57 protein-coding genes (2 of these 57 running past the window's edge) are annotated in these 55,571 nt (G+C 63.3%); 30 read left to right on the top strand and 27 right to left on the bottom strand.

The features are described 5' to 3' along the window. The 6 genes in view from sufB to RBH77_RS15890 are tightly spaced (at most 54 nt apart) and all read left to right on the top strand, a layout consistent with a single transcriptional unit that may run on beyond the window. Positions 1-768: the 3' portion of a Fe-S cluster assembly protein SufB gene (sufB, locus tag RBH77_RS15915; RefSeq protein WP_311028566.1), read on the top strand. The gene continues 756 nt to the left of window position 1, outside the view; 768 of the gene's 1,524 nt are visible here — the last part of the coding sequence; the start codon falls outside the window, past its left edge; it ends in the stop codon at positions 766-768. Further along, positions 768-1,040, top strand: a complete 273-nt coding sequence (locus RBH77_RS15910) for a hypothetical protein (RefSeq protein ID WP_311028565.1) — start codon at positions 768-770, stop codon at positions 1,038-1,040. Before sufB ends, RBH77_RS15910 begins: the two co-directional genes overlap by 1 nt. A 54-nt stretch (positions 1,041-1,094) precedes the next feature. Further along, the gene (sufC, locus tag RBH77_RS15905) at positions 1,095-1,850 is read left to right on the top strand and encodes a Fe-S cluster assembly ATPase SufC (RefSeq protein WP_311028564.1); all 756 of its coding nucleotides are present in this window, start codon (positions 1,095-1,097) and stop codon (positions 1,848-1,850) included. Positions 1,851-1,866: 16 nt separating this feature from the next. Further along, on the top strand, positions 1,867-3,135 hold the full coding sequence (gene sufD / locus RBH77_RS15900) for a Fe-S cluster assembly protein SufD (RefSeq protein WP_311028563.1): 1,269 nt from the start codon (positions 1,867-1,869) through the stop codon (positions 3,133-3,135). Between the two features lie 46 nt (positions 3,136-3,181). Then, the gene (locus tag RBH77_RS15895; RefSeq protein ID WP_311028562.1) at positions 3,182-4,423 is read left to right on the top strand and encodes a cysteine desulfurase; all 1,242 of its coding nucleotides are present in this window, start codon (positions 3,182-3,184) and stop codon (positions 4,421-4,423) included. Positions 4,424-4,436: 13 nt separating this feature from the next. Further along, the gene (locus tag RBH77_RS15890; RefSeq protein WP_371832879.1) at positions 4,437-4,820 is read left to right on the top strand and encodes an SUF system Fe-S cluster assembly protein; all 384 of its coding nucleotides are present in this window, start codon (positions 4,437-4,439) and stop codon (positions 4,818-4,820) included. 39 nt (positions 4,821-4,859) lie between these two features. On the opposite strand, the gene RBH77_RS15885 is transcribed toward RBH77_RS15890, so the two are convergent. Next, a complete protein-coding gene (locus RBH77_RS15885; protein WP_311028560.1) occupies positions 4,860-5,174 on the bottom strand; it encodes a DUF1236 domain-containing protein in 315 nt (104 codons plus the stop codon). A gap of 172 nt (positions 5,175-5,346) precedes the next feature. Between RBH77_RS15885 and sufA the strand changes: the two genes are divergently transcribed. After that, positions 5,347-5,730, top strand: coding sequence for a Fe-S cluster assembly scaffold SufA (gene sufA, locus RBH77_RS15880; protein WP_311028559.1), 384 nt, complete (start codon positions 5,347-5,349; stop codon positions 5,728-5,730). 6 nt (positions 5,731-5,736) lie between these two features. Here the strand turns inward: sufA and RBH77_RS15875 are convergent, their stop codons facing one another. Further along, positions 5,737-6,234, bottom strand: coding sequence for a GFA family protein (locus tag RBH77_RS15875; RefSeq protein WP_311028558.1), 498 nt, complete (start codon positions 6,232-6,234; stop codon positions 5,737-5,739). 90 nt (positions 6,235-6,324) lie between these two features. Between RBH77_RS15875 and RBH77_RS15870 the strand changes: the two genes are divergently transcribed. After that, positions 6,325-6,663, top strand: coding sequence for a TfoX/Sxy family protein (locus RBH77_RS15870; protein ID WP_311028557.1), 339 nt, complete (start codon positions 6,325-6,327; stop codon positions 6,661-6,663). 14 nt (positions 6,664-6,677) lie between these two features. Here RBH77_RS15870 and RBH77_RS15865 read toward each other — a convergent pair whose 3' ends face one another. The 3 genes from RBH77_RS15865 to RBH77_RS15855 form a co-directional block, all read right to left on the bottom strand. Beyond that, positions 6,678-7,157 carry a CAP domain-containing protein gene (locus RBH77_RS15865; RefSeq protein WP_311028556.1) on the bottom strand — a complete coding sequence of 160 codons (480 nt, stop codon included), beginning with the start codon at positions 7,155-7,157 and terminating at the stop codon, positions 6,678-6,680. Between the two features lie 124 nt (positions 7,158-7,281). Continuing rightward, entirely contained in the window at positions 7,282-7,527 is a 246-nt protein-coding gene (locus RBH77_RS15860; RefSeq protein ID WP_311028555.1) for a DUF6894 family protein, read from the bottom strand. 85 nt (positions 7,528-7,612) lie between these two features. After that, positions 7,613-7,882, bottom strand: a complete 270-nt coding sequence (locus RBH77_RS15855) for a hypothetical protein (protein WP_311028554.1) — start codon at positions 7,880-7,882, stop codon at positions 7,613-7,615. A 226-nt stretch (positions 7,883-8,108) separates the two neighbouring features. On the opposite strand from RBH77_RS15855, the gene deoD reads away from it, so the two are divergent. Further along, complete coding sequence (gene deoD / locus RBH77_RS15850; protein ID WP_311028553.1) at positions 8,109-8,813, top strand: purine-nucleoside phosphorylase; 705 nt, start codon at positions 8,109-8,111, stop codon at positions 8,811-8,813. A gap of 32 nt (positions 8,814-8,845) precedes the next feature. Here deoD and RBH77_RS15845 read toward each other — a convergent pair whose 3' ends face one another. Next, entirely contained in the window at positions 8,846-9,742 is an 897-nt protein-coding gene (locus RBH77_RS15845) for an NAD-dependent epimerase/dehydratase family protein (RefSeq protein ID WP_311028552.1), read from the bottom strand. 134 nt (positions 9,743-9,876) lie between these two features. Between RBH77_RS15845 and RBH77_RS15840 the strand changes: the two genes are divergently transcribed. Continuing rightward, positions 9,877-10,575: a phosphatidylserine decarboxylase gene (locus RBH77_RS15840; RefSeq protein ID WP_311028551.1), complete on the top strand. Its 699-nt coding sequence runs from the start codon at positions 9,877-9,879 to the stop codon at positions 10,573-10,575. 9 nt (positions 10,576-10,584) lie between these two features. Continuing rightward, positions 10,585-11,454 (top strand): CDP-alcohol phosphatidyltransferase family protein, encoded by an 870-nt coding sequence (locus tag RBH77_RS15835; RefSeq protein WP_311028550.1) that lies wholly within the window; start codon positions 10,585-10,587, stop codon positions 11,452-11,454. Between the two features lie 16 nt (positions 11,455-11,470). Here the strand turns inward: RBH77_RS15835 and RBH77_RS15830 are convergent, their stop codons facing one another. Together RBH77_RS15830 and RBH77_RS15825 are read right to left on the bottom strand one after the other, a co-directional pair. Continuing rightward, complete coding sequence (locus RBH77_RS15830) at positions 11,471-13,693, bottom strand: AMP-binding protein (RefSeq protein ID WP_311028549.1); 2,223 nt, start codon at positions 13,691-13,693, stop codon at positions 11,471-11,473. A gap of 152 nt (positions 13,694-13,845) precedes the next feature. After that, positions 13,846-14,034: a hypothetical protein gene (locus tag RBH77_RS15825; protein WP_311028548.1), complete on the bottom strand. Its 189-nt coding sequence runs from the start codon at positions 14,032-14,034 to the stop codon at positions 13,846-13,848. Between the two features lie 233 nt (positions 14,035-14,267). Between RBH77_RS15825 and RBH77_RS15820 the strand changes: the two genes are divergently transcribed. Beyond that, complete coding sequence (locus RBH77_RS15820; RefSeq protein WP_311028547.1) at positions 14,268-14,831, top strand: NADPH-dependent FMN reductase; 564 nt, start codon at positions 14,268-14,270, stop codon at positions 14,829-14,831. Between the two features lie 65 nt (positions 14,832-14,896). On the opposite strand, the gene RBH77_RS15815 is transcribed toward RBH77_RS15820, so the two are convergent. Further along, positions 14,897-15,523 carry a hypothetical protein gene (locus tag RBH77_RS15815; protein WP_311028546.1) on the bottom strand — a complete coding sequence of 209 codons (627 nt, stop codon included), beginning with the start codon at positions 15,521-15,523 and terminating at the stop codon, positions 14,897-14,899. 168 nt (positions 15,524-15,691) lie between these two features. After that, positions 15,692-16,438, bottom strand: coding sequence for an SDR family NAD(P)-dependent oxidoreductase (locus RBH77_RS15810; protein ID WP_311028545.1), 747 nt, complete (start codon positions 16,436-16,438; stop codon positions 15,692-15,694). Positions 16,439-16,594: 156 nt separating this feature from the next. Here RBH77_RS15810 and RBH77_RS15805 point away from each other — a divergent pair, with 156 nt between their 5' ends. Next, positions 16,595-17,008, top strand: a complete 414-nt coding sequence (locus RBH77_RS15805) for a DoxX family protein (protein ID WP_311028544.1) — start codon at positions 16,595-16,597, stop codon at positions 17,006-17,008. Between the two features lie 148 nt (positions 17,009-17,156). Then, positions 17,157-17,474, top strand: a complete 318-nt coding sequence (sugE, locus tag RBH77_RS15800) for a quaternary ammonium compound efflux SMR transporter SugE (protein ID WP_311028543.1) — start codon at positions 17,157-17,159, stop codon at positions 17,472-17,474. 10 nt (positions 17,475-17,484) lie between these two features. On the opposite strand, the gene purF is transcribed toward sugE, so the two are convergent. The 9 genes from purF to rpsF form a co-directional block, all read right to left on the bottom strand. Next, positions 17,485-18,963 (bottom strand): amidophosphoribosyltransferase, encoded by a 1,479-nt coding sequence (purF, locus tag RBH77_RS15795; protein WP_371832786.1) that lies wholly within the window; start codon positions 18,961-18,963, stop codon positions 17,485-17,487. A gap of 53 nt (positions 18,964-19,016) precedes the next feature. Beyond that, positions 19,017-19,613 (bottom strand): CvpA family protein, encoded by a 597-nt coding sequence (locus tag RBH77_RS15790; protein ID WP_311028541.1) that lies wholly within the window; start codon positions 19,611-19,613, stop codon positions 19,017-19,019. Positions 19,614-19,634: 21 nt separating this feature from the next. Continuing rightward, entirely contained in the window at positions 19,635-21,062 is a 1,428-nt protein-coding gene (radA, locus tag RBH77_RS15785) for a DNA repair protein RadA (protein WP_311028540.1), read from the bottom strand. Next, positions 21,055-22,227 (bottom strand): alanine racemase, encoded by a 1,173-nt coding sequence (gene alr, locus RBH77_RS15780; protein ID WP_311028539.1) that lies wholly within the window; start codon positions 22,225-22,227, stop codon positions 21,055-21,057. Before alr ends, radA begins: the two co-directional genes overlap by 8 nt. A 4-nt stretch (positions 22,228-22,231) precedes the next feature. Beyond that, a complete protein-coding gene (locus tag RBH77_RS15775; protein WP_311028538.1) occupies positions 22,232-23,722 on the bottom strand; it encodes a replicative DNA helicase in 1,491 nt (496 codons plus the stop codon). A gap of 397 nt (positions 23,723-24,119) precedes the next feature. After that, complete coding sequence (locus RBH77_RS15770) at positions 24,120-25,412, bottom strand: cyclopropane fatty acid synthase (RefSeq protein ID WP_311028537.1); 1,293 nt, start codon at positions 25,410-25,412, stop codon at positions 24,120-24,122. Between the two features lie 141 nt (positions 25,413-25,553). Next, positions 25,554-26,162 carry a 50S ribosomal protein L9 gene (gene rplI / locus RBH77_RS15765; RefSeq protein ID WP_311028536.1) on the bottom strand — a complete coding sequence of 203 codons (609 nt, stop codon included), beginning with the start codon at positions 26,160-26,162 and terminating at the stop codon, positions 25,554-25,556. Positions 26,163-26,383: 221 nt separating this feature from the next. Then, a complete protein-coding gene (gene rpsR / locus RBH77_RS15760; RefSeq protein WP_173190471.1) occupies positions 26,384-26,632 on the bottom strand; it encodes a 30S ribosomal protein S18 in 249 nt (82 codons plus the stop codon). Beyond that, positions 26,632-27,111 carry a 30S ribosomal protein S6 gene (gene rpsF, locus RBH77_RS15755; RefSeq protein WP_311032571.1) on the bottom strand — a complete coding sequence of 160 codons (480 nt, stop codon included), beginning with the start codon at positions 27,109-27,111 and terminating at the stop codon, positions 26,632-26,634. Before rpsF ends, rpsR begins: the two co-directional genes overlap by 1 nt. Positions 27,112-27,466: 355 nt before the next feature. Here rpsF and RBH77_RS15750 point away from each other — a divergent pair, with 355 nt between their 5' ends. Beyond that, the gene (locus RBH77_RS15750; protein WP_311028535.1) at positions 27,467-28,630 is read left to right on the top strand and encodes a M20 aminoacylase family protein; all 1,164 of its coding nucleotides are present in this window, start codon (positions 27,467-27,469) and stop codon (positions 28,628-28,630) included. A 76-nt stretch (positions 28,631-28,706) separates the two neighbouring features. Here the strand turns inward: RBH77_RS15750 and aqpZ are convergent, their stop codons facing one another. The 3 genes from aqpZ to RBH77_RS15735 form a co-directional block, all read right to left on the bottom strand. Beyond that, positions 28,707-29,399 carry an aquaporin Z gene (aqpZ, locus tag RBH77_RS15745; RefSeq protein ID WP_311028534.1) on the bottom strand — a complete coding sequence of 231 codons (693 nt, stop codon included), beginning with the start codon at positions 29,397-29,399 and terminating at the stop codon, positions 28,707-28,709. A 106-nt stretch (positions 29,400-29,505) separates the two neighbouring features. Continuing rightward, positions 29,506-29,895, bottom strand: coding sequence for a PRC-barrel domain-containing protein (locus RBH77_RS15740; RefSeq protein ID WP_311028533.1), 390 nt, complete (start codon positions 29,893-29,895; stop codon positions 29,506-29,508). Between the two features lie 79 nt (positions 29,896-29,974). Beyond that, positions 29,975-31,186, bottom strand: a complete 1,212-nt coding sequence (locus RBH77_RS15735) for an NADP-dependent isocitrate dehydrogenase (protein WP_311028532.1) — start codon at positions 31,184-31,186, stop codon at positions 29,975-29,977. Between the two features lie 171 nt (positions 31,187-31,357). On the opposite strand from RBH77_RS15735, the gene RBH77_RS15730 reads away from it, so the two are divergent. The 5 genes from RBH77_RS15730 (at position 31,358) to RBH77_RS15710 (ending at position 35,006) form a co-directional block, all read left to right on the top strand. Next, positions 31,358-31,609 (top strand): type II toxin-antitoxin system Phd/YefM family antitoxin, encoded by a 252-nt coding sequence (locus RBH77_RS15730; protein ID WP_311028531.1) that lies wholly within the window; start codon positions 31,358-31,360, stop codon positions 31,607-31,609. A 449-nt stretch (positions 31,610-32,058) separates the two neighbouring features. Beyond that, on the top strand, positions 32,059-32,916 hold the full coding sequence (locus RBH77_RS15725) for an RNA methyltransferase (protein WP_371832785.1): 858 nt from the start codon (positions 32,059-32,061) through the stop codon (positions 32,914-32,916). Then, complete coding sequence (gene murI, locus RBH77_RS15720; RefSeq protein ID WP_311028530.1) at positions 32,909-33,700, top strand: glutamate racemase; 792 nt, start codon at positions 32,909-32,911, stop codon at positions 33,698-33,700. The genes RBH77_RS15725 and murI overlap by 8 nt, the downstream gene beginning before the upstream one ends. 73 nt (positions 33,701-33,773) lie before the next feature. Next, a complete protein-coding gene (locus tag RBH77_RS15715) occupies positions 33,774-33,965 on the top strand; it encodes a DUF3008 family protein (RefSeq protein ID WP_311028529.1) in 192 nt (63 codons plus the stop codon). Positions 33,966-34,289: 324 nt separating this feature from the next. Continuing rightward, positions 34,290-35,006: a 2OG-Fe(II) oxygenase gene (locus RBH77_RS15710; RefSeq protein WP_311028528.1), complete on the top strand. Its 717-nt coding sequence runs from the start codon at positions 34,290-34,292 to the stop codon at positions 35,004-35,006. 18 nt (positions 35,007-35,024) lie between these two features. On the opposite strand, the gene RBH77_RS15705 is transcribed toward RBH77_RS15710, so the two are convergent. From RBH77_RS15705 to RBH77_RS15695, 3 genes are all read right to left on the bottom strand, one after another. After that, positions 35,025-37,337, bottom strand: coding sequence for an NADP-dependent malic enzyme (locus RBH77_RS15705; RefSeq protein WP_311028527.1), 2,313 nt, complete (start codon positions 37,335-37,337; stop codon positions 35,025-35,027). A gap of 218 nt (positions 37,338-37,555) precedes the next feature. Further along, on the bottom strand, positions 37,556-38,398 hold the full coding sequence (locus RBH77_RS15700; RefSeq protein ID WP_311028526.1) for a fumarylacetoacetate hydrolase family protein: 843 nt from the start codon (positions 38,396-38,398) through the stop codon (positions 37,556-37,558). Positions 38,399-38,445: 47 nt separating this feature from the next. Then, positions 38,446-39,225: an SDR family oxidoreductase gene (locus RBH77_RS15695; protein ID WP_311028525.1), complete on the bottom strand. Its 780-nt coding sequence runs from the start codon at positions 39,223-39,225 to the stop codon at positions 38,446-38,448. A 305-nt stretch (positions 39,226-39,530) separates the two neighbouring features. Here RBH77_RS15695 and RBH77_RS15690 point away from each other — a divergent pair, with 305 nt between their 5' ends. Then, entirely contained in the window at positions 39,531-40,718 is a 1,188-nt protein-coding gene (locus tag RBH77_RS15690) for an MFS transporter (protein WP_311028524.1), read from the top strand. Here the strand turns inward: RBH77_RS15690 and dgcA are convergent. Next, entirely contained in the window at positions 40,656-41,639 is a 984-nt protein-coding gene (dgcA, locus tag RBH77_RS15685; RefSeq protein WP_311028523.1) for an N-acetyl-D-Glu racemase DgcA, read from the bottom strand. The two genes, RBH77_RS15690 and dgcA, sit on opposite strands and share 63 nt — an antisense overlap. Positions 41,640-41,846: 207 nt before the next feature. On the opposite strand from dgcA, the gene RBH77_RS15680 reads away from it, so the two are divergent. The 4 genes from RBH77_RS15680 (at position 41,847) to RBH77_RS15665 (ending at position 45,975) form a co-directional block, all read left to right on the top strand. Further along, positions 41,847-43,034 (top strand): ABC transporter permease, encoded by a 1,188-nt coding sequence (locus RBH77_RS15680; protein ID WP_311028522.1) that lies wholly within the window; start codon positions 41,847-41,849, stop codon positions 43,032-43,034. 11 nt (positions 43,035-43,045) lie between these two features. Beyond that, a complete protein-coding gene (locus tag RBH77_RS15675) occupies positions 43,046-43,909 on the top strand; it encodes an ABC transporter ATP-binding protein (RefSeq protein WP_311028521.1) in 864 nt (287 codons plus the stop codon). Positions 43,910-43,912: 3 nt separating this feature from the next. Further along, the gene (locus RBH77_RS15670; RefSeq protein WP_311028520.1) at positions 43,913-45,304 is read left to right on the top strand and encodes an MlaD family protein; all 1,392 of its coding nucleotides are present in this window, start codon (positions 43,913-43,915) and stop codon (positions 45,302-45,304) included. Between the two features lie 77 nt (positions 45,305-45,381). Continuing rightward, entirely contained in the window at positions 45,382-45,975 is a 594-nt protein-coding gene (locus RBH77_RS15665) for an ABC-type transport auxiliary lipoprotein family protein (RefSeq protein ID WP_311028519.1), read from the top strand. Between the two features lie 314 nt (positions 45,976-46,289). On the opposite strand, the gene RBH77_RS15660 is transcribed toward RBH77_RS15665, so the two are convergent. Further along, complete coding sequence (locus RBH77_RS15660) at positions 46,290-51,389, bottom strand: apolipoprotein A-IV repeat region-like domain-containing protein (protein ID WP_311028518.1); 5,100 nt, start codon at positions 51,387-51,389, stop codon at positions 46,290-46,292. Between the two features lie 304 nt (positions 51,390-51,693). On the opposite strand from RBH77_RS15660, the gene RBH77_RS15655 reads away from it, so the two are divergent. From RBH77_RS15655 to RBH77_RS15635, 5 genes are all read left to right on the top strand, one after another. After that, positions 51,694-52,068 (top strand): Hpt domain-containing protein, encoded by a 375-nt coding sequence (locus RBH77_RS15655; RefSeq protein WP_311028516.1) that lies wholly within the window; start codon positions 51,694-51,696, stop codon positions 52,066-52,068. Between the two features lie 183 nt (positions 52,069-52,251). After that, positions 52,252-52,572, top strand: a complete 321-nt coding sequence (locus RBH77_RS15650) for a 2Fe-2S iron-sulfur cluster-binding protein (protein WP_311028515.1) — start codon at positions 52,252-52,254, stop codon at positions 52,570-52,572. 114 nt (positions 52,573-52,686) lie between these two features. Further along, the gene (locus RBH77_RS15645) at positions 52,687-53,715 is read left to right on the top strand and encodes an NAD(P)/FAD-dependent oxidoreductase (RefSeq protein WP_311028514.1); all 1,029 of its coding nucleotides are present in this window, start codon (positions 52,687-52,689) and stop codon (positions 53,713-53,715) included. Between the two features lie 97 nt (positions 53,716-53,812). After that, positions 53,813-55,510, top strand: coding sequence for a long-chain-fatty-acid--CoA ligase (locus RBH77_RS15640; protein WP_311028513.1), 1,698 nt, complete (start codon positions 53,813-53,815; stop codon positions 55,508-55,510). Beyond that, positions 55,507-55,571, top strand: partial view of a MaoC family dehydratase gene (locus RBH77_RS15635; protein WP_311028512.1) — the 5' end (the start) only. Its footprint extends 424 nt past the window's final position; only the first 65 of its 489 coding nucleotides appear in the window; it begins with the start codon at positions 55,507-55,509; its stop codon lies off the right edge, out of view. Before RBH77_RS15640 ends, RBH77_RS15635 begins: the two co-directional genes overlap by 4 nt.

Below are 55,571 nucleotides of genomic sequence, written 5' to 3'. Positions count from 1 at the left end.
GCCGACGAAGGCGCTTACGTATCCTATCTGGAAGGCTGCACGGCGCCGCAGCGCGACGAGAACCAGCTTCACGCCGCCGTGGTCGAACTGATTGCGATGGACGATGCCGAGATCAAATATTCCACCGTCCAGAACTGGTATCCGGGAGATGCCGAAGGGACGGGCGGGGTCTACAATTTCGTCACCAAGCGCGGCGACTGCCGAGGCGACCGCTCGAAGATTTCGTGGACGCAGGTGGAGACCGGCTCGGCCATCACCTGGAAGTATCCTTCCTGCATCCTGCGCGGTGACGATTCACGCGGCGAATTCTATTCGATCGCCGTGTCCAACGGTCACCAGCAGATCGATTCGGGCACCAAGATGCTGCATCTCGGCAAGAACACGACGAGCCGCATCATCTCCAAGGGCATCTCCGCCGGCAATTCGAACAACACCTATCGCGGCCAGGTTTCCGTGCACCGCAAGGCGACAAACGCGCGCAATTTCACCAACTGCGACAGTCTTCTGATCGGCAACGAATGCGGCGCGCATACCGTCCCTTATATCGAGGCGAAGAACGCCACCGCGCGGCTCGAGCACGAGGCGACAACCTCGAAGATCGCGGAAGACCAGCTCTTCTACGTCATGCAGCGCGGCATCCCCGAGGAAGAGGCGATCGCGCTGATCGTCTCCGGTTTCGTCAAGGACGTCATCCAGCAATTGCCGATGGAGTTCGCCGTCGAAGCGCAGAAACTCATCGGCATCTCGCTCGAGGGGAGCGTGGGCTAGTGACTTCCGACCCGTGGTTTGCGCCGAAGGCGTATGGTTACGGAGCTTCGCCCGCGAATTGGAAGGGCTGGCTGGCGACGGCCGGCTTTTGCACGGCCCACGCGATCGCAGCGTTTATTTTGATCGGCTGGTCGGGAGCCAATCGACAACCCGAAACCTGGCAATGGGTTCTTTTCCTCGGGCTGGAAGCCCTTTTGATATTGGGCTTCGTTTGGCTGGTGAGGGTCAAGATGGCCGGCGAATGGCGCTGGCGCTGGGGTAGCGCGCGATAGCTGGGAAATATCCCTGCCTACGCCATCCGCCCACAATGAACTGAAAGAAGAAAAATGCTTGAAATCAGAAACCTGCACGCCCGCATCGCCGAGACCGGCACCGAGATCATCCGCGGGCTGAACCTCACCGTCAAAGCCGGCGAGGTCGCCGCGATCATGGGGCCGAACGGCTCCGGCAAATCGACGCTCTCCTATGTGCTCGCCGGCCGCGAGGACTACGAGGTGACCGACGGCGAAATCCTCTACAACGGTGAATCGATCCTCGATCTCGATCCGTCGGAGCGTGCCGCGAAGGGCATCTTCCTCGCCTTCCAGTACCCGATGGAGATACCGGGCGTGGCCACGATGGAATTCCTCAAGGTGGCCATGAACTCGCAGCGCAAGGCGCGCGGCGAGGAGCCGCTGAAGGTGCCGGAATTCCTGAAACACGTGCGGGAGGCGACTGCGTCGCTGTCGATCGACATGAACATGCTGAAGCGGCCGCTCAATGTCGGCTTCTCCGGTGGCGAGAAGAAGCGCGCCGAGATCCTGCAGATGAAGCTGCTCGAACCGAAGCTCTGCGTGCTCGACGAGACCGATTCCGGCCTCGATATCGACGCGCTCAAGATCGTGGCCGACGGCGTCAACGCGCTGCGCTCGCCGGACCGCGCCATCGTCGTCATTACCCACTACCAGCGCCTACTCCAGTACATCGTGCCGGACAGCGTGCACGTGCTCTACAAAGGGCAGGTGGTGAAGTCCGGTGACAAGGGCCTCGCGCTCGAGCTTGAAGAGAACGGCTACGCCGGTGTGATCGAAGAAGCGGCCTGACCGGCGGGATCGAAAGATGAACATTCAAACAACCCAGACTCGGACGGCGGCGGAGAAGGCGCTGATCGACACTTTTGCCACGCGCCTGCCGAACCTGCCGGGCGATGCGTCAGTCACTGTGAAGCGCAAGGAGGCGATTGCGGCGCTTGAAGCGCGCGGCCTGCCTAACCGCAAGATCGAGGCGTGGCATTATACCGATCTGCGTCGACTGCTGACGACAGTGCCGGCTTTCGATGCCCGGGCCGTCGCCGTGTCAGCGGCGCCCCTGCTTGAAGGCTCGGTCGTGCTGCCGATCCTGAACGGCAAAGCCGGGAAGGCCCCGGCCGTCCAAGGCGTGACGATTGCGCCTGCCGCAGAAAAGCTCGCCGACGGCAGTTTCGCGCCGGCTCTACAGCCCACGACCGACGACGACGCGGTCGGCGCCATCAATGCGGCACTCGCGGCGGATGGCTGGTTCCTCGACATCGCGGACAATGCAGCGCTGGCGACGCCCATCGAGCTCCAGAGCGCACAGGCCGGCGGCCAGGTTCATACCAGGCTGGCGGCGCGTGTCGGCGACGGCGCGAAAGCGACCGTCGTGGAGCGTCACGTCGGCACCGGCGACGCGCTTGTTTCCTCGGTGACCAATATCGTCGTCGGTGACGATGCCGAACTCCGCTGGCTGATCGTCCAGGAACAGCCGGTCGGGGCCACCCATCTCGGCCAGTTCAACGCCTGGATCGGCAAGAACGCGAAGCTGACGCTGTTCGTGATGAACCTGGGCGGCAGGCTCGTGCGCCAGGAAATCCGCGTCGATGCCAAGGGCGAGGGCGGCGAGTTCACGCTGCGCGGCGTCAATATGCTCGCAGGCTCCACGCATTGCGACGTGACCATGGTGCTTGACCATTCGGCTTTCGGGACGAACTCGACCGAGGTGATCCGCAATATCGTCACCGACAAGGCCGAAGGTGCTTTCCAGGGCCAGATCAGGGTGGCGCAGCAGGCACAGAAGACCGACGCCAAGATGGCCTGCAACACGCTGCTTCTTTCCGACGAAGGCGGCTTCTCGGTGAAGCCGGAACTGGAGATTTTCGCCGACGACGTCGTTTGCGGCCATGGTGCGACGGTTGCCGAGATCGACCGTAACAGCCTCTTCTATTTGATGGCGCGCGGCATCGACGAGAAGACGGCGCGCGGGCTTCTGGTCAAGGCGTTCCTCGCTGAGGTGATCGAGGAACTGGACGATGAAGCGATCGTGGAAGCGCTGGAGGCGAAGCTCGACGGCTGGTTCGCTGCGCATGGGTGAGCGGAGCGAGCCTCGAAGGACGCACTGAATCACGGAAGCGGAAGACATGGATCAGAAGGTCGAGAACAATACCTACGACGTCGAGGCGATCCGCCGCGACTTTCCGATCCTGTCGCGCACGGTTCATGGCAAGCCGCTCGTCTATCTCGACAACGGCGCCTCGGCGCAAAAACCGCAGGCCGTGATCGACGCCGTTGCCCATGCCTACCGCGAGGAATACGCCAACGTGCATCGCGGCCTGCATTTCCTCTCCAACGCCGCGACCGATGCCTATGAAAAGGCACGCGAAACTGTCCGCCGCTTCCTGAATGCCGAGAGCGTGGAAGAGATCGTCTTCACCGGCAATGCCACCGAGGCGATCAATACGGTTGCCTACGGCTTCGGTATGCCGAGAATCGGCGAGGGTGACGAGATCGTGCTTTCCGTCATGGAGCACCATTCCAACATAGTGCCGTGGCATTTTATCCGTGAGCGTCAGGGCGCGAAGCTCGTCTGGGTGCCAGTGGACGATGACGGCGTGCTGCATGTCGAGGAATTCGAGAAGCGGCTGACGGAGAAGACGAAGCTCGTCGCCATCACCCATATGTCGAACGTGCTCGGAACCGTTGCGCCAATCAAGGAGATCGTCCGCATCGCGCATGAGCGCGGCATTCCGGTGCTGGTGGACGGCAGCCAAGGCGCGGTCCATCTGCCCGTCGATGTGCGCGATCTGGGCTGCGACTTCTATGCCTTCACCGGGCACAAGGTCTACGGGCCTTCTGGTATCGGCGTGCTCTACGGAAAAAAGGAAATGCTGGAAGGGATGCGGCCATTCAAGGGCGGCGGCGAAATGATCTTCGACGTCACCCAGGACGTGGTGACCTACAACGACCCGCCGCACCGCTTCGAGGCCGGCACACCGCCCATCGTGCAGGCGATCGGGCTGGGTGTCGCGCTGGAATACATGGAAGGGATCGGCCGCGAGGCGATTGCCGCCCATGAGGCGAGCCTGCGCGACTATGCGCATGAGCGCCTGCATGGCATCAACTCGCTGCACATCTATGGCAACGCGCCGGGCAAGGGAGCCATCGTCTCCTTCAATCTGGAAGGCATCCACCCGCACGATGTGTCGATGGTGATCGATCGTTCCGGCGTGGCCGTGCGCGCCGGTACCCATTGCGCCCAGCCGCTCCTGCAGCGCTTCGGCACGACTTCTACCTGCCGCGCCTCTTTCGGCCTATATAACACGAAGGCGGAAGTGGACGCGCTCGCCGAAGCGCTGGAAAAAGCCCGCAAATTCTTTGGATGATGCCATGGACGACATGCCCACGAAGATGACCGAAGAGGCCGCCGCTGCGCCCGCGAGCCCCTATTCGGCTTCGGCTATTCCGGCGGACGAACTGGCGCGGCTGACCGACGATATCGTTTCGGCGCTGAAGACCGTCTACGACCCTGAGATCCCCGCCGATATTTACGAGCTCGGCCTGATCTACAAGATCGATATCGAGGATGACCGCTCCGTCAAGATCGAGATGACGCTGACCGCACCCGGCTGTCCGGTTGCCGGCGAGATGCCGGGCTGGGTGCAGAACGCGGTCTGCGCGGTCGAAGGCGTTTCGGATGTGGACGTCGAGATGGTATTCGATCCGCCATGGACGCCCGACCGCATGTCGGAAGAGGCGCAGGTCGCGCTTGGCTGGTATTGAGCGAGCGTGCCTGGGCACGCCCGCTCGAAGGATATCGAATTAGTGGATGATCTCCACGATCTTGCGGGTCTGCGGATCGACCAGCACGGTCTGACCGTTGACGACCATGTAGTCATACTGGACCTGCATATCCGGCACGTCGAGCTGACGGATTTCAACGGTGTCGGGCACCACCGTGCCGACCTCTACCGCCGTATCGGAGGGAAGCACCACCGGTGCCGGGTTCTGCTTGATGACATATTCGTGGATGACCTTCTGTTGCGCCGGCGCGATGACGACGGTGTCGGCAAGGGCGAATCCGGTGCCGGCAGCCAGAATTCCGGCGGCGAGAAGGCTGGATACGAGCGTTTTCATCGGTCTCTCCTTGGGTTGAGGATGCCCGTTAACCCTGGAGAAGGGCCGGAGGTTCCAAGTTTTGAACGGGTGTGCGGAAATGTGCGGGCTTGCGTCCACCGCGCTTTCGCACCATTTTCAGCGTAGAGGATTCACACCACGGGCCTTTAACCCGTAGGCGATGGAGACAAGAATGGGCAGATTTCAGGTCATGAGCATGACGGATGCCGCGGCGACGCGCGTGCGCGAAATCGTCGCGTCGCGCGAAGGTGCGCATGGCGTCCGCGTCGGCGTCAAGAAGGGCGGCTGCGCGGGTATGGAATATACGGTCGATCTGGTGACGGAACCCAACCCAAAGGACGACCATATCGAGCATGCCGGCGCCGATGTGTGGGTGGCTCCGGAGGCGGCGCTGTTTTTGCTTGGCACCGAGATGGATTTCGAGGTGACGAAGCTTCGCACCGGCTTCACCTTCCGCAATCCGAACCAGACTTCCGCCTGCGGCTGCGGCGAATCGGTCGAATTGAAGCCGGCAGAGCTGAAGGCGCTCGCCGAGGCGCGGGCAGGGGCGGCCTGACGGCCGCTAATCTACCCACAATCCCCGCTTTTTGTGCCAGTCGGCAATCGAATCCTCCGGGTAGAGCTCGAAGGTTGCGTCTTTCTTGTGAATATCCGGCTCCACCCAATTCGCCTTGTATTTCAGCATCAAGTGAACCTTTTCCGGCGGCTCCGGTAAATCGGTATCGATCGCCGAGGCGAAGGGGTGGACCAGGTCAGGCCAGGTCGGGTCGTAAAGCCACAGCGCGGTTCCGCATTCGCGGCAGAAATTGCGCTCGCCTGTCGAGGTCTCGCGGATCGAACGCTCGTCATCCTCGATTTTGGCGCGATAGACGCCGAGATGCTCCTTGCCCTCGATCTCCAGCGTTCGGGCATCCGCGCCGAGATTGATGGCGTAGCCGCCGCCTCCCTGCTGTTTGCGGCAGATCGAGCAGTAGCAGAGCTGATAGGGCACCGGCGTGTGGCTGGAGACGGTAAAGCGGACGGCGCCGCAGTGGCATGAACCTTCGAGTTTCATCGGCATGGCCTTCCCTTTGTCAGCTTGCGGCAGGAACCTATAGTTGATGCGCGCTGCCGGCATGACAAGGCATTCGGCCTCGGGCATGATCGGCGGATGGATAACGATGCGATCGCCGATCTGTTCGCCGGCCTCGGGCCTGTCAGTATCCGCCGGCTTTTCGGCGGCAAGGGCATTTATTTCGACGGCGTCATCGTGGCCATCGTGCTTCGCGGTGAGTTGATGCTGAAGGCGGACGCGGTCAGTGCGCCCGATTTCGAAGCCGCGGGCGCACGCCAATGGACCTACACAGGATCGCGTCATGGCAAGCTCGTTGCCATGCCCTACTGGACCGTTCCGGACCGCGCGGTGGACGATCCGGAGGAATTCGCGGTGTGGGCAAGGAAAGCCTACGAGGCAGGCCTGCGGTCAGGCAACGAGGCGAAGGCAGGTTAATTTCCCTGCCCGCATCAATCCGCCATCACCATCGCCCAGTAGCGGCGGCCGTTGCCGTCGCTCACATAGGCCAGCCCGAAGCGCCTGATCCGCGCGTCCAGCATGTTTTTCCGGTGCGGCGGCGAGTGCATCCACACATCGAGCACCTTGGACGTGTCGAACGCGCCATAGGCGATGTTCTCGGCGCGCAGACCGTGGATCTTGTCCTGCTTCATGCGGCTGACGAAATCCCGGCCAAGGCGTGTCGTGTGCTCCATTTCGCCGGAGCGCGCCATGTAGCCCGCCTGTTGAAGCGCCGCCTTTTCCAGAGCCGCGTCGGCTTTGAGAGGTTCGACGCCGTTCTCCTGCCGCAATTCAGCGACGGTGGAACGGGCCGATGCCGAAACGCCGGCGCCCGGACCGGCCTTATGGACGGTCCCGCAAGCGGCAAGCGTAAAAGCCATGAAGCCGGCGACGAGGAGGCCCAGGCAGGATTTCGCTGTTGTTTTCCTCAAGCCCCAGCCTCGTTCCACAAGCTCATCCGTATGCGCATTCTGGCCGGATGCGGCTTAACAATCTTCTACGCCGGGCAACGCCCGCCGGTGATCGGTTCGGATTATCGGGAAATGGCGGATGGGCTCAGGCAGCCTTGCCGATTTCTACGAAATGCGACAGCGGCAGTACCATGACCAGGCGGCCCGAAGCGTCTTCGACTTCGTATTCGGTGCCCCACACGATGGCCTGGCCTGAACGAGCCGCCTTGTCGACCAGTGCGTTCGCATGGGCTTTGGCGGCGTCGATCGCACTCTCGAGGTCCGGCAGAGGGGTTCCCGCGGCGTCCCTGATCAATTTGTCGCCTTCACGAAGGTGGAAAAAATAGCGCATCGATGGAGTTCTCCAGGTGGGTGCCTGAGGCGGGTGTGCTTGAAACTCTTCGACGGCCGAAATGTTCCGCCCGACGGGACCTTCTTCAGCGAACGGCGCGAGTCGAAGGAACGATCACGCGAGGTGATACGACACGACGACGCGGGCGCCGTCCTGTCAGCCCGTACAGCATCATGAGCCGCTCCTCGTCGCGGGTGCCACGCTGGAATTGCTGGATTACGTTCGCTGCGACCTCGCCGGCCTCGCGGCTGCCGATGTCGATTGCCCGGTCGGCGCAAATCCTATCGAGGATACGCTGCGCCAGCGCCAGATCGGATGGGCCAAGAAACGCGTCATGAAATGTTCTGGGAGCCATGGAAACCTCCAAGGGCGATATGCCTCCGCCCCTTAAACGACAGCTTGTCGGCGGGGCCGGTTGGCCGTCGCCATTCGCTACCTTTTCCCTTCATATGAAGTGCTGCAATTAAGTATGACATAGAGGGCGAAAATTCGGCAGCGAGGGGCCTTTCCGGTAAATTCGTGATAACCGTCGTTGCAGTCGGACAGACCCTCAGAAGAAACAGTCGGTTACAGGAAAACGAATGACGCCGCATCTGGAAGCAAAGCTCGGAGACTATGCGGAAACCGTGCTTCTGCCGGGCGATCCGCTGCGCGCGAAATGGATCGCGGAGACTTTTTTCGAGGATGCGCGGCAGGTGAACGGCATCCGCAACTGTCTTGGCTTCACTGGAAGTTACAAGAGCCGGCCGATAAGTGTGCAGGCGACCGGCATGGGCCAGCCCTCGACGGCGATCTATGCTCATGAGTTGATCCATTTCTTTGGTGTGAAGACGCTGGTCCGCGTGGGCACCTGCGGCGGCATCCATCCGAGCGTCAAGCTGCGCGACGTGATCCTGGCGCAGACGGCCTCGACCGACAACGGCATGAATCGTGCCGCTTTCGCGCCCTTCGAGTTCGCGCCCGCTGCCGATTTCGGCCTGCTTCGCGCGGCAGCCGGCGAAGCGGAGCGACGCGGCATCAAGGCGCATGTCGGTGGGATCGTATCGAGCGATCTCTTCTACGGTCCGGAGGGACGCTATCAGGTGCTGACCGACCACGGCGTGCTAGGTGTCGAGATGGAGGCCAATACGCTTTATACGGTCGCCGCCCGCGCTGGCGCCAAGGCGCTCGCCATCTGCACGATGAGCGACTGCCTCATCACCGGCGCGGCGCTCGACCCGGCTTCGCGCCAGTCTTCGCTGACGGAGATGGTGACGCTTGCTCTGGAGGCCGCCTTGGCGGCTTGAGTGGTACCTGCCGATATGCGGCGTGAATGCCCTCACATGCCTTTCACGTATTTCCGCCAATCGTGCTCTTCGCGGAAGCCCAGCACCTCGCGCGCCTTTCGGTTGGAGAGCGGTGCCTCGAAGCCAGGGATTTCGCGGGCGATCGGCGTTGCGGGCGCATATTTCTTCAGGAATTCCATCGTCGGCATGTTTGCCGTGATCGTATCGTTGACCGCGTTGAACACCTGGAAGCCGAGTCCGTCCTTCTCGAGGCACAGATGCACGATCTGCCCGAGATCGCGCGCGTCGATGTAGCTCCAGGCGTTGCGCTTGCGCGACGGAGGATTTGCCAGGAATTTGGAGAACATGCCGTATTCGTGCGGTTCGATGACGTTGCCGATCCTGAGCGCATAGATGTCTGCGCCGCTTCTCATGGCAAAGGCGCGAGCCGTCTTCTCGTTGAGCACTTTCGACAGCCCGTAGCTGTCCATCGGGTCGATGTCGTAATCCTCCTCCAGCGGGAAGGAGTGGAAGTCCTTGTCGCCCTCGGCGAAGCAGACGCCGTAGGTCGTCTCGCTCGACGCGATCACGATCTTGCGGATGCCGAGCTTAGCCGCCGCCTCGATCAAATTATACGTGCCGATGGTGTTGACGCGGAACGTTTCGTTGTCCGGTTCGATCAGGACGCGCGGGATGGCAGCGAAATGCACCACCGCGTCGACAGGGGCGGGGCCTTTCCCCGTCTCGTAGCCGTCGAAGCCGAAATGCATCGACAGCGCGTTGAAGATCTGCCCGCTGTCGCACACATCGGCGATCAGCGTGTTCACGCCGGGATAATCGAGCGGTTTGAGATCGACGTTCAGGACTTCGTGACCCCGCCCGACCAGATAGGGAACGACGTGTCGCCCGGCCTTGCCCGTCCCGCCCGTGAATACGATCCGCTTCGCCATCTCATGCATTCTCCAGCTTCTCTGCCATTGGCAATGATGGCAGAACAGCCACCGGCCCGGCAAGCAGTCTGACGGCGTTGCGGCGCGTCCGGCTTTGCTCTATTCAGTGCCGGGCAAAGGAGACCGGTCCGGCAATGAGCCTCGTCGACACGATCCGCAATGCCTTCGTTCCTGTTCGCCGTGAAGGCTACCCGTTCATTGCCGCCTTCGCCGTCGCCTCGCTTCTGCTTGGCGCGGCCTGGACGCCGTTCTTCTGGATAGGCCTCGTGCTTACCGGCTGGTGCGCCTATTTCTTCCGCGATCCACAGCGCGTGACGCCCGCCGACGACCGCTGGGTGGTGAGCCCCGCCGACGGCAGGATCAGTTCGGTCGGCCCTGCCGTGCCGCCGCGCGAGCTCGACCTCGAAGCCGGCGAGATGATCCGCATTTCCGTGTTCATGGACGTGTTTTCCTGCCACGTGAACCGTGCTCCGGTTCGTGGGCGTATCACCCGCATCGAACATCGGCCCGGCAAGTATCTGAACGCCGAACTCGACAAGGCAAGTAGCGAAAACGAGCGCAACGGCCTCGTCATCGAGAGCCCGAACGGTGTCGTGGCTGTCGTGCAGATTGCCGGGCTGGTCGCGCGACGCATCCTGTGTTGGGCAAGCGCCGGCGACGATATCGGGATAGGCGAGCGCTTCGGGCTGATCCGCTTCGGCTCGCGTGTCGATGTCTACCTTCCGGCCGGTGCTACGGTGCGCGTGGCCGTCGGCCAGACGGCCATCGCCGGCGAGACGGTGCTGGCGGAATTCGGCGGCGAGATCACTCCTCCGCTTGTCCGCGTATCATAGAAAACAGAGATGGTAGGCCCTTTTCCACCCTTCGAGCCGCACGGCATGGGCGGTCCGCGCATACGCGAAATACCGCTCCGGATGATCGTGCCCAACGTCATCACGGTGCTGGCGATCTGCGCGGGTCTGTCGGGCATAAGGCTCGCCTTCGAAGGGCGCTTCGAGACAGCCGTCATGATGGTGCTGGTCGCCGCTTTCCTCGACGGGATCGACGGCCGCACGGCGCGTATGCTGAAGGCGACGACGAAGTTCGGGGCGCAGATGGATTCGCTTGCCGATATCGTCAATTTCGGCGTCGCGCCGGCGCTCGTTCTTTATGCCTACGTGCTTGAGGGCGCCCGTGGGCTCGGCTGGATCGCCGCGCTCATCTTCGCCATAGCCTGCGGGCTGCGCCTCGCGCGCTTCAACGTGATGGGAGAGGAACAGAAGCTGCTTGGGCGGCACGCGGACTATTTCGTCGGTGTGCCGGCGCCGGCCGGCGCCGTATTGGTGCTGCTGCCGGCCTATCTTGGCTTTCTCGGCGTCGAGCGGACAAATGCTTTCGCCTATGTCTCGACTGTCTACGCCTTTCTGGTGGCGCTGCTTCTGATCAGCCGCCTGCCGGTTTATTCCGGCAAGGGGATCAGCACCAAGGTCCATCGCGATATCGTGCTGCCGCTGATACTGATCGTGGTGCTCTACGTCTCGCTGCTGGCGAACTACACCTGGGAAACGCTGTCCGTCTCGGCGCTGATCTATCTCGGCAGCCTGCCGTTCGGCTTCCGCGCCTATTCGCGCCGCGCGGAAAAGGAAGGGATTGGCCTGGAACCCGGGGTGGGGGAGGAGACCGAAACCGTGCCCGGCCCTGCCGATGAGCGCGGCGAGGACAACGCGCCCTGAGAGTTGAAAGCGGGCTTCAAGCGGCCCTGGCGCGGCCTCTTTGGCTCCGGGCGATGTCGGAGACGCGAGAATAATCGATCTTCCCAGCCTCCGTCCGGGGAAGTTCCTCGACCTTGACGATTTCGGCGGGCAGGGCTTTTTCAGAGTAGCCAGCGGCCGCCGCCGACTGCTGCAAGGCGTTGCGATCGGCATCGCTCGCGGTCGTCACCAGCACGATACGGACGGCCTTGCGCCTGTCCGTAACGGAGACCGCCGCGTGGCGTGCATGCGGCCATAATGCATTTGCCAGCGCCTCGATCTTGTCGAGCGATACGACTTCGCCTTCTGCTGCCACGACCCGCTCCGCACGGCCGTGGAGCGTGAAGAATCCCTCGCGGTCCGCCGAAACGGCTTCGCCGGTATCGTGCCATCCGCCGAGTGGCGGCTGTGGAATGCCCGGTGCGTCGCCGTGCAGGTATCCGAGCATCACGTTCGGCCCGCATATCCACAGGCGCCCGCCATCGGTCAGTCCCTCCATCGGTTCCAGCCGGATATCCATGCCAGGCAGCAGCCTGCCGGCGGTTGAGACGCGGTTGTGGGTCAGGCTGCCTGTCGCGATCGCTCCGCCGGCCTCGGCCATGCCGAACGCCTCCAGTATCGGTATGCCGATACGATCGGCCCACAGCCGCACGGTGTCGGGTCGCAGGCCTGAGCTGTCGGCCATGGCCGTCCGCGGCTTGGTGGACTCGGCTTCTGCTGCTTCGGCGTAGGTGGCCAGAAACGCATCCGTGCCGAGGACTATGGTGGGATCGGCCGCCGCGCGGAATTTCGGATATTGTGCCGGAGCCGCGGACGGCGGGACAAACCGCGTTTCCGCCCCAGAAAGCAGGGGAAGGAGCAGGCCGGCCACCGGGCCGAGCCCGTCCGATAGAGGAAGCGCGTTGAGAACCCTGTCGAGCGGCGAGACCTCTATCCTTGCGGCGAGCTGCATGACGTTCGTCAAAAGGTTGCGATCCGACAAGATGACGGCTGAAGGCTCCGAGGCGCATTCCGTCTTGAAGAGCACGACGGCCGGCCTGCTCGCGCCTTTTCTAGCAAGCGGCTGGTGCCAGAGCTTCCGCGCGCCAAGCCTTTCAATCACGGATGCCGATCGCTCGATGTCCTCCAGCCGGATCACTCGGATTCCGTGCTCCTCCAGCGTTTTGATGAGACCGGCGAGCCCGGTTTTTTCGATATGGCGATGCGAGGAAAGAACCGTCTGTATCTCCGCCGTTTCAAGCGCCTTCACCATCCTTTGGGCGTCGGCATCCGGGTCGGGAAGCGCAGCCACGCCGCCGCTCGCGTTCAGGGCAAGCAGCGAAACGGCAGGTTCCGGCCCGCCTGGCAGCAGGAGGGCAACCGTCTCACCCTTCCTCGTCATGGCCTCCAACCGTTTTCCGATGCGCCGTGCGCCGGCCAGAAGCTGGCGATAGGTGAGCGCCTGCGCGCCGTCGCCGAGGACGGTGCGGTCGTGGCCGAAAAGATCGGCGGAGTCGCGCACGGCGGAGAACAAAGTGCGCGAGCAATTGGCGGCCATGAACCGCGCGGTCGCGCAATAGTCGAAAAGCGCGTTCGAGGCGGTCGCCGGAGGGTGGCTCGGCCGCTCCCTCAGTTCGGCGATGGTAGTCGGGGTCAGCGCCGTGATTACAAGCTTCGACAGGAACTTGCGCGGCGCTTTTGCGGCCGGGGACAAGGAGAACCAGGAATGGCGGGAGCCGCCGACGAATACCGGCACGATCTTCGCGTCGGACTTGGTGGCGATCCGCGCGACCGCCCGGTAGAGCCGGAAGGCCTTGGCATCCGGCTCGACTTCGTCGGGCAGGTAGACCGCCAGCCGGCCTTTTCCGCGCAAATGCCTGACCAGCCGGCGGCTGACGAAAACATGGTGGGCCTTGAACTCGATGGTGCGCGCAAGCTCGCGCCACGGCTCAAGCCAGATGGACTGGGCCGATTCCTGGTCGAGGATGTGCAGCGTCTCGGGCGGCAGCAGCGACAGCATCAGGGCCGGGTCGAGACGGGACTGGTGCAGGACCACATAGATGACTGGCGATTCGGCCTTGCGGGCAGCCGGCAGCAGGCTGTCGTCGATCCGATACGCGATCTTCAACGGCACATAGAGGATAGCCTGATGGAGGCTGAGGCCCAGCCGCGCAACAAGATAGAGCGCCACGGCTAGCCATATCAGAATGACGCCGAAGAGGACTGCAACGGTCTGGATCATGCCACACCTCCCAGCAGTTTGGTTCCCCTGATCCCCACCGGACGGATATAAAGGGTAATGGAAGATGCGCGCGCGTCAACAGCGCAAATGCACGGCTGTGGACAGCTTGCGCCGCCAGGCCGGTTTCAGCCGGTTCAGCAAGGGGCTTGCTGTTATTCGAACCCCTGGTCCGAAGTCGGGACGCACTGCATGACCCAGTTTGCCTGTGCGGCGTTCTTCTGGAACTCGGTCACGGCCGCCATGCAGGCGTCGCGGGTATCGAAGGAATTCGGCATGACGACCATCCCGCCCTGCGGGCTGGATACGACAAGCCACCAGACGAATGTTGCCGCGGCAGCCATCACTTCCTCCTGAAAGCCGTTGTTTCCCGAACAGATATTCCCGGGGGTCGAATCGACGATGACGGATTATCTCGAACCTTGGGACATTAACAAGGCGTTCGTTGGCCGCCACAATACGATCATGACACGTATCGGCTTTGCGAACGGTGCGTTCGCCTTTATGACGGTCAGCGCGATAAGCTTGACAGCAATACTGTCCTATATGCACCCGGTACGGAAGACAGGAGACGAATGTGGCATTGAAACTTCAAACCATCATCGTGAGCACGCGGCCGGGGCGGAAGGGTCCGCCCGTCGGGCGCTGGTTCCACGACTATGCCGTGGCGAATTCCAAGTTCGACGCGGAGCTTCTCGACCTTGCCGATTTCAACCTGCCGGTGCTCGACGAACCGGAGCATCCGCGTGCAAAGAAATACGTCCACGAGCATACGAAGAAGTGGAGTGCGACGATCGAGCGGGGCGACGCCTTCGTCTTCGTGACGCCGGAATACAATTACGGCCCTCCGCCGTCCTTCATCAATGCGGTTTCGTATCTCAGCGCCGAATGGAACTACAAGCCGGCGGGCTTCGTCAGCTATGGCGGCGTGTCGGGCGGCCTGCGCGCTCAGCAGATGGAGAAGCAGACGCTGACCACGGTGAAGGTGATGCCGATCCCGGAATCGGTGAGCATCCAATTCTTTGGCCAGCGCATCAAGGACGACGTTTTCGAGCCGGCGGACATGATGGTCGATGGCGCTAAGGTAATGCTTTCCGAGCTTCACCGCTGGGCGGCCGCCTTGAAGACGATGCGGGCCTGACGATCTGCTCCCGGCCGAATCCGGCCGGGAGGTGAGGCGGCTTCCAACCGAGGGCGTCGAGGCGATCAGTCTATCGCGAAGCAGTAGAAGAGGCCGTCGCCGCCGGTGCCTTTCAGAGCGTCCTGGCTGCAGCCGCCACGCGAGGCGTGCGAGGAGTTCCAGGATTTGGCGGCGGCGGAATCGTCCAGCCCGGTGCGGTCGGAGTGGCCCATCATCGCCGCGCCGTCCGCGCCGCTCATCGTCCAGTTGCCGCAGGTCTGGTCGGCGATCCTCGTGCCGTCCGGCTTCGACCCGGTCAGGATGTCATGACGGTTCGGCTTGTCGCCGCGTCCGTTAATGACCTTGCCGTTTTCGTCCAGCGCCGTCTGCTTGGTGAGATTGTTGGCGTCGCTGTGCAGCGAAGCGACATCATCGGCGATCTTCTCGCCCTTGGCATTATACCAGGGGCCTTTGCCGATCCGGTCGAGCGCGTCGTTATCGGAGGTCGATAGATAGGCATGCCAGGTCTTGCCGTTGGAGCCCGCCGCCTCGGCGAGCGTCTGGCAATGCTTGTCGGCGCCGGCGAGACCTCCCAAATCGGCGCCATTGCCGGAGCCTTGGCTCGTGACGAAGAAACTCATGGGCGCATTCTGCGCCGCTGCGCCCGTCGCGATCATCGCCACGGCCGCTGCCAGAAACAGTAATCTTGACATCGTGATACCTCCCGGTGACCTGCCGCCCGTATGCATCGTACATTAGATCCCGGGCGGATAAAACGTCGCGCCAACGGATAAGGTCGACAGTGCCAGGGAGATGCTTCATTGCTGGCCCGCCGCGCTGAAGACGGCGGATGTGGCCTCGGCGGCTTTGACCGCGCTTTCTCAAGTCGGCAGGACGTATTCCTTGAACCGGTCTTCCCGTACTTCGAACAGTTTGCCGGTTTCGGTTAGCGCCGGGCTCGCCAGCGAAAGGATCTTCGCGGCTACTTCGGAGGGGTTCGGCAGCGTATCGGGATCCTCGCCGGGCATCGCCTGCGCACGCATGGCGGTGCGGGTGGCGCCGGGATTGACCGAATTGACCCTGAGCGGCGTGTTCTTCGTCTCCTCCGCCCAGCACCGAGCCATCGTCTCCACCGCCGATTTCGAGGCGGCGTAGGCGCTCCAGAAGGCGGGCGTCGAATGCACCGCGCCGGAAGAGAGCAGGATGGCGCGGCCGGCGTCGGATTTCTTCAAAAGCGGTTCCAGGGAGCGGATCAGCCGCCATGTCGCCGTAACGTTGATCGTCATGACCTTCTCGAAAGTCTTGGCCTCGATATGGCCGATCGGCGAGATAACACCAAGGATGCCGGCATTCGCCACCATGATGTCGAGCTTGCCCCAGCGCTCGAAGATAGCGCCGCCCAGCCGGTCGATGCCGGCCATGTCGGTGAGGTCGAGCGGCACCAGCGTCGCCTGACCGCCGGCGGACGTGATCTCGTCGTCCAGTTCTTCCAGCCCGCCGACCGTGCGCGCCACGGCGATGACATGCGCACCGGCGGCGGCCATCTGCTTTGCCAGTTGATAGCCGATGCCGCGCGATGCGCCGGTGACGAGCGCGATGCGGTCGGAAAGGTCGGGAATTGTCGTCATCGGGAAACCGATCTCAAGGAGCCTGTCTTGCGACCCCGATAGTATGTTTCCGCGGCAAACGGAACCCGGCGGCGGGAGAATGCGGCGCTATGTCGGGATCGGATGGCATCGTACGTCCTTGGGAAAGTCGAAACCATTTCCCGAGGAGGGGACGATATGAGAACGATCGCAATCCTGGCCGCGCGGCTGATCTTCGCGGCGGCATTCCTGATGGCGGCTTCCTTCAAGTTCGCCGGCATGGCCGAGACGGCGGGCTATATTGCCGCGGCCGGCTTCCCGTTCGCGCTGCCACTGGCATGGATCGCCGCGATCTTCGAAGTGGCGCTTGTGCTGGCCTTTCTCACCGGTGCGTACTTCTCGGAAGCGGCATTGCTGGCCGGAGCCTATGTCATCTTCCTCGCCTTTTCCTTCCACGGCCCGTCTCGCTGGGAAGGCAACCAGAACGAGTTCGGCTTTTTCGTCGACCATTTCACCTTCCTGGCCGGCCTCCTTTTTGCGGCCGTGCATGGGCCGGGCAACGTGCTGGCGCTTCACAGGAGCGTTTTGAAAGGGTCTGGCGTGGCGGCCTGAATGATTGACGATGCCGGTAACCGGGATGAGCGCCAGGTGTTGATCGGCGGGAAAGGGGACCTATATTGGCGATGCCGGGGACGACCCCGGCATTTTTCCGACAATTCGGATGGGGACGACCTCATCGCCTTTTTTGAAGGAGACGAGGATGGCTTGGGCCCTGTTGTTTGCTGCCGGCCTGTTCGAAGTGGGATGGGCGGTCGGCCTGAAATATACCGAAGGTTTCACACGGCTTCTGCCGAGCTTGGGAACGGTGCTGTCGATGATCGTCAGCCTCGGCCTGCTCGGCCTTGCGCTGCGCACGCTGCCGCTCGGCACGGCCTATGCAGTCTGGACGGGCGTCGGTACGGTCGGGACGGCGTTGCTCGGCATCGCGCTTTTCGGCGAACCTGCAACCGCGATGCGGCTCGCCTGTATTGGGCTGATCGTGGCGGGGATCGCTGGCCTCAAGCTGCTGGCGGGGTAAGAACCTGCGGTCAGCTTCCGGCCGCCAACAGCGACAGGGTGCGGACATTGTCCGCGCCCTCGTGGTCGGCGAGCCTCGTCGGATATTGCGTGGTGAAGCAGGCATCGCAGAATTGCGGCACCTCGTTGTTGCGCTGGGCCTCGCCGACAGCCCGGTAGAGGCCATCGATCGACAGGAAGCCGAGCGAATCGACGCGGATGAATTCGGCCATTTCCTCGATCGACATGCGCGAGGCGAGCAACTTCGACGTTTCCGGCGTGTCGACGCCGTAGAAGCAGGACGAGCGCGTCGGCGGCGAGGCGATGCGCATGTGCACTTCGCGCGCGCCCGCGTCCCGTACCATCTGCACTATCTTCTGGCTGGTGGTGCCGCGCACGATGGAATCGTCCACCAGCACCACGCGCTTGCCTTCCATGATACGGCGGTTGGCGTTGTGCTTCAGCTTCACGCCCATATGCCGGATGGAATCGGTCGGCTGGATGAAGGTGCGGCCGACATAATGGTTGCGGATGATGCCGAGTTCGAAGGGTAGGGCGGCTTCCTGAGCGAAGCCGATTGCCGCCGGCGTGCCGGAATCGGGCACCGGCACGACGAGGTCGGCCTCGACCGGATTTTCCCGTGCGAGTTCCGCACCGATGCGCTTACGCACGTCATAGACATTGCGCCCCTCGACCAGCGAGTCCGGCCGGGCGAAATAGACATATTCGAAGATGCAGAAACGTGGCTTCTGTTCCTCGAAGGGAAAACGGCTCTCGATACCCTTGCCGTCGATGATGACGAGTTCGCCCGGCTTCAGGTCGCGCACGAAGCGCGCGCCGATGATGTCGAGCGCACAGGTCTCCGAGGCGAGAATATACGAGCCGTCTAGGTCGCCGAGCACGAGCGGGCGGATGCCGAGCGGATCGCGGCAGCCGATCAGCTTCTTGGACGACAGCGCGACCAGCGAGAAGGCACCTTCGAGTTGCCTGATCCCGTCGATGAAACGCGAGATGAAGTCCTTCTCCCGGCTTGTCGCGACGAGGTGCAGGATCGTTTCGGTATCGGACGTGGAGGTAAAGATGGAGCCCTGCTTCTGTAGGGTGCGCTGGACCGTCATGGCGTTGGTGATGTTGCCGTTATGCGCGACCGCGAAGCCGCCATCAGCAAGCTCGGCGAAGAGCGGCTGGACGTTGCGCAGGCCCGCTCCACCGGTCGTCGCGTAGCGCGTATGGCCTATCGCGCGCGTGCCTTTCAGGCGTTCCAGGACCGTCGGCTTGGTGAAGGTGTCGCCGATCAGCCCGATATGACGCTCGATATGAAACTGCGTGCCGTCATAGGAGACGATACCGGCCGCTTCCTGGCCGCGATGCTGGAGCGCATGCAGGCCGAGAGTCACGATCGCCGCGGCGTCCTGCCGGCCGAAAATGCCGAACACACCGCATTCGTCGTGGAAAGCATCGCCTTCCGAGGCCCCATTTGCGGCCATTGTCCGATCATCCATATCCGCCATCCGCATGGCCCTTCAAATGCGCATGGATGCGCCGAATTGCAAGTCGCCGCCGCTCAGCCGTTCGTCTGGCCGCTATCGGCGGGCGCTGCATCATTTCCGCCGCCGCTGTCGTCGTCACCGCCGCCATTGTCCGGCGTCGTATCCGGCGAAAGGCGCTTCAGGATCGAGTTTTCCGCATCAGCCGGCAGCATCGCCTCGATCCGGTTTCCGATGTTCTCCAGGAGCGGCCGTGATTTCGCTTCCTTCACCCAGAGCGGCGGGTTGTCGCCGACCAGCCAGTTGAAGAACATCAGCGCTACCGCCACCACAAGGATGCCGCGCGCTGCGCCGTAGAGGAAACCGAGCGTCCGATCGAGCGCGCCGATGCGCGAATCGATGATGAAATCGGCAAGCTTCATCGTAATCACCGTCACCACGATCAATGCGATGAAGAAGACGATCGCGGCCGATGCGGCCATCGCGATTTTTTCATTGTCGATATGAGGCTTGATGTAGGGCAGGACCGCCGGATAGAAGAAATAGGCAGCCGCCGCGGCCGCTATCCAGGATGCGACCGACAGGACCTCGCGCGAGAAGCCGCGTACCATTGCGAGCATCGCCGAGACCAGCGTGAAGCCCACCAAGATCCCGTCAAGCAGCGTAATCGGCATTGCGGCTGTTCCCCACTCTTCCTATTCGCCCGGAATGCGTCTCAAGCGCGCTTCCGGCTGCTTTCCACCGCCATTTGTCCCGGCGATGCGGGCGACGAGATCGACCAGCGAGGCAGGCTGGAAGGCATTGGCCGAAATTTTCCCCGCGAGTTCCTCGCCTGACCGGGGACACACGGCCTGACTAAAGCCGAGCTTTTCGGCCTCCTTGAGACGCTGCTGGGTATGCGCCACCGTCCTTACCGCTCCCGACAGGCTGATTTCGCCGAAATAGACGCATTCCGCCGGCAGGGCAAGGCCGGTGAGCGACGACACCAGGGCCGCCGCGACCGCGAGGTCGGCGGCGGGCTCGGCGATGCGGTAGCCGCCGGCGACGTTCAAATAGACGTCGTGCTGGGAGAAGCGCACGCCGCAATGCGATTCGAGCACCGCCAGCACCATCGACAGGCGCGAACCGTCCCAGCCCACTACCGCGCGGCGCGGCGTGCCCAGCGGCGAGGGAGCGACGAGCGCCTGAATCTCGACGAGGATCGGCCGCGTCCCTTCCATACCGGCGAAGACCGCGGCGCCCGGTGCCGCCGCCGCGCGTTCGCCGAGAAAGAGTTCCGAAGGGTTGGGAACCTCGCGCAGCCCTTTGTCCGACATCTCGAAGACGCCGATCTCGTCGGTCGGGCCGAAGCGGTTCTTCACCGTGCGCAGGATGCGGTAGTGGTGCCCGCCTTCGCCTTCGAAATAGAGCACGCCGTCGACCATGTGCTCGACCACGCGCGGGCCGGCGATCTGCCCCTCCTTGGTGACGTGGCCGACCAGTACGATCGCAGCACCTGTGGACTTGGCGTATCGGATCATGGCCTGCGCGGCCGCCCTGACCTGTGTGACCGTGCCGGGCGCCGAATCGGCCATGTCCGTCCACAACGTCTGGATCGAATCGAGGATGACGAGGTCCGGTCGCCTGCCGTCGGCGATGGTGGCGAGGATGTCCTCGACATTGGTTTCGGCCGCCAGCTCGACCGCCGAATCGGCGACCCCGAGGCGCTGCGCCCTCAGCCTGATCTGCGCCACCGCTTCCTCGCCGGAGACATAGACGATGCGATGGCCCTGCCGGGCGAGCGCCGCCGCCGCCTGCGTCAGAAGGGTCGACTTGCCGATACCGGGATCACCGCCGACGAGAAGCGCCGAGCCCCGCACGAAACCGCCGCCCGTCGCCCGGTCGAGTTCGCTGATGCCGGACGCGATGCGCGGCGCATCCTCTATGTCGCCGGCAAGCGATGTGAGAACGACCGCACGGCCCTTGCGCGCGGAGCGCATCGCCTGCGGGCCGGAGCCAATGCCGCCCGAGGTACCTTCCTCAACTAGCGTGTTCCACTCGCCGCAGGCATCGCATTTGCCAGCCCAGCGCGTATGGACCGAGCCGCAATTCTGGCAGATGAACTGGATCCGGGGCTTAGGCATCGGTCACCGCCCCGACCACGCGCCGCTGCCAGCGATGGCCGAGCGAGGTCAGTAACTCGTAGGCGATCGTGCCAGCGGCATGCGCGGCCTCGTCGATCGGGATATTCGGGCCGAAAAGCTCGATATGATCGCCGGGCTGCACGGTGTCCGGTGCGCAATCGGTGACATCGAAGAGCGTGAGGTCCATGGTGACGCGGCCGAGAACCGGCACGCGCCGCCCCGCGACGAAACCGTACGCGCCTTGCGGAATGGCGGCGCGCAGCGGCACGCCGGCGCCGGAGCCTGAACGGTGATAGCCGTCTGCATAGCCTACCGCGGCGACGGCGATCGTCGTGCCGCGTTCCAGCATGGCATGCGCGCCATAGCTCGCGCTCTCGCCGGCCCTCGCATGACGCACCTGCACGATCCGGGCCTCGGCGGTCACCACCGGCCGCAGTGGCTTTGATGCGCCGTTGACCGGCTGCCCGCCGTAAAGCGCGATACCTGGTCGAGTCAGGTCGAAGCGGGTGATCTCGCCGAGGAAGATGCCAGGCGAATTGGCCATGCTCGCCTCGATGCCGCCATAGGCCTCCCGCACCCGCCGGAAGGCTTCCACCTGTTTCAGATTCAGCGGATGCATCGGCTCGTCGGCGCAGGCGAGGTGGGTCATGAGAAGCACGGGTTCCAACGCTCGCGTAAGCGCGTTCTCCCGCGCATAGGCTAGCGCGCGCTCAACCGTGAGGCCGAGCCGGTTCATGCCCGTATCGACATGAATGGCGCAGGGGAGGGCGGCGCCCTCGGTCCCGCAATGCGCTTCCCAGATGGCGATATCACGCTGCGTGTTGAGCACGGGAATGAGGCGCGCTTCGGAATAGAAGGGCGCGGCCTCGGCTTCGAACAGGCCTGCCAGCACGAAAATACGTGCATCGGTAGCAAGCCTGCGCACCGCGATACCCTCTTCCGGCAGTGCGACGAAGAAATCCTCGCAACCGGCGGCAAGAAGTGCCGGCACCACGGTTTCTATGCCGAGGCCGTAGGCGTTCGCCTTGACCACGCCGGCGGTGCGGGCACCGTCCGAAAGCTCGCGGAGCAACCGATAGTTGGCGATCAGAGCAGAAATGTCGATGGTGAGCCTGCCGCCGGCGAGCCGGGGATCGGCACCCGAATGGCTGTTGAACTCCGTCAATTTTCTACTCGAACCGTTCCGGCAGATGGCTGTCCTCGGCGAGGTCGAAGAAACGGGTGAATTCGCCCTGGAAACCCATCTGCACCGTGCCGGTCGGGCCGTGGCGCTGCTTGGCGATGATGACTTCAGCCTTGCCGCGCGCCTCGTTCATCTCGCCTTCCCATTTGAAATATTCCTCGGTTCCGGGCTTCGGTTCCTTGTTCTTGAGATAATATTCCTCGCGAAAGACGAAAAGCACTACGTCTGCATCCTGCTCGATCGACCCGGATTCGCGCAGGTCGGAGAGCTGCGGCCGCTTGTCGTCGCGGCTTTCGACCTGACGCGACAATTGCGACAACGCGATGATCGGGACGTTGAGTTCCTTAGCCAGCGCCTTGAGGCCAGTGGTGATCTCTGTGATCTCCTGTACGCGGTTCTCGTTGGCGCGTTTCGAGGAGCCGGTCATAAGCTGGATATAGTCGATGATGATGATGTCGAGTCCGCGCTGGCGCTTCAGGCGGCGGGCGCGGGCGGTAAGCTGCGCAATCGAGATGCCGCCGGTCTGGTCGATGTAGAGCGGCAGCTTCTGCATCATCTGCGAGCAGGCGACCAGCTTCTCGAAATCCGTTTCGGTTATCTCGCCGCGCCTGATCTTGGAGGAGGGGATTTCGGTCTGCTCGGAAATAATGCGAGTCGCGAGCTGTTCCGACGACATTTCGAGCGAGAAAAGGCCGACTACACCGCCATTCGCCGCCTTGAAGGAGCCGTCCGCCTGCGGCGCCGGCTCGTAGGCGTTGGCGATGTGGAAGGCGATGTTGGTGGCGAGCGACGACTTGCCCATGCCTGGGCGGCCGGCGACGATGACAAGGTCCGAGGGCTGCAATCCGCCCATGCGGCTGTCCATGTCGCGGAAACCGGTGGAGATGCCGGAAAGATGGCCGTCGCGCATATAGGCGGCGTTGGCCATGTCGACGGCGGTCTTCACCGCGTCGGTGAAGCTCTCGAAGCCGCCGTCGTAACGGCCCGTCTCGGCAAGCTCGAAAAGCCGGCGTTCGGCATCCTCGATCTGTTCCTGCGGCGCCATGTCGACCGGCGCGTCATAAGCGATGTTGACCATGTCCTCGCCGACGGTGATGAGCGCGCGGCGCGTCGCCAGATCGTAGATGGCGCGGCCGTAGTCGGCAGCGTTGATAACCGTCACCGCCTCCGCCGCCAGCCGTGCCAGATAATAGGCGACGGTCATGTCGCCGACCTTCTGGTCGGCCGGCAGGAAGGTCTTTACGGTCACCGGGTTGGCGGTCTTGCCCATGCGGATGAATTCCGCCGAGACCTCGTAGATCTTCCGATGCAGCGGCTCGTGGAAATGCGCGGACTTCAGGAAATCCGAGACGCGGTAGAAGGCGTCGTTGTTGACGAGGATGGCGCCCAGAAGGGCCTGTTCCGCCTCGATATTGTTCGGCGCTTCGCGATAGAGCGGCGTTTCCGCCGTGCCGAATTTTATTGCCGCTTCCGCCATGGTCTCCCGTCCTTCGCCCGGCCCCTGCCGTATCAGACAAGGTTAAGGGCGGGTGCAAATTCGAACCTCCTTTACCGATCTCCACAGGGCAGGAAATCGGTGGAAAGAAAGCTGATTGACTCGAATCGAAGATACGATTCTAACATCTGCGACAATGAGAACAAAACAGGAAAATAGACCGGCGGCTATTGATTGTCCATGCGTCCTTCGAGGCTCGCTTTGCTCGCACCTCAGGATGACGGAGGGCGATAGTGGCGGCCCTCATCGCCAGCTACTCTTGCGCCGGATTTCAAAGTTGTTCGCCGTCTGATCCTTCCGAATTAAAGGTGCTTCGCACCTATCTTCCTTATCCTGAGGTGCGAGCAAAGCGAGCTTCGAAGGGCGCGCGGCATCGGCGCTACTTGCTTTTCGCCACCTTCTTCGGGCGCGGCCGGGCTGGCTCGGCAGGCGCCGTCACGCCATGCGCCATTTCGTGCATGGCAAGCGCTTTCTCGGCCTTGCCCATATAGTCGCGGGTCATCGGCAGGGCGTCGTTCCTCCTGGTGATCTGGAACTGGAAGTTCACCATGTCCTGCCAGCGGAAGGCAGCTTCCGATCCGGCGAGATAGAACTCCCACATACGGCAGAAACGCTCGTCGTAGATGGCTTTCGCGCGGTCTCGGTTGGCCATGAAGCGCTCGCGCCAGTTCTTGAGCGTCTCGGCATAGTGCAGTCGGAGCACCTCCACATCGGAGACGACGAGCCCCGCGCGCTCGATATGCGGCAGCACTTCCGACATGGCCGGGATATAGCCGCCGGGGAAGATATATTTGCGGATGAAGGGGTTGGTGGCGGAAGGCGGGCCGCTGCGGCCGATCGTGTGGAGCAACATCACGCCGTCCGGTTTCAGAAGCGTCGCGCACTTCTCGAAGAACGCCTTGTAGTAGTTGACGCCGACATGCTCGAACATGCCGACCGAAACGATGCGGTCGAACCTCTCGGACAGGCTGCGGTAATCCTTGATCTCGAAATGCACGTGGCCGTCGAGACCTTCGGCGCGCGCGCGCTCCGTCGCGACCGCGTGCTGTTCGGTGGAAAGCGTCACGCCAAGCACGTCCGCATCGAAGTTCCTTGCGAGATAGAGCGCCATGCCGCCCCAGCCGCAGCCTATGTCGAGCGTCGTCTGGCCCGGCTTCATCTTCAGCTTGGCGGCGATATGGCGTTTCTTGGCAAGCTGCGCTTCCTCCAGCGTCATGTCGGGGCGCTCGAAATAGGCGCAGGAATATTGCAGGTCGGCGTCGAGGAAGAGCTTGTACATCTCGCCCGACAGATCGTAATGGCGCTGGACGTTGCGCCTGGCGCGCGAGGCGGTGTTGATCTGCTGCAAGCCACGGATCGCCACGCGCATGGCCTCAACCGCCCGCGTCAGGCTCGGGTTGATGCCTTCCATGCCCATATTCTCATAGGCGATATGGAGGAAGGAAAGCACGTCGCCTTCCAGCACATCGACTTCCCCATCCATATAGGCTTCGGGCAGCGCCAGCGTCGGGTGCAGCGCCACCGCGCGCTCGGCGTGAGCGGTCTTGAAACGGACATGCACCGGCTCGCCGCTGCCGTCTCCGAACTGGTAGGTCTTTCCGCTCGCTGCGGTGATCCTCAGGTTTCCGGTCCGTATAAGTCGCTCGATAATGCGCCGTAGCAAAACATTCATGGCAAAATTCCGGCTGTCCCCGATTCAAGATAGCGCGTTATTGTGCGTCATAAAGGCACGGCTTGAAAAGTTCTGCGTGGCACAAAAAAGCCCGGGCGAAGGCCCGGGCCGTTGGTCCAAAAAAGTGGCTCAGGGCCTGCTCTAGGGCTGGCTGGCCTCTTCTTCCGCTGCGCTGCGCTGCTCTTCGTCTTCTTCCGAATCCGGGTCGAAGAAGGCATCGGGCCGGGCGTTCTCGTTGATATCCTCGCCGTAGATCGCTTCGGCGGAGGTGAGGTCTTCGCCCTTCGCCTGGCGTTCCGCCTCGTCCGCGGAGCGTGCCACGTTGAGCGTGACCGTGACCTCGACCTCCGGATGGAGCGCAATGGCGACATTGGTCAGGCCAATCGACTTGATCGGCTGGTTGAGCTCGACCTGGTTGCGGGCGACATTGAAACCTTCGCCGGCCAGGAGGTCGGCGATGTCGCGCGTCGAAACCGAGCCGTAGAGCTGGCCCGTCTCGCCGGCGGAGCGAACCGCCACGAAGCTCATGCCGTCAAGCTTTTCGGCGATCTTCTCGGCCTCGCTCTTGCGCTCGAGGTTGCGCGCTTCGAGCTGGACGCGCTGGGATTCGAATTTCTTCTTGTTGGCTTCGTTGGCGCGCAGCGCCTTGCCCTGCGGCAGCAGGAAATTGCGTGCAAAGCCGTCCTTGACCTTGACGGTCTCGCCCATCTGGCCGAGGCGGGAAATGCGTTCGAGAAGAATGACTTCCATCTTCCTGTTCCTTTGTTCTTTCAGCCCGAGGGCCGACGCGCCGAAAAGGTCAGGAAGCTTGGCGGCATCGCAATGCCTGGTTCGCTGTCCTGCCTGTCCGGCAGTTAGGGGCGAATAGAAATTACGTCCCAGCCCGGGATTTGATCGGCCTCGTCCGCGCCCGTCGCGGGGAGGGGAAACGGGCGGTCATGCCGCCCGTCTCCAGAATTACATCGCCCGGATTACTTCACAACGTAGGGAAGCAGGCCGAGGAAGCGGGCGCGCTTGATCGCCTTGGCGAGTTCGCGCTGCTTTTTCTGGCTGACCGCCGTGATGCGCGACGGCACGATCTTGCCGCGCTCGGAAATGTAGCGCTGCAGGAGGCGCACGTCCTTGTAGTCGATGCGCGGTGCGTTGGCGCCCGAGAACGGGCAGGTCTTGCGGCGGCGATGGAAGGGACGCCGCGTCGGAATCTGATTGATGTCGACCATTATGCCGATGCTCCTTCAGCCTCTTCGCGCGGGCGGCGCGGTCCCCTATCGCCTCTGTCACCTCCCCGGTCGCCGTCAAAGCTGCGCGGCGGGCGGTCGTCACGGTCGCGGCGCGGGGGGCGATCGCCCCGGTCACCCCGGTCACGGTCGTCGCGGTCGCGCTTCTGGAGCATGGCCGACGGGCCTTCCTCGTGGTTCTCGACCTTGATGGTGATAAAGCGGAGAACGTCCTCGGACAGGCGCTGCTGGCGCTCCATCTCGTTGACGGCAGCCGCCGGAGCGGTGATGTCCATCAGCGTGTAGTACGCCTTGCGGTTCTTCTTGATACGGTAAGTGAGGGACTTCAGGCCCCAGTTCTCGACCCGGCCCACGCTGCCGCCGCCAGCCTCGATCACGCCCTTGTACTGTTCGACGAGCGCTTCGACCTGCTGCGGCGAGAGATCCTGGCGGGCAAGAAATACGTGTTCGTATAATGCCACTATCATTCGCCTTTCTTCGTTTCGCTGTCGGTCCCGGCGGCTAAAGCCTCTGCGATCTGTCCACACCGCAGGGCGGCGAAGAAGGCGCATATCGAGACGGTCGAGAGCGGAGACACGGGAGGCGGAAGTCCGTTTCGGCTTCACGACGGAAGATCGCGGTTGCCCTCGATCTTCCGGCCCTCCGTTCAGCCCCCAGCTGGGACCGGCAGAATGCGCCGCATATACAGGTTTTTGCCGCAAGCACAAGGCCCGCGTTGGATCCGGGTACATTTGGGGGTTGCGGCGGGAACGGTCATAGCGCAATTTCCGCGACTTCGGATTCCGACCGTATGCAGAACGTAGAGGGAAGCAGACCATGCCGATCGTCAATCGCATTGCCGAGTTCCACAAGGACGTCACCGAGTGGCGCCGGGATATCCATGCCAATCCCGAACTGCAGTTCGACGTCCACCGGACGGCGGCGCTGGTGGCGGAAAAGCTGAAGGAATTCGGCGTCGACGAGATCGTGACCGGCGTCGGTCGCACCGGTGTGGTCGGCGTCATCAAGGGCCGCAAGTCGACGAGCGGCAAGGCGATCGGCCTGCGCGCCGACATGGACGCGCTTCCCATCCAGGAGATCATCGACCATCCCTATAAGTCGAGGAACGCCGGCGTAATGCATGCCTGCGGCCACGACGGCCACACCGCGATGCTGCTGGGCGCCGCACGCTATCTGGCCGAGACGCGAAATTTCGACGGCGACGCGGTGGTCATCTTCCAGCCGGCGGAAGAGGGTGGCGGCGGTGGCCGCGAGATGGTCAACGAAGGCATGATGGAGCGCTTCAACATCACGGAGGTCTACGGCATGCACAATTCGCCGGGCATGCCGGTCGGCCAGTTCGGCATCCGCTCCGGCCCGATGATGGCCGCCGCCGACATGTTCGTCATCGACATCGAGGGCAAGGGCGGGCATGCGGCGAGGCCGCAGCGGGTCATCGACACTACTCTGGTCGGCGCCCATATCATGACCGCGCTTCAGTCGGTCGTGTCACGCAATGTCGATCCGGTCGAGGCGGCGGTCATCTCGGTGACCACCTTCAAGGCCGGCGACGCCTTCAACGTCATTCCGCAGACGGCGCGGCTGACCGGCACGGCGCGCACGCTTTCCCCCGAAGTGCGCGATCTGCTCGAGGAACGCATGAAAGAAGTCGTAGCGCATACCGCCGCCGCATTCGGCGCGCATGCCACCTGCGACTATCAGCGGCATTATCCGGTCCTGTCGAACCATGCCGAACAGGCGAGCTTCGCCGCTTCGGTCGCGCGCCAGATCACCGACAGGGTGGACGAGAACACACCGCAGGTGATGGGCGGAGAGGATTTTTCCTTCATGCTGGAGGCCCGGCCCGGCGCCTTCATCTATATCGGGCAGGGCGATACGCAGTATCTCCACCACCCGGAATACGACTTCAACGACGAGATCATCCCACTCGGCAGCTCGTATTGGGCGAAGCTGGTGGAGACGGCGCTGCCGGCAAACTGAGGGATTTTCCCGTGAAAAAAAACGGGAGGCGGCGCGACCGTCTCCCGTTCTGATGTCCGCGTAGAGACGCCGCTGACTATTCTTCGTCGCCGAACAATCCCTTCCACACCAACGCCCCGATAATGCCGCCGATGATGGGCGCCACCCAGAAGAGCCAGAGCTGGCTGAGCGCGGGGCCGTCGGCGAAAATTGCCGTGCCCGTCGAACGCGCGGGATTGACCGACGTGCCGGTGATGGGCAGCGAGCCCAGATGGATCACGGTGAGCGTCAGGCCGATTGCGAGCGGCGCGAAGCCGGCCGGCGCCTTTGGGCTGGTGGTCGCCGCGATGACGAAAATGAAGAAGGCGGTCATCACGATTTCCACGATCAATGCCGCGAGCATCGAATAGTGGCCGGGGGATGCCTCGCCATAGCCGTTGCTGGCGAAATTGCCGATGGTGAAGTCGCCCTTGCCGGTCGCGATCAGATAGAGCAAGCCGCCGGCGACAATGCCGGCCACCACCTGCGCGATGATATAGCCGATAAGGTCCCCGATCGGCATGCGGCCGGCGACGGCCATGCCGACGGAGACCGCCGGGTTGAAATGCCCGCCCGAGATGTTGCCGACCGCATAGGCCATCGTCAGCACGGTCAGACCGAACGTCACCCCGATGCCGAGCATGCTGATGACCGTGCCGTTGCCGAATGTCGGCCCGAACAGCACATAGCCGCAACCGCAGAAGACGAGCCAGAAAGTTCCAAGAAATTCCGCCGCGAGTTTCTTTTGCATATTCCCTCTCCAGTAACAGTGCGTTACGGGCGGGAAACTACGCTGAGTCGCTGGTAAGGAGAAGTTGGCCCAGGATAAGGGTGCGATCGGTGCCGGAGCTTACCGCTCAATCCGGATAAGTTTCCATTGTCTTCACCGCTGCCGGATCGGTCTTCAGCTTTAGCCGCTTCTTGTCGAGAAGGGTGAATTCATCGAGCGGAACGACGACGTTGAGGTCCTTGCCGGGCGAATAGCCGCTGAAACCCTTGAAGTCGACGCCGAGCGCCGCGGGAGCACCACCCTTGGTCAGGACGTCCTCGACCTCGCCGATCCTGTCGCCGGCGGCATTGACCACATCGAGATCCTCGACATCGTCGGCGCTCATGCCGAAGGCCGGCACCACGGCGCTGTCGGCGGCCTTTCCCCAGCCGCCCTGCGCGAGCGCGGCGGCTGAATTGCTGGAAAGAAGAACCGCCGCCATGCCGGCGACAGCCATTAGCCTGTCGATCGTCTGCATGAAAAACTCCCTTTTACCGCTATGAACGCCGCAGGTAAGAAAGGTTGTTTCCTTTGTCGGGTGAATGCGCTGGTGGGCGTCAGCCCATGGCCTTTTGCAAATTCTCGTCAACCTTGTCGAGGAAGCCGGTGGTGGAGAGCCAGCGCTGGTCCGGGCCGATCAGGAGCGCGAGGTCCTTGGTCATGAAGCCGCTTTCGACGGTAGCGACGCAGACCTTCTCCAGCGTGTCGGCGAACTTCTTCAATTGATCGTTGCCATCGAGCTTGGCGCGGTGCGCCAGCCCGCGCGTCCAGGCGAAGATCGAGGCGATGGAGTTGGTCGAGGTCTCCTGACCCTTCTGATGCTGCCGATAGTGGCGGGTGACAGTGCCGTGCGCGGCTTCCGCCTCGACGGTCTTACCGTCCGGCGTCATCAGCACCGAGGTCATCAGGCCGAGCGAGCCGAAACCCTGCGCCACCGTGTCGGACTGCACGTCGCCGTCATAGTTCTTGCAGGCCCAGACATAGCCGCCCGACCATTTCAGGCTCGACGCGACCATGTCGTCGATCAGCCGGTGCTCGTAGGTCAGCTTCTTTTCCTTGAAGGCGGCGGCGAATTCCTTGTCGAACACCTCCTGGAACAGGTCCTTGAAGCGGCCGTCATAGGCCTTGAGGATCGTGTTCTTGGTGGACAGATAGACCGGATAGCCGCGCAGCAGGCCGTAGTTGAGTGAGGCGCGCGCGAATTCGCGGATGGATTCGTCAAGATTGTACATGGCCATCGCCACGCCCGAACCGGGCGCGTCGAACACTTCGTGCTCGATCACCTTGCCGTCCTCGCCGACGAACTTGATCGTCAGCTTGCCCTTGCCTGGAAAGCGGAAATCGGTGGCGCGGTACTGGTCGCCATAGGCGTGGCGACCGACGATGATCGGCTGTGTCCAGCCGGGCACCAGGCGCGGAACGTTCTTGCAGATGATCGGCTCGCGGAAGATCGTACCGCCCAGGATGTTGCGGATGGTGCCGTTGGGCGACTTCCACATCTTCTTGAGGTGGAATTCCTCGACGCGCGCCTCGTCCGGGGTGATGGTCGCGCATTTGACGCCGACACCGTATTTCTTGATGGCCTCGGCGGCCTCGATCGTCACCTTGTCATCGGTGGCGTCGCGGTGTTCGACGCCGAGGTCGTAATATTTGAGGTCGATATCGAGATAGGGGTGGATGAGCTTGTCCTTGATCGCCTGCCAGATGATGCGGGTCATCTCGTCTCCGTCGAGTTCGACGACGGGATTGGCAACTTTGATCTTGCTCATGAAAGGCTCCGGAACAGGCTGAAAAAGCGGGCGAACGCCCGAGGTCCGCGCCCCTATAGCACCCGTTGCCCGATACGCAAATGGCGCTCGATCGTTGCTCCTACTTGTCATATATCTTTAAAATAGATATGTTAGCTAACATATTGAATATAATGAAATTGGTGATGAGCCATGAAGACATTTACGCTTACCGAACTCAACAATAAATCCGGAGAGGTTGCCGAGGCCGCCTTTCGCGGTCCCGTCGACATAACCAGCCGCGGTAAGCGCAAATTTGTGCTCATGACGGCCGAGGATTTCGACCGCTTGAGAGAACTTGGCGCACAGCGCGCTTACCGCACCGACAGATTGAGCGGCGAGGAACGGAAACTGTTCCTCGCCGGGCTTGACGAGGTCGCGGCCCGCGACGGTGGCGATGACTGAGATCACACACGGCAGTGTGATCCTCTACTCTTATTTGTGGGCTCACGGGCAGGATCGCGGAGAAGAAAGCGGGCGCAAGGCACGCCCGACTTGTGTGATGATCATCTTTCGGGGGCAAGACGGTGTGGAGGCGCCGCTTCTATTTCCCATAACAAGCCGCCGGCCCTTGCCGAGCCGTAGAGCTGTCGAGATACCCGAAACAGAGGCGCGCCGGGCGCGGCTCTACACGCCCGCATGGGTGATCGTCGACGAATTCAATACAGACGATCTGCGAGCCTCATTCGCCATTGAGGATAGGGAGCCTCTCGGCACGTTCAGCCGCAAGTTTATGGCAAGAATTGCTGCGGAAGCTGCGGTCGCCATTCGCGCCGGCGGGACGCGTGCTATCCCTCGCCGCTGATGCATCTTCATTTTCCCCTCCGGATGTGGCACGAGGCGCGGCAGGGACTATGGCATTGACGATCATGGCAGGCACGGACCGCGAGCAAACCCTTTTGACCGATGGTCCGGCGATCATCCTCGTCGAACCGCAGCTTGGCGAGAATATCGGCATGGTGGCGCGCGCCATGGCCAATTTCGGCCTGTCTGAACTGCGTCTAGTCAATCCTCGCGACGGCTGGCCGAGCGAGAAGGCACGTGCGGCGGCAAGCCGTGCCGATCACGTCATCGACAATGTCGCAGTGTTCGACGACCTCGCTTCGGCGATTGCCGACCTCAATTTCGTCTTCGCCACCACGGCGCGCCAGCGTGACAATTTCAAGCCGGTACGCGGTCCGGTCGAGGCGGGCAGGGCGCTGCGTTCCCGCTTCCTCGTCGGCGAGAAGACCGGCATCCTGTTCGGCCGCGAGCGGTTCGGCCTCTTCAACGAAGAGGTCGGGCTCGCAGACGAGATCGTCACCTTTCCTGTCAACCCCGCCTTCGCATCGCTCAATATCGCGCAAGCGGTGCTGCTGATGGCCTATGAATGGATGAAGTCGGGACTGGAGCACGAGACCGACACGGCTTTTGCCAGCCCAGAAATGCGGCCGGCACCTAAGGAATATCTGGTCGGCTTCCTTACGCACCTTGAGGATGCGCTTTCCGCGCGCGGCTATTTTCGGCCGGCGCCTAAGAAGCCGAAGATGATAGACAATCTCCGTGCCGTGTTGACGCGTCCGGGTTTTACCGAGGCCGAGATCAAGGTGCTGCGCGGGGTCGTCGCTTCGCTCGACTATTTCTCGCCGAAGGAGCCGCGCGGGGCCGGCTATCCCGAACGCAAGGCCAGGGCCGACCGGAAAGCAGGCGCCGGACGCGGCGATCATGACTGACGCTCCGATCCTCTTCTTCGATTCCGGTATCGGCGGGTTGACCGTGCTGCGCGAGGCGCGCGTGCTGATGCCCGGCCGGCGCTTCGTCTATGTCGCGGACGACGCCGCCTTTCCCTACGGCAATTGGGAGGAGGCCGCGCTACAGGAACACATCGCCGGTGTTTTCGGGCGGCTGTTGGAAAGGCACCGGCCGGCGATTTCCGTCATCGCCTGCAACACGGCATCGACGCTCGCCATCGCCGACCTGCGCCAGCGCTTTCCCAAGGAGCTTTTCGTCGGGACCGTGCCGGCGATCAAGCCGGCGGCGGAGCGGACGCGCTCGGGCCTTGTTTCCGTCCTTGCCACCCCCGGCACGGTCAAGCGGCAATATACGCGCGACCTCATTCGCCAATGGGCATCGAAATGCCATGTGCGCCTCGTCGGCAGCGTCAATCTCGCGGCACTTGCGGAGGCTTATATGCGCGACGGTTTCGTCGACGAGGCGGTTGTGAAGACGGAGATCACGCCCTGCTTTATGGAGCGCGACGGCGGCCGCACCGATATCGTCGTTCTCGCCTGCACGCACTATCCGTTTCTCGTCAATCGCATGCGTAAGACCGCGCCCTGGCCGGTAGACTGGATCGACCCGGCCGAGGCGATCGCGCGGCGGGCGCTTTCGCTGCTGCCGCCGGACGGTGTGGCCGAACCCTCCCATGGCGACGATGTCGCGATCTTCACTTCGGGGCGGCCCAATCCCGCGACGCGAAGACTGATGCACGGCTTCGGATTGACGGTGGAAGGCTGAGGGTTCCGGTACCGGGGAACTGCCGGCCAAATCGGGCGTTGCTCCTGTTCATCGAAACGCAGGAGTGAAAGCCATGCCAGCGAAATCGAAAGCGCAGCAGATGGCCGCCGGCGCAGCGCTGTCGGCCAAGCGCGGCGAGACCAAGAAGAGCGAACTCAGGGGCGCGTCGAGGGAAATGTACGATTCGATGAGCGAAAAGCAGCTTGAGGAGTTCGCGGAGACCAAGCGCAAGGGCAAGCCGGAGCACGTCTCGAAGAAGAGCTGAACGCTTACATCAATGAAGTGCGTCCTTCGAGGCTCCGCTGCGCAGAGCACCTCAGGATGAGGGAGGTGGGGGCAGCTTTCCGGCATCAAGTTCTGAGACGAGTTGGGGATACGCCGATTCCGATAGACTCGAAGCGTGATACTCACGATCTAGGGTGACGCCTATAGACCTCCCTCATCCTGAGGTGCAAGCGGAGCGAGCCTCGAAGGACGCGCCGGAAACATCGATCTACTACCGGCACCGGCAATCAGAAGCGCAAGAAACGGAATGCTGCCGGAGGCGCTTTTCCGGTAGCTTCATTGAAGATTTTCGATGGAGCTGAAAATGCCGAAATACAACGCGGGAAAGCTGGTGGCGGCGCTCGATTGGTCGGCCATTGCGCGCGAACTGAACGAGGTCGGCGTCGCGACGACCGGCCAGCTTCTGAGCGCGGAACAATGCACTGCGCTGCGCTCGCTTTACCCGGATGACAGCCGCTTTCGCAGCCACGTCGTCATGAAGCGGCACGGTTTCGGGGAGGGTGAGTACAAATATTACGCTCATCCGCTGCCGGAGATCATCGCCTCCCTCCGCGAGGCGTTCTATCCGCATCTCGCGCCGATCGCCAACGAGTGGCATCGCCGGATGGATATCGACCGCCATTTTCCCGCAAGCCTGCAGGCCTTTCTCGATGAATGCCACGCCGACGGACAGGCGCGCCCGACGCCGCTTCTGCTGAAGTACGGGCCCGGCGACTATAATTGCCTGCACCAGGATCTCTATGGCGAGCACGTCTTCCCGATCCAGCTTGTCATCCTGCTGAGCGAACCGGGCACCGATTTCACTGGCGGGGAGTTCGTCATGACCGAGCAGCGGCCACGCATGCAGTCGCGCGCGGAGGTCGTGCCGCTCTCACTTGGCCACGGCGCGCTTTTCACCGTCAACGACCGGCCGAAAACCGGTTCGCGCGGCGATTACCGGGTGAAGATGCGCCACGGCGTCAGCCGGGTCCGAAGCGGCGGGCGCTATACGACGGGCATCATCTTCCACGATGCCGCATGAGAGGTCTTCGGGGCGGGGCTATGCCTTGGCCGCTGCTTTCTGCGAGGCCTCCACCGCCGACAGCGCCGTCATGTTGACGACCCCGCGCGAGGTGACCGATGGTGTCAAGATGTGGGCCGGGCGGGCGGTGCCCAGCAGGATCGGCCCGACATGCAGTGCATCCAGCATCGCCTTGACGGTGTTGAGCGTGATGTTGGCAGCGTCGAGGTCGGGGAAGACGAGCAGGTTCGCCTCACCCTGAAGCGTCGAATGCGGGAAGACGCGCTGGCGCTGTCTCTCGTCGAGCGCCGCGTCGCCATGCATCTCGCCATCGGTCTCGAGGTCCGGCGCTATGCGCTTCAGGATGGCCGCCGCCTCGCGCATCTTGAGCGCCGAAGGCGAATCCTTCGAGCCGAAATTGGAATGCGACAGGAGCGCCGCCTTCGGCTCCAACCCGAAGCGCCTGATCTCTTCCGCCGCGAGGATGGTGAATTCCGCGATCTCGTTCGCGCTCGGGTCCATGTTCACATAGGTGTCGGTAAAGAAGGTGATGCCGCGCTGCGAGATCAGCATCGACAACGCCGCGAGATGGGATGCGCCCGTCTTGCGGCCAATGATGAGGTCGACATTGCGCAGGTGCCGCTCATAGCGGCCTTCCAGTCCGCAGATCATCGCGTCCGCCTCGTCGCGCATCATGGCGAGCGCGGCGATGATGGTCGTGTTGGTGCGCACCATCGTGCGCGCCGCCTCCTGCGTCATGCCGCGCCGTCCGGCGAGCCGTATCAGGAGGTCGACATAGTCGCGGTAGCGCGGGTCGTCCTCCGGGTTGATCAGTTCGAAATCGGTTCCCGGCCTGATCTTGAGGCCGTAGCGTTTAAGCCGTGTCTCGATGACATGCGGGCGGCCGATCAGGATCGGCGTGGCGATGCCTTCCTCCCGCACCACCTGTGCCGCGCGCAGTACGCGTTCGTCCTCGCCGTCGGCGTAGATCACGCGCTGGGCGCCAGCTGCCTTGGCCGCCGAGAAGACGGGCTTCATGATGAGGCCCGAGCGGAACACGAAGCGGTTCAGCCGGTCGATATAGGCGTCCATCTCGGCGATCGGACGCGTGGCGACGCCGCTTTCGGAGGCTGCTTCCGCCACCGCCGGCGCGATCCGGAGGATCAGGCGCGGGTCGAAAGGCGAGGGGATCAGATAGTCCGGCCCGAAGGTCGGCGTCTCCTCGGAATAGGCGCGCGCCGCCACATCCGACGGCTCCTCGCGCGCCAGATCCGCGATGGCGCGCACCGCCGCCATCTTCATTTCCTCGTTGATGGCCGTTGCGCCGCAATCGAGCGCTCCCCTGAAGATATAAGGGAAGCACAGCACGTTGTTGACCTGGTTGGGGAAGTCGGAGCGCCCGGTGCAGATCATGGCGTCCGGCCGGGCCTTGCGCGCCGCTTCCGGCATGATCTCCGGCACCGGGTTGGCGAGCGCCAGGATCAGCGGCCGTTCGCCCATCTCCGCCAGAAGTTCAGGCTTCAGCACGCCGGCTGCCGACAGTCCGAGGAATACATCGGCTCCGCCGATCACATCGGCGAGTGTTCGCGCATTGGTGTCCTTGACGTAAGGGTCCTTCCAGCGATCCATCTCCTCAACGCGGCCCTTGTAGGCGACGCCGTGGCGGTCGGTGACCCAGATATTGTCATGGCGCGCGCCAAGCGAGACCAGCAGGTTGAGGCAGGCGAGCGCGGCAGCACCCGCGCCCGAAGTGACAATCTTGACTTCGTCGAGCTTCTTGCCGGCAAGCTCCAGTCCGTTCAGAACAGCCGCCGCGACGATGATCGCCGTGCCGTGCTGGTCGTCGTGGAAGACAGGGATGGCCATCCGCGCCTTCAGCCGCTCCTCCACCTCGAAACACTCGGGCGCCTTGATGTCCTCGAGATTGATGCCGCCGAAAGTCGGTTCCAGCGCCGCCACCGTCTCGACCATCTGATCGATTTCCGGCGCATTGATTTCGATGTCGAAGACGTCGATGCCGGCAAATTTCTTGAACAGGACGGCCTTGCCCTCCATCACCGGTTTCGATGCCAGCGGCCCGATATTGCCAAGCCCAAGCACGGCCGAACCGTTGGAAACAACGCCAACGAGATTGGCGCGACTGGTGTAGTCCGCGGCAAGCGCGGGCTCGTCGCGGATAGCAAGGCAGGGCGCGGCCACGCCCGGCGAGTAGGCGAGCGCCAGGTCGCGCTGATTGCCGAGCGGCTTGGTCGCCTGGATCTCCAGCTTGCCGGGGCGGGGGTGCTTGTGGAAGAAAAGCGCCGCTTCGTCGAGATCGGAGCGGATCGGCTTTTCTGAAATAGTGTCGCTCATGGGTATAGCCGTGGGGTGGCCGGACGTCTTTCACCCCCCTCTGTCCTGCCGGACATCTCCCCCTCAAGGGGAGAGATCGGCGGTCTCCACCTCACTGCGTTCCTTACAGCGGTGAAGGGTGGCCCAAGCAGTGCCGCTGCGTAATCTCCCCCCTTGAGGGGGAGATGTCCGGCAGGACAGAGGGGGGTGAGAAGGAACGCCATGTCGTCTTGTTTATCCTACCGAGCTACGACCTTCTGCGCCTGTTCGCCGAGCCCGGCAATCCCGAGACGGATGGTGTCGCCATTCTTCAGGAAGACGGGCGGCTTCATGCCGAGTCCGACGCCGGGCGGTGTCCCGGTGGTGATGATATCGCCCGGTTCGAGCACCATGAACTGCGACAGATAGGAAACGACATGCGCGACGGAGAAGATCATGGTCGAACTGCTGCCGTTCTGCATGCGCTTGCCGTTCACGTCGAGGAACATGGCAAGCTTCTGCGGGTCGGCGATCTCGTCCGTCGTGGCGATCCACGGGCCGACCGGACCGAAGGTCGGGCAACCCTTGCCCTTCATCCACTGGCCGCCGCGCTCGATCTGGAATTCGCGCTCGGAGACGTCGTTGCAGACCGCATAGCCGAAGACGTGATCGAGCGCGTTCTTCTCCTCGACATAGTCGCAGCGTTTGCCGATGATCACGGCAAGCTCCACTTCCCAGTCGAGTTTCTTCGAGCCCTTGGGCATCAGCACGTCGTCGTTCGGGCCCGAAAGGCAATTCGGCGCCTTGGAGAAGATGATCGGCTCCTCGGGGATCGGAGCGCCGGTTTCCGCCGCGTGATCGGCATAGTTCAACCCGATGGCAATGAAATGCCCGGTGCGTGACAGCGGTGCACCGAACCGTGCCCCCTTCGGCGCCAGCGGCAGAGAGGAAAGGTCGGCCTGTTCCAGCTTCTGTTTCAAGGAAGGGGAAATCGTCTCGGGCGAAAAATCGCTCACCAGCGAGGACACGTCGCGAATGGCACCGTCCTTGTCGATCACGCCAGGCTTTTCGCGCCCCTTTTCTCCAAATCGCACCAGTTTCAAAGCTATATTCCTCTCTTTTGATGTTTCGAATGAGAAATCGGCGCCGGTCAGAACGCGCTGTTGAAGAAGCCGCCGTCCAGGATCAGGTTCTGGCCGACGATATAGCCCGCCTGCGCCGAGCAAAGGAAGGCGCAAGCCTGCCCGAACTCCTCAGCGGTGCCGAGCCGCCCGGCCGGGACGGTTCCTCCGATCCGTTTCTTCTGCTCGTCCTCGGATATTCCGGCCTTTTCCGCGCCGAATTTCAGCGTGGCGCGGATGCGGTCGGTATCGAACTTGCCCGGCAGGATGTTGTTGATCGTCACGTTCTTCGACGCCACCGTGCGGGCAACGCCGGCGAGGAACGCAGTCAGCCCGGCGCGTGCCCCGGAGGAAACGTCGAGGCCCGGGATCGGCTGATAGACCGACAGCGAGGTGATGTTCACGATCCGCCCGAAACCACGTTCCGCCATGCCGTCGATGACGGCGCGGATGAGCTCGATCGGGGTGATCATATTCTGCTCGACGCCGGCAAGGATCGCGGCACGGTCGATCTGGCCGAAGGGCTTCGGCGGCGGTCCGCCATTGTTGTTGATGAGGATGTCGGGCGTCGGACAGGCGGCAAGCAGCGCTTTCTGGCCCTCGGCGCTCGAAACGTCCGCGGCGACCTCGGTGACGTCGACGCCGAAGCGATCGCGGATTTCGTTCGCCGTTGCCGAAAGCACCTTTTCGTCGCGGCCGTTGACGACCAGGTCGCAGCCGGCTTCGGCCAGCGCCATGGCACAGCCGCGTCCTAGTCCGCGACTCGACGCACACACGATTGCCTTGCGGCCCTTTATTCCCAGATCCAAAGCTTTCCTCCGTTGCTTGCCGGGCACGCTAGCCCGATCGCCGGCTTTCTGACAATCGGCATAACCCTTGAGAGTCTTTTGCGCCAGAACGCAACTGGACCGGCGAATGATGCCAGGGTGTTTTCCCGCGGAAGGGAATTGCCGTTTTGAAGCATGCGTCACCGTGCTATTGCGTCGAAAGCGTCCGCGGCCGTTCATGGCCGCGCGCTCAGGCTCCCGATGTCGCTGCAAACCCCGGCATACGATCAGAAACTGCCGCCGCTGTCGCCCGCGCAGCAGGTGAACCGCGCCATTTCGAATTGCGCATGTCGCTGCTCTTCGTCACGGTCTTCATGCCGAACGGCTTCTATCTGCCGTATTTTCCGCTCTGGCTGCGTGAGTCCGGCTTCGGTCCGGAACAGATCGGCATCCTGCTGGCGCTTCCCATGTTCGTGCGGGTCGTGACCGGGCCGACGATCTCGGCGCTGGCCGACCGCGCGCCGGACCGCGTGCCGGTGCTGATGCTGCTCGCGCTTTGCTCGGCGGCAGCGGCCTCCGGCTATTTCCTGCCGCCGGTCTATGCGCTGGTTCTCGCCATTTCGCTCGTCTTCTCCTTCTTCTGGGGGCCACAGGGCCCGCTTGCCGATTCGCTGGCGCTGTCCGGCGTGCGCCGCTACGGCTCCGAATACCCGAAGATGCGCGTCTGGGGATCGGTGGCCTTCCTCACCGCCAACATATGCGGCGGCTGGATCATCAACCGCACGGGCGTAGCGGCCTTCCCATGGCTTCTCGTCGGCGCGCTCGTCAGCATCGCCTTCATGTGCTTCATAGCGCCACGCCTCGGAAGGCCGCGGCGGCCGGCGCTTGATCCGGTCGAGGTGCTGCCGCGTGCGGCGCCGGTATTCCGGAATCCCTATTTCGTGCTTTTCCTGCTCTCCTCCGCGCTGGCGCAGGCGAGCCACGCGCAACTCTACACGTTCGGTACCATCTACTGGGAATCGGTCGGCATCGGCGGAACGGCGATCGGCTTCCTGTGGGCTTTCTCGGTGATGGCGGAAGTTGTGATGTTCACTGTCTTCCGAAGGCTTTTCGGCCGTTTTCCCTCCTCTGTCGTTCTTGCGATCGGCTCCGTCGTCGCGATAGCGCGATGGACACTCTTTCCCTTTGTCGATCCGCTCGGCCTGGGGCTTGCCGGGTTTTTCCTTGTTCAGGGCATACACGCCTTTTCCTTCTCCGCCGTGTTCCTGGCGACGCAGAAGATGCTCGCCGAGACGGTTCCCGAAGAACGGATCGGCGCGGCGCAGGGTGCGGCCTATTTCGCCAACAACACGCTCCTCGCAACGCTCACGCTGGCGGCCGGCCCGCTCTATCGCGCCTTCGGGCCGGAGAGCTTTGCGACGATGGCAGGTGTCGCAGCGGTCGGCCTCCTCCTCGCTCTGGCGTGCGTGAGGCTAGCCCCAGAGCGCGGACGCGGGCGGCAGGACGACCGAACCATTATAGACGAGGCCGGGTGATCGGTCGGCAGCAAGCAGAAGCGGACCGTCCAGGTCGACGAAATCGGCGTCCTGCGCCACGACAAGGGCAGGGGCCATGCCGAGCGACGTGCCGACCATGCAGCCGACCATGACGCCGAAACCGAGGGCGCGGGCCTGCCGGCGCAATTCCAGCGCGGCGGTGAGGCCGCCGGCCTTGTCGAGTTTGATGTTGACGGCGTCATAAAGCCCTTTCAGCTTCGGTAGATCACCGGCGAGGTGGACGCTTTCGTCGGCACAGACGGGCACCGGATGGGCGATCTCGCGCAGGATGGCATCCTTGCCCGCCGGCAGCGGCTGCTCGATCAATACGGCGCCATATCGCGCGGCGGCCGCAAGGTTTTCCTCGATATCCGCTTCCGACCAGCCCTCGTTGGCGTCGACGATGAGGCGCGCGCCTGGCGCTGCCTCCACAACCGCGCCGAGACGCTCGGCCACCATTTCCGCGCCGAGCTTCACCTTCAGGAGCGGGCGGTCCGTGTGAACGCGCGCCTCCGCCGCCATTTCTTCCGGGAGACCGAGCGATATCGTTACGGCGGTCGTCAGCGGGCGCATGGAAGGCTGACCGGCTGCCTGATGCGCGGGCCGGCCGGAGAGCTTGGCTTCGAGGTCCCAGAGCGCGCAGTCGACTGCGTTGCGCGCCGCACCTGCCGGCATGGCGCGGAGCAGCGATTGCCGATCCATGCCGCCGGCTACCTCGCCGTTTATTTTCTCGATCGCGCTGTGAACGGAAGCCATCGTCTCGCCATAGCGGGCGTAGGGCACGCATTCGCCACGACCGGCATGGCCGCCCTCGCGGATCGTGCAGACGATCACGTCCGCTTCTGTCTTGCTGCCGCGCGAGATGGTGAATGCGCGCGCCAGCGGAAAACGCTCGGAGCGAATCTCAAGTGAACGCATCAATGGACCTCATAAGGGCGAAAGGCTGCAATCGTGCGAATCATTCTACTGATTGTGGCGAGAGAAGCGCCTTCGCGGATGCTGCGATCAATTGAAAAACGGCAGATATAGTGGCCATCTCCACACATATTGCCGGGCTTTGACAAGCGGCGCATTGCCCCTGCCGAGAATTGATTTCCTTTGGCCTTGGGTTGCTCTAAGACCGGTTGCATGTTCGGCAACACGTCAAGGAAAAGCGGTAACGCCGCCGATGCCGGCGAGGAAAGCCGGCCGCAGGTCGCCGTGACCGAGGAGGGTGGCGTCCGCGAGGTCATGCTTTCCGGCGTGTGGACGACACGCACGGTGGCGGAGCTCGATGCTGAGCTACGCGAGTTGGAAACGGCGGAGGATGGCGGGAAGATCAGGCTCGACCTTTCCGGGGTCGAGAAGATGGACACCGCCGGCGCGTGGATCGTCGAGCGCTTTCTTGCCGCATCGGCCGCGCGCGGGATGGAGATAGAGATCGCCGGTCCGTCGGAGGCGGTCTCCACCCTGTTGTCGGCGGTCCACGAGGCCGCAAACGAGAACGAGCCGACACCCGCGCCAACGCGAGGTTTCGACATTCTGGGATTCTTCGAGGCCATCGGCCGTGCGGTGTATGCCGGCCGCGACGATTTCCTGATGGGCATGAACATCCTCGGCGCCACGATCCGTGGCTCGCAGATGAAGCTCGGGCGCGGCCATGGCGTCAATATCGCGGCGATCGTCCACCAGATGGACCGGATGGGCGTCGGCGCCATTCCAGTCGTGGTGCTGATGTCGTCCATCGTCGGCGCCATTGTCGCGCAACAGGGGGCCTTCCAGCTCCGCTATTTCGGTGCGGAGATTTTCACAGTCGACCTCGTCGGCATCCTCGTCTTGCGCGAGATGGGCGTGCTGTTGACCGCCATCATGATCGCAGGCCGTTCAGGCAGCGCCATTACGGCCGAGATCGGCTCGATGAAGATGCGCGAGGAGGTGGACGCGCTGACCGTGATCGGGCTGAACCCGATCGGCGTGCTGGTGTTCCCGCGCCTGGTCGCGCTGGTCATCGTCCTGCCCTGCCTGACGATCACCGCCAATTTCGCGGCCATCGGCGGTGCGATGGCGGTGGCATGGCTCTATTCCGGCATTCCGCCCGAAGCCTTCCTCGACCGCATGCGCGACGCGATCGACCTGAACACGATATGGGCGGGTCTCATCAAGGCGCCTTTCATGGCGATGATCATCGGCATCATCGCTTCGGTCGAGGGCATGAAGGTCGGCGGCAGTGCCGAATCGCTCGGCGAGCGGGTCACGGCGTCGGTCGTGAAGTCCATCTTCGTCGTCATCGTCGTCGACGGCCTCTTCGCCATGTTCTACGCCGCGATCAATTTCTGAGCGGGCGGGCGATGAGCGAAGCGGAAAAGCCGGAAAGCGGCGCCACTGAAAAGACGGAAGGCAACGGGGATATCGTGCTCGAAGCGCGCGGCATCGATGTCGCCTTCGGCAAGACGCAGGTCCTGAAGGACCTGTCGCTCGATGTCCGTCGCGGCGAGATACTGGGCTTTGTCGGTGCTTCCGGTGCCGGCAAGTCGGTGCTCCTGAGAACCATCCTTGGCCTCAACAAGAAGCAGGCCGGCACGATCCATGTTTTCGGCGTTGATCTGGACAAGGCGAACGATGCGGAGCGCATGCAGGTCGACATGCGGATCGGGGTGCTTTTCCAGCACGGAGCGCTGTTTTCGGCACTCACCGTCAAGGAGAACATCCAGATCCCGATGCGCGAATATCTGGATCTGCCGCAGAAGCTGATGGACGAACTGGCCAAGCTGAAGATCGAGCTTGTCGGTCTGGCGCCGGACGCGGCAGACAAATACCCGTCGGAACTGTCCGGCGGCATGATCAAGCGCGCGGCGCTTGCGCGCGCGCTCGCGCTCGATCCCGATCTCGTCTTCCTTGACGAGCCGACCTCCGGCCTCGATCCGATCGGCGCGGCCGAATTCGACGAACTGGTGGCGAAGCTGCGCGATACGATGGGGCTGACCGTCTATATGGTCACGCACGACCTCGACAGCCTGTTTTCGGTCTGCGATCGCATCGCCGTGCTCGGCAACAAGAAGGTGCTGGTCGAAGGGACGATCGAGGACATGCTGGCCAGCGAGGAGCCGTGGGTGAAATCCTATTTCCGCGGCAAGCGGGCGCGCCAACTCGATCTCAAGACGCGGCCGAAGCTCGGCCATCCCACCCCGCAGCAGCCGGAAAACAGGGTCTGACGCATGGAAACACGCGCCAATTACGTAGCCGTCGGGATTTTCACCGTCCTTGCCATTCTGGCCGCGTTCGCCTTCGTCTACTGGACCGCCCGCATGGGGTCATCCGGCGAGACGGCGCTTCTCAGGTTCCGCATCGCCGGTTCCGCCGCCGGGCTCGGGCGGGGCAGCGCCGTTCTCTTCAACGGTGTGAAGGTCGGCGATATCAAGCGCGTCTATATCGACCCGACCAACCTGAAATTTTCAGTCGCCGATGCGCAGGTGAACCGTGATACACCGGTGACGACGGCTTCCGAGGCGAATGTAGGCATCGCCGGCCTGACCGGACAGGCGAATATCGAGATTTCCGGCGCCGGCAAGGAGGCGACGGGAGTCGCCGCCGAGAACCTTTTTGAAAAGGCGGAAAAGGCAGGCGAGGTGGCGGAGATCAAGACCAATCCGTCCGCCGTCACCAACCTGCTAGAGAGTGCGCAGGATATCTTCAAGCACGCCGATACCGTTCTCTCCGGCCTTCAGGATTTCGTGAAGGACGCGCGCGGGCCGCTGACCCGGACAGTCCAGAACGTGGAGGTTTTCTCCGAAGCGCTGAAGAAGAACGCCAGCGGCGTCGACGGTTTCCTCGCCAGCGCCGGCAAGCTTTCCGACACGCTGAACGGGGTCTCGGGCAAGCTCGGCGGTACGCTCGATTCGGCCAAGCGCATTCTCGATTCGGTCGATCAGGAGAAGGTCTCCCGCGTCGTGGCGAATATCGACACGTTCACGGAACGGTTGAAATCGGCATCGAACCAGCTCGACCAGATCATGGCCAGTGTCGATTCGACCGTGAAGTCGGTGCATGAGCTTTCCGATAGCGCGAAGGGCACGCTCGCCAGGGCGGACAAAGTGATCGACGCCGTCGATCCCGGCCAGGTCAAAGCGGCGATCGACAATATCGAGCATGCCAGCCAGACAGCCAACGCAGCCGTTTCCGCCGTGGCCAAGACAGCGGACAAGATCGGCAATCATGCCGACGACGTCGATGAGATCGTCAGGAACGCCAAGGATATCTCGCAGAGGCTGAACGATGCTTCCGTCCGCGTGAACGGGGTGCTTGCCAAGGTCGACAAGCTGCTCGGCTCTGGCGACGCGAACGGTCTGATGCGACAGGCGAGCGACACGCTGAAATCGTTCAAGCAGGTGGCCGATACGCTGAACGCGCAGCTTGGGCCGATTACCGCCGGTGTCGCGCGGTTCTCCGGGCAGGGCCTGCGTAATGTCGATGAACTCGTGGGCGAGATGCGTCGGGCCGTCACGCATATCGACGAAGCTGTGGACAGCCTCGCCCGCAATCCGCAACGCATCATCACCGGCGGCGATAGCGGCACGGTTCCGCGTTATAACGGGCGGGCACGCCGTTGACTTCGGGGAGGGTGCCCCGCAAAACCGAAAGTTGCGGCAAGAGGGACCACCGCATCGCGGCCGGTGGCGGAGATCGGATGAGATTGAAAACCTGTCTGGCAGCGACGGCGCTGGTCCTGTTCCTTCCGGGATGCGCGCTTCTCGGCGGTGGCTCGCGCCCGCTCGATACCTATGACCTTTCCGCGCCGAAGGCGGCGCCGGGCAAGCGCGCGCACCGGCTTCAGGTACTGATCGCCAATCCGACCGCGATAAAGGCCTTCGACAGCCAGAACATCGTGATCGAGCCGAGGCCGGGCATGATCGAATATCTGAAGGGCGCCCAATGGGCCGATCGGCTGCCTCAGGTCATTCGGGCACGGCTCGCCGAGACCTTCCAGAAATCCGGGCGCTTCGGAGGCGTCGGCCAGCCGGGCGAGGGGCTTGCGATCGATTACCAGGTCATCGCCGATATCCGCTCCTTCGACATAAGGGCGGACGGCAATGAGCGGGCGGATGTCGAGCTTTACATGCGCATCCTCAATGACCGCAACGGCGTTGTCCGCGCCGAAAAGCTGTTCTCCGCGACTGCACCGGTCTCGGGCGCGGGAAACGACGCCTACGTCCGGGCGCTCGATCGCGCCTTTGGCCAGGTGGCGAACGAAATCCTCGTCTGGTCCGCCTCGGTCATGTGAGCGGAAGGCTGTCGGTGCGGGGAGTATAGCTTTGAACGTGGTCAATGCGACGGCGACCCCCACTCCGTCCGCTTCGCGGCCACCTCTCCCCCGCTCGACGGGGGAGAGGAAGCGCCGGCCGCAACGTAGCGTTCCTTCCTCTCCCCTTTTGAGGGGGAGAGGTGGCGCGCGAAGCGTGACGGAGTGGGGGTAGCTCCCAGCCCGGTGGAGGTAGTCCCCATCCCGCAATCGACAAAAAAGGCCGCCCCGAGAGGCGGCTTTTTTCATTCCATCCCGAACGGGCGGCGGAGCAAGCCCGCCGCCTTATCTCCCGATCAGTTCAGCCGTCCGGCGGCGTGGGCCAGCATGGTGTAGACCTTGCCCGTATCGGAGGTGAGATAGGTCTGCGCCATGATGTTGTCGCGATCGCCACGGCCGACATCGTCCAGCAGTTTCTCGAAATCGTCGCAGTAGCGGTCGACGGCTGCGCGGAATTCGCTGTCTGACTGATATTTACGGCGGATTTCGTCGAAGGTCTGCTGTCCCTTCAGCGTGTAGAGCCGACGGGTGAAGACGTTGCGCTCGCCGCGCCGGTAGCGGTCCCAAAGCTCGACCGAAGCGTCGTGGTCGATGGCGCGGGCGATATCGACGGAAAGCGAGTTGAGCGATTCCACCACATGCAGCGGCGTGCGCGGCTGCCCGGCTCCGCGCGGGGCGGCTTCCGCCGTCCGGCTTGCGGCTTGTTCTTCACGCGATGCGCCGCGCAGGAGATCGCGCACCCACCCACCGCCGGAGGGTGCCGGAGCCTCCTCGCGCGGGGCGGGTCGGCGCTCAGCCTGCTGGGCGGGACGAGGGGCGGGTTCCGCCGGCGCGTTTCGCTCGCGCACGAAGGCGGGCGCAGTGGTGCCGGCGCTTGCAGAGGGGGCGCGCGGTGCTTCGTAGGAAGGCTGGATGGGAGCAGGGCGCACCGGGCGAGGTGCCGGCCGTTCGGAAACATCAAAGGTACGACCGGATTTTGCAACGATATCCGACAGTTCCTTGAGCGCGTTGATCTGCTCGGAGACGGCACGGCGCATGGCAGTGGTCGATTCCTTCGTTTCCTGCGGCAGGTCGAGCACGCCCTTCTTCAACTCCGCGCGGGTCTCTTCCAGTTCCGTCCGGATGGTGCTGGCCGTGCGCTTCATTTCGACGGTAGCGTCGGCAAAGCGCTGCGCCGCGGAATCGACCACCTCGGAGATCGCGCTCCTGATCTGCTCGGTAGATTCGCGTGTCCTGCCTTCGGCTTTCTGGAGCGCGCGGCCGACGAGATCCTCGAAGGACCGCATGACGCGTTCGATGTCCTCCGACTTCTTGACCAGCCCGACCGCCAGTTCCTCCAGCGCCGTCTGCCGGTCGTCCAGCGTCGAGGCGAGGTTGGTCTGTGCGGATCCGAGAAGGTCGGACGCGCTGGCCAGCATCCTGCCGTGCTCGTCGAACCGGGTCGCGATCGCCGCGATCTCCTTCAGCGTCTGCGAGGAGAGTTCGTTGAGCTTGCCGGTGTTGGCGTCGATCAGGCGGGCGGAGCTGGAGAAGGTCTGCGCCGCCTTTTCCGTCGTCGCGGCGAAACTCTGCGTCGATCCGGAGAGTTTCTCGTCGATGCCGGAAAGGTTTGCGGTTGCCTTTTCGATGAGTTCGGAAAGCTGGGCGTTGGAGCCGGCAAGCCGGCCGATCAGGTCGCTGACGGTTTCCGAAAGGCTGTTGCGCGAGCCTTCCACGGCGGCGAGCGTGTCGGCAGTGCGGCTGGCGAGCGCGTTGACGAGCGCGACGTTTTCCGAGCGCAGGCGCTCGGTCGCCCGCTGCGTCGCATCCTCGAGGCTCTTCTGCAACTCTCCGCCGCTGGCGGCAAAGCTGTCGATCAGCGGCTTTGCCGTGTCGTCGAGAATGCGGGCGATGTCGCTGGAACGCGCGGCCAGCATGGAATTGAGCTCGCGCGTGCGCTCCTCGATCGTCTTTGCCGCATCGTTCGTCCGCTGGCCGATATGTTCGTTGACCGCGGAGAACGTCTCGGCGATGGCGTTGGCGCGCGAGATGAGCTGGCGCTCCGCCTGCGCGACCTTTTCCTGCAGTTTCTCGCCGATCTGGTCGGCGCCGGATGCCAGCCGCGTTTCCGCGTCGCTGATCTGCCCGCCGAGACGGCCGGCCAGGTGTTCGGCGCTTGCCGAGAGCATGCGGTCGATCCCGTTCAGCGCTTCCTCGATCGCCTCGGCCCTCGCATTGAGTTCGGCCGATGTCTGGTGCGTGCGCTGGATGATGCGCTGGTCCGCTTCCTCGAAGGTTCCGGTGACGCTGGCGACATGGGCAAGCAGAGCCGTCGCGGTCTCTTCGGCGCGTACGACGAGCTTCCTGTCGGCGCCGTCGAAGGCGCTGGCGATTTCGGTCGTGCGGCGCATCAGCGCGTTGGCCGTCTCTTCGGCGCGAGCGACGAGCTTCTGGTCGACGCCGTCGAACGTGTTGGCGATTTCCGCCGTCCGCTCCACCAGGGCCCTTGCGGTCTCCTCGGCTCGGGCGGAAAGCTGCGCGGCAATCTCCTCCACACGACCGGCAAGGCGCTCGTCCGTCTGGTTGAAGGCTTCCAGTATCTCGTCGGATTTGGCGCGCAGCGCATCGGCCGCTTCGCCCATGCGCGCGGCAAGCCGGCGGTCTGCTTCCTCGAAGCTCGAACCGATCTCGGAGGCGCGCGCGGCAAGCGCGTTGGCGGTCTCTTCCACACGGCTGACGAGACGCTGGTCCGCATCGTTGAACGCGCGGTCGATGTCGGCGGCGCGGGCGGCAAGCGCGGCTGCGGTCTTTTCGGCGCGCTCGGCGATCTGCCGGTCGGTATCGGTGAACGCCTTGCCGGCTTCCTCGTTGAGCAGACCGGTGACTTCCAGAACCCGTTCGCGGAGAGCACCGGCGACGGTTACCGCCGTGTTCTCGAGAACGTGACGCACATTGTCGACGCCGGTCTCGAGCGCGCTGCGCATGCTCGACGTGCGCTCTTCGATGACGCCGGTCTGGCGGCGGAAGGCTTCCTCGATCCTGTCCACATCGACGGAGAGCGCTTCCGTGATCTCGTCGCGCGAAGCGGCGATGCGCTCGACATGCTGCGCCAGGATTTCGTTCACGCTGTCGCGCGTTTCGGCAAGCTTCTGCAAGTCCTGGTCGAGCTTCGAGGACAGAAGGCTGCGGCCCTCCGTCACCTTGTCCAGATGGCCGCGTACCGCATCGTCGATTGCCGTGCGCGCCTGTTCCAACCGTTCCAGGTCGCCGTCGATCGTGCCCGAAAGCGCGTTGCGGCTGTCGGCCAGTCGCAGGACGTGCGTCTCGATCGCGTTCTCGATCTCGCCACGCATGCCGGCAAGCTTCTGCAGCTCTTCCTGAAGCATCTCGCGGACCTGCGAGCGCCCTTCCGCGATCTGGCCGACATGGCCGGCGATGACGCTGTCGACCTCGTCGCGCGATTGGGTAAGCTTGGCAAGATCGTCCTGCAATGCCGCCGAAAGCCGTTCGCGGCCTTCGCCGAAATGGGCAATCTGGCGTTCCACCGCCGCATCGATCTCAGCACGCATCTCGCTGATCCTGGCGAGGTCGGCGGCGATCGTCTCGGCCACGCCGTCGCGGCCCTTGGCGAGCAGTTCCGTGTGGCCGGCGATGATCCGGTCGATCTGACCGCGGGAATCCTCGATCCTGGCAAGATCGGCCTGGAGCGCGCTCGATACCGATTCGCGGCTGGCGGCCAGACGCTCGCCGAATTCATTGACGCGGGCTTCGAGCATGGACGAGGTCGAGTTGACCAGTTGCGAAAGCTCGCTGCCGATGGCGATGCGGCCGTCGTCGATGGCCGTGGCGATCTCCTGCTTGCCGCCGGTGAAGGCGGTGGCGATCTCGCGCGCCCGCTCGACCAGCGAATCGTTGATCTGCCGCGCGCGCGCCTCGAGCGCGGCGTTGAGGCGCTGCGTACCGGCGTCGAGCGCCTCGGCGCGCGTCTCGAACTCGCTGATGAGCGACTGGCCGCGCTCCGACAGCGTGCGCTCGATGGCCGCGAGCCGGGCGTCGAACTCGCCGGTGAGGCTGTCGGTCGCGCCGCCGAGCAGCGAAACCATGCCGTTGGTGCGTTCGTCGAGGATATCGGAAAGCGACCGCGCTGCTTCCTCCGCGCCCTGCCGGAGCGAGGCGACACGCGTGTCGAGAAGGCTGGCGAAGGCCTCACCGGAGGTGCTGATCTGGTCGGCGATCGTGTCCATGCGCTCGACGATCCCTTCATGGATCGTCGTGCTGGAATCGTTGATGCGGTCGATCAGCCGATCGCCGGCCTCCGAAATGGTCGACGTCAGTCGGGAGGAGGCGCCGAGGATATTGTCGCGAATGCCCTGGCTCGCCGCGCCGAGTTCACTGTGCAACTGCTCATGCGCGCCGGCGATGGACGCCCGCACGCGCTCGGCATGGCTGACGACGGCGTCGCGCTCGTTGCCGAGCCCGTCGACCAGCACGCGGATACGCGCTTCGTTATCGGAATAGGCGCGCTCCAGTTCATTGACTTCGGTATGAACCAGCGTCTCCAGTTCGACGGCGCGGGCGAGCGTGCGCTCGATGCCTTCGCCCATTGCCTGAACCTCGCGGCGTACGGCCTGGCCGACGGTCATCACGCGGTCCTGGGCAAGGTGCTCCGGCTCGGCGAGCCGGAAGGCCACTTCGGTCATCGAACGGGCGACCATGCGCATTTCCTGTGCGCGACGGATCATCACGGCGAAGCCCCAGAAGAGCACAATCGGCACGATTATGCCGATGCCGAGCGCGATGGCGTAGGGCGCGTCGAGAAGCTGGTCCACGGAGCGGATCTGCCAGATCTTCGGCGCGTAGAGCAGATGCCCCAGCATCAGCCCGCCGGCGATCCAGGCGACCGACAGGAGCGCGACGAACCAGTAGACGGTGCCGGGCGCGCGCCGGTTCATCTGTGCCAGAACGGTACGGTAATCCTTCTGCCGATCGTCATTGGCGGGCAGCCGCTCGGCGGGAGAGGCGGCGCGGTCGGGCTGCGGCTGGGCGGCTTGCGACTGTGCGGCGGGCGCGGGCTTGGAGGGCCGCAATTCGGCCGCGACCTTCGCGCGCGGCTCGTCCCTGGGAGCCGGCTGGTCGATCTTCTTGGGAGCAGCGCTTGCCATCACCTGCACTGGCTCGGCCGGCGGCGCGCTCTCTTCCTTCCTCGACTTCGCGGCGACCGCGTCCTTCTGCGCTTTTTCCTCGCGGGCAAGCTCGTCCGCGGCGCGCGAAATCTGGGCCTCCAGTTCGGCCATCGAGGCGGCGATATCGAGGTCGCCGTCCGAACCGCCGTGGCTCAGGTCTATATTCAGCGCTTCTTCGAGTTCGCGAGCTACATCGCTGTCGATGTTCTGGAGGGTAGAGGTTTTGCGCGCCATGCCGCCGGAATCCTGTTTTTCTCTAACGCGGAGCCGCCCCGAAAGACCCCTCGTCCTCCGCGTATGAGGCTTATTTTTGACCTACGATGCCTCAGCGTATCGTAGTGAGACACCGGCTTAAAGGAAACCCGCATTTCCCGCGATGGGTAAAAGTTTAAACATAGGGTTAATGAGGGCGTGATCCCCCGAAAAATCGCCACGTCGCGAGAACCTCTCGTTAAGATCTGCATTAACGCGATGTGCATAGAAGCCGCATAGCGTCGATTGCGGGTGGAAAAGCTAAAGAAGGGCCGGAGGGCAAAGGATGACGAAGGACGGGACGGAAGCCGTCGCTTTCGCGAAACCGGGGGGCGAAGCATGCGGCGCGGCGCGGACAAGGCCGATCGACCTCGCCCATCTCGCCCGCCAGACGCTCGGCGACCGCACGGTCGAAGAGGAAGTGCTTTCACTCTTCATGCAGCAGGCGGGAACGGTCTGCGAACAGATCTCGGCCGCCACGCCGGACGAACGCCGCAAGCTCGCCCACGGGCTCAAGGGTTCGGCGCTTGGCGTCGGTGCCTTCGCGGTGGCGGAGGCCGCTTCCGCGCTCGAGGGCGACCCGGCATCGAAGCTGTTCGTCAAGACGCTGTCGCGACGCGTCGGCGAAGCACGCGAATTCATCGCTGCGATCAGCCGCTGAGGCGCATCGTTCTCTGAGATCGGGCGATCACGGTCGCACGGTCCGCGATTTCATGTCGCCCTTGCATGTCGCTCCGGGGCGGTTGACTTGCCGCAGGGAGTGGTTATCTCGGCGGCAACACGAAATTGGAAGATTTTTCGGCCGTTACGGCCGGCGCCCCCAGATCGCTCTTCGGAACACTTCATGACCAAGATCACCATCATCGCCTTTGACGGCACGCCGTTCGACCTCGATGCCGAGAACGGCTCGACGGTGATGGAGAACGCCATCAGGAACGGCGTTCCCGGTATCGAGGCGGAATGCGGTGGGGCCTGTGCCTGCGCCACCTGCCATGTCTATGTGGATGACGCGTGGACCGGTGAGGTCGGCGAACCGGAGCCGATGGAAGAGGACATGCTCGACTTCGCCTATGACGTACGGCCGAATTCGCGCCTTTCCTGCCAGATAAAGGTGCGCGACGAGCTCGACGGGCTGATCGTGCGTGTTCCCGAGCGGCAGGGATAGGCCGCAGGCGGATTTCCCGTATCCCATGCCGGTTCCGGAACAGCATCGGGCGTCGGGCGAGCGCAAATCCGAACCAAGCCAGATTTTGCAGGGCCACGCGGCCGGGACGACAAGATGAGCGACATCACTAGGACAGACATTCTCGTTATCGGCGCCGGCCCGGTCGGCCTGTTCGCCGTTTTCGAACTGGGCCTGCTGGACCTCAAATGTCATCTGATCGACATTCTCGACCGATCGGGCGGCCAGTGCGCCGAACTCTACCCCGAGAAGCCGATCTACGACATTCCCGCGTGGCCCTCGATAACCGCGCAGGGCCTTGTCGACAAGCTGATGGAGCAGATCGAACCCTTCGGCCCAACCTTCACCTTCAACCGCATGGTTTCCGGGCTGGAAAGGCTCGAGGACGGTACGTTCCGCGTGACTACGGATGAGGGCGAGGTCTTCGAGGCCAAGGCGATCGTGATTGCGGCCGGTGGCGGTTCGTTCCAGCCGAAGCGTCCGCCGATTCCTGGCATCGAGGCATATGAAGGCACGAGCGTCTTCTATTCCGTACGGCGCATGGAGGACTTCCGCGACCACGACATTCTGATCGTCGGCGGCGGCGATTCCGCGCTCGACTGGACGCTGAACCTTCAGCCGCTGGCGCGCCGGCTCACTCTCGTCCATCGCCGGGCGGAATTCCGTGCCGCGCCCGACAGCGTCAACCGCATGTTCGCGCTGCACGAGGAAGAGAAGATCGGCTTCGAGATCGGGCAGGTGAGCGGACTGAAGGGCGAGAACGGCGAATTGCAGGCGGCAATCGTCAAGGGACCGCATGGAGAGGTCGAAATTCCCTGCACGCGCATGCTGCCCTTCTTCGGGCTCACCATGAAGCTCGGCCCGATCGCCGACTGGGGGCTGAGCCTGCATGAAAACCTGATCCCGGTGGATACGGAGAAGTTCCAGACGTCGGAACCGGGCATTTTCGCCGTCGGCGACATCAACTGGTATCCGGGCAAGCTGAAGCTGATCCTGTCCGGCTTCCACGAGGTCGCGCTGATGGCGCAGGCGGCCAAGCGCTACATCAGCCCCGGCGAGCGCATCGTCTTCCAGTACACCACCTCCTCCACCAGCCTGCAGAAGAAGCTCGGCGTAGTGGGATAGGTGCCGCGCCCGCCGTTGCTTTGCCGCCGGTTCATGGCATTGTAGGGAATCGGTGAAGCCAGCCGTGTAGCGCGGGTGACGGAGCAGGGCGAAAGGCGTGGATCGCATCTGGGTCAAATCCTATCCGGCGGGTGTGCCGGCCGATGTCGACATCGAACAATACAGCTCCGTTGTCGCGCTGCTTGAGGATAGTTTCGCAAAATACAGGGATCAAAAGGCTTATGTCCTGATGGATAAGGCCTTGACCTATGGCGATATCGACCGGCTCTCGACAGCCTTCGCCGCCTACTTGCAGGGTCTCGGGCTGAAGCGGAACGACCGGGTCGCGATCATGATGCCGAACGTCCTGCAATACCCGGTCGCTGTGGCGGCCGTGCTCAGGGCCGGTTTCATCGTGGTCAACGTCAACCCGCTCTACACCGCCCGCGAGCTTGCACACCAACTCAAGGATTCCGGCGCAAGCGCCATCATTATCCTGGAGAATTTCGCCCATACGCTGGAAAAGATCATCCGCGAGACGCCGGTCAAGCACGTGGTGCTCGCCAGTGTCGGCGATCTTCTTGGCTTTCCCAAGGGCGCGGTCGTCAATTTCGTCCTGCGCAGGGTGAAGAAAGTCGTGCCTGCTTTCTCGCTTCCGAACGCCGTCCGCTTCAGCGTAGCGGTCGCCAGGAGGACCGGCAAAGCCTTGAAGAAGCCGGAAATCCGTCCGGACGACGTGGCCGTGCTGCAATATACGGGCGGCACGACCGGCGTTTCCAAGGGCGCGGTGCTGCTCCATCGCACGATCATTGCCAATCTGCTCGCGTCGGAAGCCTGGATGATGCCTGCGCTGGAACGCCGGCCGATCTCGGGCCAACTCACCTTCATCTGCGCGCTGCCGCTCTATCATGTCTTCGCCTTCATAAGCTGCGCGTTGTTGGCACTGCGCGCCGGGGGGCTCAACGTGCTGATCCCGAACCCGCGCGACATTCCGGCGACCGTGAAGGAGATGGCGAAATACCGGTTCCATGCCATCCCCGGCGTCAACACGCTTTTCAACGCGCTTGCCGACAATCCGGATTTCAAAAAGATCGACTTCTCGCAGCTTCGCATCGCCAATGGCGGCGGCATGGCGGTGCAGGAGGCCGTGGCCAGTAAATGGCTCGCCGTCACCGGCTGCCCGATCGTGGAAGGCTACGGCCTTTCCGAGACATCGTCCGGCGTCACCTGCAACCCGACCGATTCGATCGCCTATACCGGAACCATCGGGCTGCCGCTGCCGAACGTCGATATCCGTATCATCGACGATGGCGGAAACGACGTGCCGCTCGGCGAACCCGGAGAGATCGCCATCAAGGGGCCGCAGGTGATGGCGGGATACTGGCAAAGGCCGGACGAGACCGCCAAGGCCATGACGGCGGATGGTTATTTCAAGTCGGGCGATATCGGCACCATGGACGAGCGCGGTTATATCCGCCTGATCGACCGCAAGAAGGACATGATCGTCGTCTCCGGCTTCAACGTCTATCCGAACGAGATCGAGGCGGTCGTTGCCGCGCATCCGGGGGTGATGGAAGCGGCTGTGATCGGCGTGCCGGATGGGCATTCCGGCGAGGCGGTGATGCTGTTCGTGGTGCGCCGCGACCCAAAGCTCACCAGCGAGGACATCGTCCAATATTGCAAGGCGAATTTGACCGGCTACAAGCGGCCAAGACATATCGAGTTCCGCGACAGCCTCCCGCACACCAACGTCGGCAAGGTGCTGAGGAAGGATCTGCGCGAAGAGGCGCTGAGGGCAATGGGGCAGCGGGCATGAACGGCAGCGGCGAAATGCGCTTCACGCCTGGCCGCGGCTTCGCGGACATGGCGGCGCTGGT

Origin of the sequence: Mesorhizobium koreense (genome assembly GCF_031656215.1) — a bacterium.
Taxonomy (GTDB): Bacteria; Pseudomonadota; Alphaproteobacteria; order Rhizobiales; family Rhizobiaceae; genus Mesorhizobium_L; species Mesorhizobium_L koreense.
This window is presented reverse-complemented; position numbering and strand designations above follow the sequence as displayed.

Bases quoted from the DNA above. Each gene is read 5' to 3' on its own strand.
- sufC (WP_311028564.1), top strand. From the start codon at position 1,095: ATGCTTGAAATCAGAAACCTGCACGCCCGCATCGCCGAGACCGGCACC.
- sufD (WP_311028563.1), top strand. From the start codon at position 1,867: ATGAACATTCAAACAACCCAGACTCGGACGGCGGCGGAGAAGGCGCTG.
- RBH77_RS15895 (WP_311028562.1), top strand. From the start codon at position 3,182: ATGGATCAGAAGGTCGAGAACAATACCTACGACGTCGAGGCGATCCGC.
- RBH77_RS15890 (WP_371832879.1), top strand. From the start codon at position 4,437: ATGCCCACGAAGATGACCGAAGAGGCCGCCGCTGCGCCCGCGAGCCCC.
- RBH77_RS15885 (WP_311028560.1), bottom strand. From the start codon at position 5,174: ATGAAAACGCTCGTATCCAGCCTTCTCGCCGCCGGAATTCTGGCTGCC.
- sufA (WP_311028559.1), top strand. From the start codon at position 5,347: ATGGGCAGATTTCAGGTCATGAGCATGACGGATGCCGCGGCGACGCGC.
- RBH77_RS15875 (WP_311028558.1), bottom strand. From the start codon at position 6,234: ATGCCGATGAAACTCGAAGGTTCATGCCACTGCGGCGCCGTCCGCTTT.
- RBH77_RS15870 (WP_311028557.1), top strand. From the start codon at position 6,325: ATGGATAACGATGCGATCGCCGATCTGTTCGCCGGCCTCGGGCCTGTC.
- RBH77_RS15860 (WP_311028555.1), bottom strand. From the start codon at position 7,527: ATGCGCTATTTTTTCCACCTTCGTGAAGGCGACAAATTGATCAGGGAC.
- RBH77_RS15855 (WP_311028554.1), bottom strand. From the start codon at position 7,882: ATGGCTCCCAGAACATTTCATGACGCGTTTCTTGGCCCATCCGATCTG.
- deoD (WP_311028553.1), top strand. From the start codon at position 8,109: ATGACGCCGCATCTGGAAGCAAAGCTCGGAGACTATGCGGAAACCGTG.
- RBH77_RS15845 (WP_311028552.1), bottom strand. From the start codon at position 9,742: ATGGCGAAGCGGATCGTATTCACGGGCGGGACGGGCAAGGCCGGGCGA.
- RBH77_RS15840 (WP_311028551.1), top strand. From the start codon at position 9,877: ATGAGCCTCGTCGACACGATCCGCAATGCCTTCGTTCCTGTTCGCCGT.
- RBH77_RS15835 (WP_311028550.1), top strand. From the start codon at position 10,585: ATGGTAGGCCCTTTTCCACCCTTCGAGCCGCACGGCATGGGCGGTCCG.
- RBH77_RS15830 (WP_311028549.1), bottom strand. From the start codon at position 13,693: ATGATCCAGACCGTTGCAGTCCTCTTCGGCGTCATTCTGATATGGCTA.
- RBH77_RS15825 (WP_311028548.1), bottom strand. From the start codon at position 14,034: ATGGCTGCCGCGGCAACATTCGTCTGGTGGCTTGTCGTATCCAGCCCG.
- RBH77_RS15815 (WP_311028546.1), bottom strand. From the start codon at position 15,523: ATGTCAAGATTACTGTTTCTGGCAGCGGCCGTGGCGATGATCGCGACG.
- RBH77_RS15810 (WP_311028545.1), bottom strand. From the start codon at position 16,438: ATGACGACAATTCCCGACCTTTCCGACCGCATCGCGCTCGTCACCGGC.
- RBH77_RS15805 (WP_311028544.1), top strand. From the start codon at position 16,595: ATGAGAACGATCGCAATCCTGGCCGCGCGGCTGATCTTCGCGGCGGCA.
- sugE (WP_311028543.1), top strand. From the start codon at position 17,157: ATGGCTTGGGCCCTGTTGTTTGCTGCCGGCCTGTTCGAAGTGGGATGG.
- purF (WP_371832786.1), bottom strand. From the start codon at position 18,963: ATGGCGGATATGGATGATCGGACAATGGCCGCAAATGGGGCCTCGGAA.
- RBH77_RS15790 (WP_311028541.1), bottom strand. From the start codon at position 19,613: ATGCCGATTACGCTGCTTGACGGGATCTTGGTGGGCTTCACGCTGGTC.
- radA (WP_311028540.1), bottom strand. From the start codon at position 21,062: ATGCCTAAGCCCCGGATCCAGTTCATCTGCCAGAATTGCGGCTCGGTC.
- RBH77_RS15775 (WP_311028538.1), bottom strand. From the start codon at position 23,722: ATGGCGGAAGCGGCAATAAAATTCGGCACGGCGGAAACGCCGCTCTAT.
- RBH77_RS15770 (WP_311028537.1), bottom strand. From the start codon at position 25,412: ATGAATGTTTTGCTACGGCGCATTATCGAGCGACTTATACGGACCGGA.
- rplI (WP_311028536.1), bottom strand. From the start codon at position 26,162: ATGGAAGTCATTCTTCTCGAACGCATTTCCCGCCTCGGCCAGATGGGC.
- rpsR (WP_173190471.1), bottom strand. From the start codon at position 26,632: ATGGTCGACATCAATCAGATTCCGACGCGGCGTCCCTTCCATCGCCGC.
- RBH77_RS15750 (WP_311028535.1), top strand. From the start codon at position 27,467: ATGCCGATCGTCAATCGCATTGCCGAGTTCCACAAGGACGTCACCGAG.
- aqpZ (WP_311028534.1), bottom strand. From the start codon at position 29,399: ATGCAAAAGAAACTCGCGGCGGAATTTCTTGGAACTTTCTGGCTCGTC.
- RBH77_RS15740 (WP_311028533.1), bottom strand. From the start codon at position 29,895: ATGCAGACGATCGACAGGCTAATGGCTGTCGCCGGCATGGCGGCGGTT.
- RBH77_RS15735 (WP_311028532.1), bottom strand. From the start codon at position 31,186: ATGAGCAAGATCAAAGTTGCCAATCCCGTCGTCGAACTCGACGGAGAC.
- RBH77_RS15730 (WP_311028531.1), top strand. From the start codon at position 31,358: ATGAAGACATTTACGCTTACCGAACTCAACAATAAATCCGGAGAGGTT.
- RBH77_RS15725 (WP_371832785.1), top strand. From the start codon at position 32,059: ATGGCATTGACGATCATGGCAGGCACGGACCGCGAGCAAACCCTTTTG.
- murI (WP_311028530.1), top strand. From the start codon at position 32,909: ATGACTGACGCTCCGATCCTCTTCTTCGATTCCGGTATCGGCGGGTTG.
- RBH77_RS15715 (WP_311028529.1), top strand. From the start codon at position 33,774: ATGCCAGCGAAATCGAAAGCGCAGCAGATGGCCGCCGGCGCAGCGCTG.
- RBH77_RS15710 (WP_311028528.1), top strand. From the start codon at position 34,290: ATGCCGAAATACAACGCGGGAAAGCTGGTGGCGGCGCTCGATTGGTCG.
- RBH77_RS15705 (WP_311028527.1), bottom strand. From the start codon at position 37,337: ATGAGCGACACTATTTCAGAAAAGCCGATCCGCTCCGATCTCGACGAA.
- RBH77_RS15690 (WP_311028524.1), top strand. From the start codon at position 39,531: ATGTCGCTGCTCTTCGTCACGGTCTTCATGCCGAACGGCTTCTATCTG.
- RBH77_RS15680 (WP_311028522.1), top strand. From the start codon at position 41,847: ATGTTCGGCAACACGTCAAGGAAAAGCGGTAACGCCGCCGATGCCGGC.
- RBH77_RS15675 (WP_311028521.1), top strand. From the start codon at position 43,046: ATGAGCGAAGCGGAAAAGCCGGAAAGCGGCGCCACTGAAAAGACGGAA.
- RBH77_RS15670 (WP_311028520.1), top strand. From the start codon at position 43,913: ATGGAAACACGCGCCAATTACGTAGCCGTCGGGATTTTCACCGTCCTT.
- RBH77_RS15665 (WP_311028519.1), top strand. From the start codon at position 45,382: ATGAGATTGAAAACCTGTCTGGCAGCGACGGCGCTGGTCCTGTTCCTT.
- RBH77_RS15660 (WP_311028518.1), bottom strand. From the start codon at position 51,389: ATGGCGCGCAAAACCTCTACCCTCCAGAACATCGACAGCGATGTAGCT.
- RBH77_RS15655 (WP_311028516.1), top strand. From the start codon at position 51,694: ATGACGAAGGACGGGACGGAAGCCGTCGCTTTCGCGAAACCGGGGGGC.
- RBH77_RS15650 (WP_311028515.1), top strand. From the start codon at position 52,252: ATGACCAAGATCACCATCATCGCCTTTGACGGCACGCCGTTCGACCTC.
- RBH77_RS15645 (WP_311028514.1), top strand. From the start codon at position 52,687: ATGAGCGACATCACTAGGACAGACATTCTCGTTATCGGCGCCGGCCCG.